This is a genomic window from Chitinophaga sp. H8, from assembly GCF_040567655.1.
GTDB classification, from domain to species: domain Bacteria; phylum Bacteroidota; class Bacteroidia; order Chitinophagales; family Chitinophagaceae; genus Chitinophaga; species Chitinophaga defluvii.
Genome location: NZ_JBEXAC010000002.1, coordinates 2,479,872 through 2,537,542, shown reverse-complemented (window position 1 = coordinate 2,537,542; position 57,671 = coordinate 2,479,872). Strand labels below are relative to the sequence as shown.

The window sequence follows — 57,671 nt, the reverse complement described above, 5'->3', positions numbered from 1 at the left end:
ACCTGCTCACCTGGAGCCCTTTCAAGGAGTTTGATCCTGAACTGGGAGATGGTACAGGCCGCTCTTACCCGCAACAACGCAATGTCTCAATAGGTGCTAACTTTTCATTCTAACGATTTTCTTTATGAAACGTATATCATTCAACATATTATTTCTTACCTGCGCCATCATTTTCTTTAGTGGTTGCGACAAGAACCTGCTGGATCAGAATAATCCGGATGCCATTACCTCCAAAGACCTCTGGAAAGATCCTAAACTGATCGGGTTGTATCTGAATACCATCTATGGCGACCGCCCAGGCTGGAATTATAATTTCTATGACAACATCGCAGATGACTCCAGGAGTAACTGGACCGGCAATGAGCCCAATAACCACATCTATGATCAATGGGTAGATGGTGATGTAGGAGGTTATACCGCTTACTGGAAATATGAGGAAGTAGTAAGAATAAATGACTTCCTGGCCAATATAGATGAAGCGGAAATGGACAGTGAAACCAAGGCCCGCTACAAAGGAGAAGCCAGGTTTATGAGGGCCTTCCTTTACTTTGAGATGGTACAACGATATGGCGGCGTACCCCTTATCACTGTTCCGCAGAATATCAAAGATGATCTCAGTGTTCCGAGAAACAGCCTGAATGACTGCTTCAAATTTATCATTGCTGAATTGGATCAGGCTACGGCAGAACTGCCCCCCAATGCACCAAGAGGCCGTGTTAGCAAAGGTGCTGCCATGGCGCTTAAAGGAAGGGTTACTTTGTATTGGGCCAGCCCGCAATACCTCACCGCCAATGATGCAGACCTTTATAAAGATGTGGAAAGCATCAATTCCAATACACAGGGAGCAGGCGCTACAGCACGCTGGAAAGCAGCAGCAGATGCCAATAAAGCGGTGATGGAGCTCAATAAATATGCGCTGTACCCCGACCTTAAAGGACTGTGGCTGGATAAAACAGACAATAACAAGGAAGCCATCTTTGAAGTACAATATAAAAAAGGATTTAAATCGCATGGGCTGGATGCACTGGTGAAACCTCCTTATTTAGGTGCCGGTGACGGTGGACAACGTTTTCCTTTGCAGGAACTCGTAGATGCTTATCCGATGAAAAACGGCAAGCTGATAGGAGAGCCGGGATCAAACTATAATGCCAATGATCCATATGTGGGCCGGGATGATCGCTTCTATGCCAACATTGGCTATAATGGTGCTAAAACTTCGGGCAACAAAGGTGGGGTGCTTACAGAAATTGCTTTGGAGATATTCGAGGGTGGCAGGGATTATGGCAATATGGATGCAGGCAATACCCTTACCGGCTATTATACCCTGAAAGCACTGGACCCTTCCAATATCAATTACTCTTACCGTGCCGGATCTGATCAGCCCTGGCTGGAATTAAGGTATGCAGAAGTGTTGCTGAACTATGCAGAAGCAGCCAATGAATACCTGCCGGCTCCCGATGCTTCTGTGTATGATGCGGTAAATGATATCCGTAACAGGGCCGGTATCACTACCACTATTCCTACCGGCAGCCTTGGAAAGGATGCCATGCGCAACCTGATCCGGAATGAACGTTATGTGGAATTCAGCCTGGTGGAACAAAAAAGATACTGGGATATTAAACGCTGGGGTATTGCTGAACAAAAACTGAATAATGTAAAATACCACAGTGTATATATCACTAAATCCGGCAACACATTTACCTATGATTATCCTGAACGGGACCCACGTCCATTAAAGTTCGATAAAAGAATGTACTGGTTTCCGATCCCCGCTTCAGAGCTTACTAAAAACCTGAAGCTTTTACAAAATCAAAACTGGCCACTGCCACCCGGCCGTTAATGCCATCTGATCGTATGCCGGGTATTATGCCCGGCATACGCTTATTGATGCTGTGCTGCTTTGTAAAAAATATGCACGCCATGCATCCTTATGCATACCCGAAAAATGAAGGAATGAAAAATATCAACAGGCACCTTAGGCTGGCCTTGCTGGGCGGCTTATGTTTTATCAATACACCATTGGTATCAGGACAGGCACATACCATGTCCAAAGAATACCACGCACCACAAGACCCTGCTGTGAGGCAAAAACTACAGGCATGGCAGGAGCTGAAGTTTGGTTTATTCATGCACTGGGGCACGTATGCCCAATGGGGCGTGATTGAAAGCTGGACACTCTGCCCCGAAGACGAACCGTTTATCAACCGCGGAGGTGTACATGGCGGTGATTACTTTGAATACAGAAATGCCTATGAAAAACTGCAAACTACTTTTAACCCGGTTCGCTTCGCTCCGGAAAAGTGGGCCGCCGCCGCTAAAGCAGCAGGCATGAAATACATGGTATTCACCACCAAACATCATGATGGGTTTTGTATGTTCGACACCCAGGAAACCGACTATAAGATCACCGACAGTAACACGCCCTTTTCCTCCCATCCCAGGAGCAATGTTACCAAGGAAATCTTTGATGTATTCAGGAAAGACAGCTTTATGATAGGAGCCTACTTTTCCAAACCCGACTGGCACAACGAAAATTACTGGTGGCGGTATTTCCCGCCGAAGGACCGGAATCCCAATTATGATCCTGCCAGGTATCCTGAACGCTGGAAAAACTTTACCACCTTTACCTACAACCAGATCCGGGAATTAATGACGGACTATGGTAAAGTAGATATTCTCTGGCTGGATGGAGGACAGGTAAGACCGGTGCATGTAGCCGGGAAAACCGGAAGGGACGGTTCCCAGTATTACAACCAGGATATCAATATGCCTAAAATTGCTACAATGGCAAGGCAGCTTCAGCCAGGTTTGATTATGGTAGACAGAACAGTGGCAGGCGAATACGAAAATTATACTACCCCGGAACAGGAAGTGCCGGAAAAACCGCTTCCTTATCCCTGGGAAACCTGTATGACCATTGGCAACAGCTGGAGCTATAATAAGGATGACCAATTCAAAACCAGCCAGGTGCTGATACAAACACTGATAAAGGTAGTATCCAGAGGAGGCAATTTTTTGCTGAATATAGCTCCTGGCCCTGAAGGCGACTGGCTTCCGCTCGCTTATGAAAGGTTGGCAGACATCAGCAACTGGATGAAAATAAACAGCGAAGGAATATATGGCACCGAGCCCTGCGCACCTTACTCGCAGGAAAATATTTACTTCACGAAATCTACGAAACAAAACCTGCTGTATGCCTTCTGGCTTTCTGAAAAAGAGGCGGTAGTACTGCCTCCGGAAATCAATATCTCCCTGGAAGGTATCGGAAAAAAAATAAAGCAGGTAAGTTTGATGGGAACCAGCACCCCACTGAAATATGCCCGGAAGAAGGATACCTTAATAATCAGTATACCATCATCCGGCAAACAGCAGCAGCAATTAAAATATAGTGCAGTATTTAAAATTGTATATGAATAAAAAGGATGGGAAAACTCCCATCCTTTCAGGACGCCTTTCATCCAAATAATATAAATGCAATGATCAGGGTGATCACGATGTTAAATCCCTGTGCAATCAGGAAAGCATACAGTGGTTTTTTACTGTTTTGCCGGAAAAGGTCTGCAAAATTTGTTTCCAGGCCTATGCTGGTGAATGCCAGCGCAAACCACAATCCCTGCAATGTTTTTAAGCTGTCCTTTACCGCTGTAGTAGTGGAAGGAGAAAGGAAAAAGGAGAACAGTACCGACGCCCCGATAAAACCTAATACAAACTTGGGAAACCGTTCCCAGATCACTTTTAATGTAGGGCGTTCGCGCCCTTCATTTTCCTTATTACTTTTAGAATAACTCCAGTATACGGAGATCGCAAAAGCTGCCAGCCCCAGTAATACATTTTGCGAGAACTTTACAATGGTGCTTATCTTCAATGCCGTTTCGCCCACCAATGACCCCGATGCTACCACCGCGCCGGACGTATCAATACTGCCACCCAGCCACGCTCCGGTAACCTCTTCCGAAAAGCCAAAGTATTCGGCAATAACAGGCATAAAGATCATCATGGGAATGGCGGTTACCAACACCATAGAGATTACATAAGTCAGTTTTTTGGAGTCCCCTTTAATCGCTCCGGAAGTAGCAATAGCAGCAGACACCCCGCAAATAGACACTGCACTGGAAATCATCATCGTCAGCTCGGAGTCTACCTTTAGTTTTTTACATACCCAGAATGCAAAATACCAGACGGACAATACCACTACCAATGCCTGTATCAACCCCAGGGAACCGGCTTTTAATATATCTGTAAAGATCACGCTGGTACCCAGTAGCACCAGTCCTATTTTTACAAACATTTCTGTGGATAAAGAAGATTTGAACCACTCTGGCAGGGTGAAACAATTGCTGATGACCAGCCCCGTTACCAGGCTGAAGATAACCGCTTCCAGGTTAAGTGCTTTCATCGCACTATTACCGGCCATGATCAATGCGAGGATGGTAAGGATATATACTATCGGGAATCCCAGTAAAAAGGATTTCATGGGCTTGCCTATCATCCAGGCACCTAAGGCAGCAATTACGATGACAAACAGGAATTGCCATCCTATGATCTGAAGATTACCCACGGTCAGCACTTTTGAAAACAGCTCCTGGCTACTGCTCCAGTTAAAAGCGGGTACCGGCAATAAAACTCCCAGGATAGACAGTAGTATAATAAGGCCTCCAAGGATTACTACGGTCCAGTCTTCGTGAATAACGAACCTTTCTTTTTCGATTGTCATACAACTATACTGTTTAACGTTCAATCGTAAAAGGTACATTTTTTCCCGGATTGTTCATAGCTCCGAAGCCATTATTTCCGGCGCTGCGGCCTTTCCGCAGCACTGCTACCTGATTTTAATGAGGAAAACTGATCTCGTATATATGCGGCCACAGCTTACCGGTAACGTATATCTTTTTGCTGGTGCTGTCATAGGCGATGCCATTCATTTCCAATGATCCGGGATACCGGTTGGTTGCTTCTGCTACCAGGGTAGAAAGGTCTATCTTGCCTACCACCCTTCCGTTGGAAGGATCGATCTTAATGATATTGGAAGTAGTATACACATTGGCATAGATAAACCCATTGATATATTCCAGTTCATTTACATTATCAACAGCCACATTATTTTCTTTTACCGACAGCGTTTTTACGGGCTTTAAGGTAAGCGTATCCAGATAGGTCAGGTTGCTGGAGCCATCGCTGAGGATCAGGTGGGTACCATCTGTAGTCATGCCCCAGCCTTCCTGTACAGGCAGCGGGAAAGTGTCAATCTGCTTAAAGGTGCGGGCATCATAAATAAAGCCCACCTTGGTTTGGTAAGTAAGCTGGTACAATTTGTTGTGCAGGAAGGTGATCCCTTCTCCAAAATACTTATTCCGGTCCAGCTCTGCCTTTTTATCAATGGCACCGGTTTGCAGATCTACCACCCCTATCAGTGAGCGGGTATGGGGCAGGTTATCCGGTGAACCGGTACTTTCATATAAATTCCCCTCATGTATTAACAATCCTTCTGTAAAAGCAGTGGTATCATGGGCAAACCGGTTTACCACGTAGTAATTAATGTTTTCTGGTCCGCTGACGATCACTTCTTCTTCTTGCCCGGCGGATTTGGCTGGCTCCCGCGTTAACCCGTTGCAAGCAGCCACACTACCGGTTACCAGGAGCACAATGATGATTTTAATATTAAACATAAGCCGTTATTTTCCTTCTTGTTATACTATAAAGGTGTGGAAATCTTCCAATATATGGATGCCCTGAAGTCAAAAAGGTTGCCAACAATTGTTAGCAACCTCTTAAAATCAGCAATCTGCACAATTTAAGGATTTGGCTTTGTTCTGCCATCAAATTCATCCGGGCCTTTTGCGGCTATACTTCCGGATCCATTCCAGCATTGTCGTGTTCAGCTCTTCCCTGATGGCTGCCGGCGCACCATTACCACCATGATCTCCTTCAGGGAGCGGGAAAAATATATGATCAATGCCCCGGTCGCTCAACAACTTGCTAAGCAATACTGACTGTGATATTGGTACAATATCATCTTTAACCCCATGCACGAGCAAGGCCGGTTTTAATGTTTTACCATAAAAAGGGCTGGCAGCAATATAGGCGGCATTGGTGCTGTCCCTGTCATAAGCCTCACCGGTGATCAGAGGTAACAATCCCTCCACATCCTGTTTCTTTGCCGCCGCCATAGACACCACATCATTCAATTTAGTAGGCCCTCCCAGGCTGATCACGGCACTGATCACATGACGGGTATCATAACCATACGCATATAAAAGCGCCAGATGCCCTCCGGCACTGCCGCCCCAGAAAACAAAACGCTTGCTGCGGATTTTCCATTTCCGGGCATGCTGCGTAACATACCTGAGCGCAGCATCCATATCCTGCATAATCTCCCGGTAATGTATATGCGTATTATTAGCCAACCGGTAATTGATATTCACTACATTAATGCCGGCACTGTTTAATCCCTTTTTCATAAAATCAGCGTCTGTTTTATCACCGGCCATCCATCCGCCTCCATGTACCACCACCACCAATGGGGTAGCAGCATTTCTGCCAGCAACAAGGGATACATCCATTTTTTGCAGCGGGTCATTGCCATAAGCTACATCTTCCAGCGTAAATGCCGGAAGCACATTGCGCTGCTGTGCAAAGGCTGTCCAGCTCAATAAGATAAAAAAGAACACCAGTTTTCCGGTCCGTGCCCACTGATAAGTCAATACTGTCATCTGTTATAATTTAATCGTGTGTTGATACTGCGCCAAAGCTTATGGCAGACCTGTTATCCCGGCGCCATTAAATGCCCCCCGGTTAGGTGCTCCTGCTGCCAGTATCACATTTCCCCAATAGTCTTTTCCTCCGTTACCCGGCATTGCGACACCTGTATTTAATGCAGGAGAGCCTGCCCGGAGCTGATAACCATCTACGGTTGCGATCCCTGTTCCGCCACCACCGGGATTTACCAGCAACGGATCCGTGGTGAGCTTGTGCAGCTCGGCCGGTTCACTGACGGGATGATTACCGTAATAATGATTGTAATCAAAAGCACCATTAGTGCCAGGTATTTTATACACCCCGCTGCCCAGGTTATATACTATATTATTCTTAAAAGCATAAGCGGGTGTCATATCCAGATCCCAGCTATGGTCAATGATATTGGTGTTCAGTCCTGCCTTGATGTAGAAAGTATTGTTATAAATCTGGGAATTAGGCGCAACGCCACCAGCAAAAGTAATCAATGACCTTTTATCATTCTGGCTGATGTTATAGCGCACGATACAATTATTGGTGGTGGTACCCCCATTGATAAAAAGTACAAATCCACCAGCATTGTCATGGCTGTAATTATACTGCACCACACCCCGCACGGCATCATAATCCAGGTCAAAGGCCTGTCCGTCTGCATTATCCATCAGGGCTTGGGTATTATATGCCTCATTGTATTGCACTACACAATCCGCTCCCCGTGTACACCAGATAGCACAGCTGCCATTGAACTGCCCCAACTCTGCATAGTTGCCGCAGGTATTGGCTACATTATATTCTACCAGGGCACCATTGCAACCAAAAGTGAGGATACCATCGCTGTCAATATCTTTTACCGTGTTTTGCCTGATCTTTACATTTTCAGATGCCTGCCCTGCGCCGCTCCACACATTATCCCACACCACGATGCCTGTTCTGCCTGCTGCCTCTACTCTGTTTTCCTGGATCAGGATGTTATCAAACTTATCGGCGCCGGCTGTTCCTGTAGTAACGAGGCTGATACCTCCAAACGCATGTGGATCAAACGCACCATAACGGAAGGTGCCGGATACGTTATGCACATAGTTGTCCAGGATACGGATATTGCTAACAATGCCCCCACCTTCATTCTGCACCAGGATACCAGAACGGAAAGTAGTGCCCCGGCTGCTGGCCTGGTTGGTTACTTCCAGATGTTGAATCGTCCAGTTAGACTGGTTAAACAAATACACGGCACCCCCTACAGTACCACCCAGCGCAATCAGTGGCCGGTTGCCAGTACCATAAGCGCCGATCGTGATAGGATTGGTAGCCGTACCATTTCCTTTTGGATATAACTGTGCTGCCCACACGCTACCACGCTTCAGCAGCAGGCTGTCGCCCGGCTGGAATGTGGTAGCATTTACCTTTGATAAGGTTTTCCATGCCAGGGCTTCACTGGTGCCACTCTTCGTATCATCTCCATTTTGTGCATCTACATAATAGGTTTTACCGGATACCAGCTCCAGCCGCGCATTGTCCATACCGGATTTTTTGCAGGCATACGCCAGCTGCATCATTAACAGGATGCATATTATACATGCTTTCATGATCAATGATTTTATATGGTCAAACCGGCAGGCCATACCTGTAGCGTCAACAGCCTGCCGGTTGTCTTTTAATATCCTGTATTCTGTACCAGGTTTTTATTCTTGTTTATTTCAGCCAAAGGGAAAGGCATCAGGTAATGTTTGGGCAGAAATACCTGTTTGGGCACATTAGTGATCTCTACTACTTCATAATGCAATCCATTATTATTCGTAGTTATTTTCATCCCATGAAAGTATTTATTGTTCAGTACCTGCTCTGCCAGCTTCCACCTTCTCAGGTCCCAGAACCGGTGCCCTTCAAAAGCCAGCTCCACCTTTCTTTCCTGTACAATCTTTTCAAACATGGCTTGTTTGCCTAATCCGGTAGCGATACCCGGTAAGCCACCATGTACTGCCCGCACATGATTGATCGCATCATATACAGTTTGGTCCGGACCACTGGCTTCATTTTTTGCCTCGGCATAGTTCAGCAACACTTCACCCAGGCGCAGTTCCTTCCAGCTGGTTTTGCTGCCGTTAAAATCAAGCTCGGCAAAAGGAATGGTTTCATCAATAAACTTCCGGATGTAATATCCCGTAATGGTCCTTCCTTCCAGGAAAGCACCATCATCCGGCTGCAGGTAAGCAGTATGAATCGTTTTACCTTTTATACTGGCGCCCTCATAAATGATGCTGGCATAAAAACGTTTATCTCTGTTCACATAGGGATTTTGCGGATCATATCCGGAACCACTTTCTGTGATCGCTTTCCCATTGCTCATTTCATACGAGTCCACCATTTCCTGGGTAGGCAATGTTTGAGATCCCCATCCATTATCTATGCTGGGTGGCAGAAAAAGATTATCAAAGGCATGTCCCTTGTTGGTGCCATTAAACATCACTTCAAAGATGACCTCTTTATTTCCGCCGTGCGATTGAAACAGTGCATTGTAATCAGCCGCCAGGTGAAAAACATCACTGTCTATTACTTTTTTGGAGAACACGGCAGAACGTTCATACTTTTTGGCAAAGAGCAGGGATCTGCCATTCAATGCCCATGCCGCTTCTTTTGTAGCACGCCCCAGCTCTGCCGGGGATAAATCTCCTGCTGATGGCAGGATCTCTGCAATAGCGGTCAGCTCCTGGTCTATGAAATCATATACTTCGGTGGCAGGGGTAGGTGCTACTAGTAAAGAATCTACGTTTTCAAACGACTGCAGTTTGGTAATAAGCGGAATATTGCCATAACGGCGGGTAAGGTCAAAGTAAAGAAAGGCCCGTACAAACCTTGCTTCTGCCATTACCCGTGTTTTGAATTTTTCTTCCAGCGGACTGTTACTTAAGCCATTTAAAAGGTTATGCACCTTCCGGATAGCCTGGTAACTGCGGCCCCAGTTTTCCAGCGGGTTGTAAGTAGCTGCTATCAATCCGGGAATCATCACGGAATTACTTTCATTCCAGGAGGAGGGTGAACGCAGCAGGTCTGTACTGCCATCCAGCAGATCGGTGATCCCCAGCCCGGAAAGTACATTCTGTCCTTCCATCTGGTAAAGCCCGTATCCTACCGGCATGTAATCATAAATGTTATACAGATAGGTAAGCGTCAGGGCTTCATCTTTAAACACATCTTCATTTGAAATAATATCTAGTGGTTGTCTGTTTAGGAAATCCTTTTTACATCCTGCCACACCCATCGCCAGCAGGAAGAAAAAAGTAAGTGTCTTTATATAGAATGATCTCATTATCGTAAGAATTTAAAATTCAACATTCACACCAAGGTTATACGTTTTCATTTGCGGATAATAATATGCTTTGCTATCCGGGTTGATATTCGGCGTTTCCGGATCAAAATCCTTCATTTTGGAAAAGCGCAGCAGATTATTCCCGGATACAAATACACGCACATGCTGAATGCCTGCTTTGCGGAACAACTCATTTTTACCAATAGTATACGCCAGTTCCAGGTTCCTTAATTTGAGATAGGTAGCGTCATACAACCAGAAAGAGGACGACAACCGGTTGTTTTGACGTGTACCGGCATACAAAGCAGGATATTTGGCACCAGGATTGTCCGGTGTCCAGGAATCCTTAAACATAGCCAATGCATTGGCCTCCAGATTAAACGGATCAAATCTCAGGTACTGCTGAAAACCGGTAGCCCCCTGGAATGCTGCGGTAAGATCAAAACCTTTATAGTTCATTGAAAGGTTAAACCCGAAGATCACATTAGGGATATCTCCCTTGCCTACCCGATGTATATCTTTACCATCAATTTTTCCGTCGTTGTTATAATCCAGGTATTTTAAATCGCCCGGCTTAATCGACTGGTTGCCATTACCATCCTGGTCAGGTGCTTTGTTGATTTCATCCTGCGTCTGGAATATACCTATTCCTTCCAGGGCAAAGAACTGATCAAAAGGCTGGCCTGTACGTTTAATCCTGCTTTCCACATCTGTTGGCTCGTCCATAAATATCACCTTACTCCTGGAGTAAGTTATGTTTCCTTCAGCCAGCAATGTCACTTCACCAAACCTGTTCCGGTAGCGTAGCACTGCTTCCATCCCTTTATTATCTACCACGCCTATATTTTCATAAGGCAACGTAGCCCCAAAGGTTTCAGGTACGGAAGCATTCCTGGGCAACAGGATATTTTTAGTGCGCTTATAGAAATAATTCACCTCTCCCGAAACTTTACCATCCAGGATACCAAACTCCAGTCCGATGTCTGTGTTGGTAGCTGTTTCCCAGGTAATGTCCGGATTGGGGATACCGATGTCGCCGATACCGCTCTGGTAATTACCACCGATCACAGATCCGGGGCCAAACCTGAAGCCGGAAAGATATTGGAATGCCGGTACCCGGTCATTACCAAACTGTCCGTAGGAAGCCCGCAACTTCAGGTTGCTGATAAAAGACACGTCCTTCATAAATGTTTCCTGATCTATTCTCCAGCCCGCAGATACTGCCGGGAAGAAACCCCAGCGTTTGCCATTGGGGAAGTTAAAAGAACCATCATAACGGAAGTTGGCCTGGAACATATACTTGTGCGCATATTCATAATTCACCCTACCCACATATCCCCGCCGGGCTGTTTCTGTGGCAGATCCTCCGTTGGTTTGATTCAGGGTAGGCCCCGCAAATAGCTGGTCTATTGCAGTAGAAATATACTGTACCCTGGAAGCCTGCAGGTTCTGGGAGTTGTAAGCCGATTGTTCAAACAGCAATAACCCCGATACATTATGCATCCCAAATTCCCGGTCATAGTTTAAAAACGTTTGTAAAGTCCTTAAGCCATCATTGGAAGACCCATCGTATAAATTAGTACCGCCACCCGATTTAAATGGGGTATACAAATCATTTACACGGTCGTAATTGTAGTAGGTATAATTAGTCGTAAAAGTTTTGGCATCTGAAAAGAAACGGTCGTACGAGTAACGCAACTTGGCACTCAGCCCTTTCACAAAAGGAGCCGTATACACTGCCTGCAAAGTACCCTGGAATACGTTGTTATTGGTTTTATTATATCCTGAGTTATTGGCCTGGCCGACAGGGCTGGCATTTTGCCCGTTGGAGCCCAGTCCGCCTGCTTTTACAGCATCGGGTACATAAGCACGTTCCGTAGGTTTGGAATTGATAATGGTACTGAAAAGCCCATCCCCTACGGCCGACTGGCTCAGGTTTTCAAACCGGCCGCCAATGTCCAGACTGATTGCCAGACTGGGCGTTACCTGGTTATCAATATTGGCACGCAGGTTATATCTTTTAAAACTGGACAGGTCGTACAATCCATCCTGGTCCAGATAGCCCAGTGATACAAAGTATTTGGTACCGGTAGCATTGCCGCCGCTTAAAGTAAGGTTATGCTGTTGTATCGCGGCCCTGTCTTTCAGGGTAGACTTCCACCAGTTGGTAGATGGTAGTTCGCCTGTTCTGAATTTTTCCACCTGATCCGGTGTGAAGCGGGGTGCTTCTCCCTGGTTTACTTTGGCGATGTTCAGGTAAGTAGCATAATCATAAGCATTCATTAATTTGGGAACGATAGTAGGCTGTTGAAAACCCACATTCCCCGTATAGGAGAACTTTGTTTTGCCTGCTTTGCCACGCTTCGTAGTAATCAGCACTACACCATTCGCCCCTCTGGCACCATATACTGCTGCGGAAGCAGCGTCTTTCAATACCGTTACACTTTCAATTTCATTGGGATCTATCCTGCTCATAGAACGTTCCACCCCATCCACCAGCACCAGGGCTGTATTATCTCCAAAAGTGCTTTTACCACGGATCAGAAAAGTAGGATCATCAAAGCCAGGTTTTCCGCTTTGTTGTGTGGTGATCACCCCGGTAATTTTTCCGGTAAGTGCATTGGCCAGGTTGGGCGTAGGTGCTTTGGTGAGCACCTCTCCTTTTACAGTAGCGATAGAGCCGGTTACATCCGCCTTCTTCTGGGTACCGTATCCCACTACCACTACTTCACTGAGCGGGGAGGTCTGGGAAACCAGTTTTACGTTGATGACCGCACGGCCAGCAGCAGGTATTTCCTGTTCCACGCTGCCAATGTAAGTATACACCAGCGTATCCTTAGGCCCGCGCAGCTGCAGGGAATAGTTCCCGTTGGCATCAGCAGCCGTACCAATAGAAGCACCTTTAATCCTTACATTTCCTCCTGGTACCGGTTCTCCCTTTTCATCGGTAATCCTGCCGCTGACGCGGATCAGGGTATCGGTAACCGTTACAGGTGCTTTTACAGGCAGTCCTTTAATGATCAGGCTGTTGCCCTCAATGATATAGGAGATAGGTTGGTCTTTCAGGCATTTGTCCAGCACTTCTTTCACAGGCACATCCTTCACATCGATCGTCACCGGCGTGGTGACTGCCAGCAATGCTTCGTCGTATACCACCGACATCCCCGTTTGCCGGGTTACTTCTTTGAAGAATTTTTTCAGCGACACCTTTTTCACTGAAATGGTGACCTGTTGGGATACTCCTTTTGCGCTGATGTGCAGACAGGCAATAAGCAGTAAAAAGGCGGTCAGTTTCATAACACGGAACAGTTTACGTCGGAGACAATGTCTTCCAGTGGTGTCAGCAGATTCTGCCATGTGGCAAAACCAGACAGCGGGGAGTTTCCTCACACAGGAAACCTTACCACTAAAGTTTAAATTCATACTTTTGCAGTGTTTGGGAATTGTGAGAATAATAGTTCTTGACGGGACTAATTTTTTCGGGAGGCCCAGACTTATAGCCGGAAGTGTTTGCAGCGCTTCCGGTTTTTTATGGGCATCACTTTGTTATCCTGTTTCAGCTTTCATAACGTGTATCATTTTTTCATTTACGCTTATCCTGCCGGGCTATACGTGGTGAAGGCACCGGTCAGGTATTATTATTTCGAAACTACTTTCAATACTTTTCCTTCCAGACGGAATATCGCTCCGTTGGCTTCCAGGATACGCAGTACCTGAGATAAAGGCAGGTTTCTGCTGATGCGCCCACCAAATCGTTTGCGGTCATTTATTTCACCATAGTCCACTTCTACATCATACCAGCGGGCTATCTGCCGCATGATCACCGACAACCGTTCATTATCAAATTCAAAGAAACCGGTTTTCCAGGCGATTGCCTGCGCTACATCCACTTCCTGTACCGCCAGAGAATGGTCTGCTGTATGCAGCACTGCCTGTTGGCCGGGCTTTAGCAACTTTTCCGACACCCCATGTTTTACACGTACCGCGCCTGTCTGTAAGGTGGTGTTCACCCTGCCTTCTTCCTGATAAGCCATAATATCAAATGCTGTTCCCAGCACCTGTACTTCCATTTCTTTTACCACTACCTTAAAGGGCTGGTCTGCGTTTTTAGCGACTTCAAAGTATCCTTGCCCCTGTAATTCCACCACCCGTTCCTTACCAGCAAAAGCGGTAGGGTACCGGAGCATGGAAGCAGCGTTTAGCCATACACGGGTACCATCAGGCAGTAATAACTGGAACTGGCCCCCACGTGGGGTGGAAAGCGTATGATAACTTACCGCCGCCGTTTTTTGTACGGTATACTGTAATTGCCCATGCTGTTGCTTTATAGCCGTACTTCCACGTGCAATTACCTGATTGCCGGCACTGTCCAGCGTTACCTGCGATCCATCTGCCAGCGTCAGTACCGCTTTATTGCCTCCTGGCGATACATCCTGTTCAGGCGCATGATGCACAATCATGGGTTGCTGCGGTGCCTGCCGTAAATACCGGTATACCCCTCCTGCTGCCAGCAACAATAATATAGCAGCTGCTGCTGCCATATACCACTGCCGCCGGATAACCGGACGTTCCGGACTGGCAATCCCGGCTATACGTTGCTGAATACGCTGGTATAATGCCTCATCCGCCACTCCCGGTACACCCTGGGTTTGTACAATATGCTCATATTGCGCCATCAGTGCTTTAAAAAGCGGTTCGTCTACCGTCGACATATAATCAGTCAGGGTACGCTGTTCCGCTTCCGAGATACTGCCGGAAGCAAATTTTTGCAGTAAGGATTCAATATGTTGCTGGTCCATAGCCATATCTGATAATAAGACTTGTGAAATATTCAAAAGGACACCTCCCGCGCAGTATTTATTTTTTATGCACGGCGCGTTAACGTTGCAAATAACTGGAGATCAATAAAATAAGAGGGATTTCCATGCCCGCCTTTTTTTTCAGGTACTCTTTAATATACCTGACAGCATCATACAGCTGTTTCTTTACGGCAAACTTGGTGATCTGTAACTCAGTAGCTATTTCGTCCAGCGACAAGCCCTGTTCGTTGCGGAGGGCAAAGATCCGCTGCTTTTGTGGGGGAAGTTTGCTGATAGCCTCCCTGGCTATCTCGTGATATTCATTGAACTGTAGTTTTTCCAGTACTTCTGTCTGTGCACCGGATTGTTGCTGCTCCAGGGTATTGGCCACCTGCTTTAATTGTGCATGTTTGGTCCGGATATCCCAAAGCCTGTTTTTGGCCATCATAAACAGGTAAGCCTGTAATGATCTTATCGTCACCAATGTTTCTTTCCGTAACCATACTTTCACAAAGATGTCCTGGATTACTTCATCCGTATCTTGTTTGGAACAGCCGGTCAAAGGAAAAACGAACAGATACAGCCTTGGTTGATAAAATTTATACAGCGCAGCAAAGGCATGTTCATCTCCTTGCGACAGTTGCAGGATCAGTGCTGTTTCAGAAGGCATACTGTCCATATGACTTGCATAATTTTATTGGAGCAGTGCTACACATACCCTGTCCGTAATAATAAGAGATATCCTGGTTGATCTGATAAATATAAGAGGTATCCGGATATTTTTTATCCTTCCAGCTCCCCGAATTTGCCTGCTGCATAATCTGCTTCTGCTTGCGCTATTTCTTCTGCTGTATTCATCACAATATTTCCTTTCGCCGCCACCGGTTCATCTATCGGCAAAGCAGAAAGATATACCAGTTTAGTGTCTTCTTTTGCGGTAATACTAATATCCTGTCCTTTTTTGCTGAATACAATGAGATGATGTTTCGCTACTTCGTCTTTGTCATTTACCGTCACTGTTCCGGACAATATATATATGAGTGTCCAGTAGCCTTCCGTAGCAATCAGGTCAATGGTTTTGCCAGACGGGATCGTGCCAAATGCAGTAACGATGGGAGTGAACGTCTGGATAGGGCCGGTATATTCTGCATATTTCCCACTCACCAGTTTCAGCTCCGCCCCTTCTTTGGTAAACAGCGCAGGCATCTGTGCACTATTCACCTGCTGATAGGAAGGGGGATCCCATTTATGGGCTTTGGGCACATTTACCCATAGCTGTACAAATTCATAGATACCCCCTTGCTGTAAAAATTCTTTGGTAGCACCTTCGCTGTGGAGCAATCCGCTGCCGGCAAACATCCACTGTACTTCACCCGCTTTAATGGTACCTGCATTGCCTTGTGAGTCGCGGTGAAAACCTTCTCCGGAAAACATAAAAGTAACCGGAGCAAATCCACGATGCGGATGTGGCGGAATTCTTTGTGCGGTAGATCCGGGCGCAAAAACTTCCGGGCCTATATGATGCAGTACCACAAAAGGATTAGCAAAGCGGAAATCTTTATGTGGCAAAGGTTGTAATACTGTTTCTACCCCAATGCTCTTTTCACGTCCTTCCAGGATATGATCGATCGTTTTCTGTGTTCTTCTCCACAGGTCTGCATATTCTTCCGGATGACGCTTCAGCATAGCATGCACAAAAGGACAATAAGGGATGATAGACAGCTTATGCTCCCGGGCATAGGATACGAGGTGGGTGAACAACTTTTTACCTAATCCCTGCCCTTCTCCTTTGGGAAATACTTCTGTATGATACACTATCACGTCCTGCCCGTGAATACTGATGTCCATCTCTGCCGCTTTTTCATTGCCGTCCAGGATCAGAAAGGCGCCCCGGCCTTTTTCATTAAGCTGTAACTGAATGTTGCTCATGTTTAAATCGGATAAAATAGTGATCAATCGTATTTCCCGCATGTATTATGCGTTAGTGCCCTGTTCCTTTTTGAACCACTTCGCATCTGCGTAAAAGGTACCAAAAGGAATAACAGAAGCCACCAATGCGCCAAAAGTTTTTCCGTAGGCCCATTTATGCGCCAGTTTCACTTCCATGACAAATATTACATATGCAATAAAGAGAATACCATGTAACATTCCTATTACTTTCACCGCCTGCGGCATATCTGCCCAATATTTCAAAGGCATGGCGATCAGTAATAACACCAGTAAAGACAATCCTTCAAAAAAAGCCACAAACCGCAACCGGCCTATCGCGCTCGTCAATAAATTAGCTTTCATTCTAATACAATTTGGTGAAACGTTAGTAGCAAAAATACATTGAAAAAGGTTCAGAATGACCCTTTGCAACAGGCTTCCGGATATCTTCCCCGTGATACCGGTGGCGGGTGTATTTCCTGCCTGCTCCTATCCTGCTGCCACAGCGGTTTTGACGAATTGTCCGGAAATATTTTAAAGAAAGTTAAAAATAACCCTTGACCCTAACGCTACGTCATACCCTATCTTTGTTTTGCATTAGAAAATAAGCATATGGAAAGCACCTATGCAGTGAAAAAACTAGCCAGGCTCGCAGGAGTGAGTGTGCGCACACTGCACCACTACGACCAGATAGGATTGCTGGTACCATCTGTACGGACCAAGGCCGGGTACCGTATTTATGGAGAAGCGGAATTACTCCGGTTACAGCAGATCCTTTTTTACAAAGAACTGGATTTTTCACTGGAAGAGATTGCCGGTATTCTTGACGATCCCGCTTTTGGGATCCTGGAGGCACTGGAAGGACATAAAAAAGCGCTGGAAGTGCGGCGCAACAGGCTTTCCACCTTGCTTGAAACCATTGACAAAACCATTTTAAAACTAAAAGGAGGACCAATTATGTTAACAAACGAAGAACTATATGAAGGATTTCCCAGGGAAACTGCGATGGCTTACCGCCAGGAAGCAATGGAAAAATGGGGCACACAGGTAGTAGAAGACGCAGAGCACAAACTCCGCCGGTTAAGCAAGCCAGATTACAAAAAGTTGCAGGCCACAGGAGAAAATATCAATGCAGCTATTGCGGGTTTGATGCACCTGGAACCTACACATCCTAAAGTACAGCAGCAGATAGCCCGGCATTTTGCGCATATCCGCGAATACTGGGATGCATCTGTAGCCGGAGATAACCTGGCGGATGCCTATCGGGGGCTGGCCAGACTATACACAACGGATGAACGGTATACCGCCCGTGATGGTAAACCCGATCCGGCCTATGCTGCCTTTATCAGTAAAGCAATGATCTTCTATGCAGATACACAACTGGGGTAGTTGTTGGGGCTGCCATTATCCTCTCATCCAGCTTGTGCTCCTGCCCTGCAATACACTGCTCATAGACGGCTCGTCATCCGGTAGTACTTCCGCATGATACCCTGCTTTATGCAGCAACTGAATGAGTGGGGCTGCCAGGATTAACTGCGTGCTGCTTTTTACACGCAGGATTCTGTCGCAGTCCTCCAGGTCAAAATTAGCTTTATACTCCGGGAAGGCGTTGTGGATCAGATCTATCAGCTTGTTGGCCTGCTGTTGATCCCTGACATCGGTTTTGAACACTTCTACCATGAATACAAATATATATGAAACCTTTTGGTTACAAGGGTTGTAAACACGACATTCTGGGGGGGTAATTGAGACAATTTTATGGCGCATTCCCAGGTAACATCTAATGCTGGATAGAGATAAAGCGCCACTAAAAAAAGGAGGTACCAGATGTGGTACCTCCTTTTTGATAAGTTAAAAATATACCTGCCGGATCAGTAGGCAATAATGTTTTCCGTTACACCTGCTTTAGGCATATCCTCCTTCACATTTACCGGCCGGATTACCAGTGGTTCTTCTGTATGCATGAACCCTGCGTTGACGATCGTATAATTATATTTTTTAAACAAGTTAAAGATGCCTTCCCTTGTTTCGGCAGACATATCATGGAAGATTTCTGAAATCACCACAGGATGATACTTTTCCAGCACCACCTCCAGCGTTTTCAACACTTCAAAGTCCAGCCCTTCCGTGTCTGTTTTTATCAGCGATAACTTGGGTAACCACGCTGCATAATGTGTCAACAGGTAATCTCCCAGGTGTACCCCTTTGATTGGATCTTCCAGCTTATACTTTCCATGACGGTTGTCACTCAGGTCCTGGATCAGCCCACCGTTACTCATAGAGGCTTCTGAGGAAGCATAGTAAAATGCTGTTTCCTTATCAGAAGCAGCCAATTGCAGCGGTACAATATTGGCTTTTCCCTCATTCAGTTTAGCATTGGCTTCCAGGATAGCATATACGTGCGGATTAGGATCCAATGCCAGCACCAGCCCGCTTCCGCCGGCTGCAATACTCATGGATACGGTTAAGTCGCCCGTATTGGCACCGATATCCACCACAAAAGATCCTTCCCGGATATATTGCCGGAAAAAGTCTACCTCGTGCTGGGTGATTGTCTTGGGAGTGATCAGCGGATTCAGCCAGTTGGCATATTCCACTTCTTCATTGTTTTTCAAACGGAACTTATCTACCCGGTAACCATATTTTTGAAAAATACGACGGGCCCTTTTCCTTGCAAAGGATTTCTTAAAATAAGAAAGCATATGTTATGACAGATTATGTAATAGGTGTAGGGTGGCTGGTTTTCAATAGGATGTCAGAGATTTCCAGAGGTATAAGGGATTGCTGGTTATCATACATACTAACTTGAGCCACACTTAATTATGGCACAATATAACAGTTAGTTTACATAAACCAAATATTTATATAAACTAAAATTAACTTGAAAAAAAAGAAGGTGTTTACATTAAGCTCACCAATGCTTCAAAATAATCCTGATAGCTTTCCGGATGTGTAAATAAATACAGCAGTGGTTCGATCAGTTCCAGCTCCATTAACAAAAACTGTCCGTCTACCATCACGCCATCTACGCGGGCATACAAACAATCTTTTGCAAAAGCAGTTACAAAAGCGACTGCACTTGTTATTTGCTGTGCGGTGGCCTCCTGCGGGTGAATACTCCCTCCCAGATAATGCTGCACTTTAAAATCACCGGCTTTCGGCTTTTTAAGCAGGCTATGGCTAAACTTGCCATTAAAAAATAACAGGGACCATTCTCCGGCGGTTTCAATCTCAGGGATAAAGGGTTGTACCAGGAAGGACTCTGTCTGTACCAAAGTCTGGATTTTGGGCTGTAAGTCTGCTACCTGCGGACGGGTAATGGCAAACGTATTTTTAGACCCTCCGCTTACGCAGGGTTTTACAATCAACCTGTTTGTATTAAACTGATCGAAAAAAGGCGACAATGCCACGGTGGTTCCCCGCTCCAGAAATGCAGTAGGCGTTACCGGTAATCCGGCCGCAGCAATATCTTTCAGATAATGTTTATCACTGTTCCATTTCACAATACCGGCCGGATTCAACAAGCGTATCTGATAACTTTCCAATACCTGCAACCAGCTGTAAAACGCATCAATTTTATCAATGTAATCCCAGGGCGATTTCAGGATAGCCAGTTCATATTGCTGCCAGTTGACCGTTTGATCCGTCCATATTTCCCGGTGGATATCCAGTCCTTTGCCTTGCAGAAATTGCAGCAGTTCAGTATCCTCATCTCCGGTGGTTCCCACTACATACCTTTCCTGTACTTCATAACAGATATAAGCTATTTTCATTGTATCCGGTCTTTTTTCCGCTGCAAAAGTAAGGTGACTTTACAACATCATTCAATGGAATTTTTGATGAGCTGTACCACTTCTTCCATTTCTTTCGGATTTAACGCTGCAAATCCAAAACGGAATGCATTGTAATTATTACTGCCACGGCTATAGGTACTACCGTCACTCATAAACAACCCTTTCGCTGCGGCCCTGGCAGCAATGGCCGGTAAAGGATATTGTTTGTTTACCTGTGCCCATAAAGCCATCCCACCGGCGGGCAGGTGAAAGGAGATCACCCCTTCCAGTTCTCGCTGCAATAAGGCGGCCAGCATATCCCGGCGCTCATGATACAGCTTCACCGATTTCTTCAGATGTCTTTGCACATCTCCCTGTGCAAATAATGCAGCCAGTGCTTCTTCCATAAGACTGTCTCCCCGGATATCAATGGTGATCCGCAAATGCAGCGCCTCCCGGATAAAATTTTCCGGTGCAATCATATAGCCTATACGGATAGTAGCAGCCAGGGATTTAGTCAAAGACCCGATATAGATCACATTCCCGCCATGATCTGCACTGGCCAATGGTAAAATAGGCCCTCCGGCATAATGGAAGTCATAATCGTAATCATCTTCTATCACCGGAAATTTATACTTACGGATCAGCTCCAGCAACTTCATGCGCCTGTTGGCACTAAGGGTAACCGTAGTAGGATGATGATGGTGCGGAATAATATATAGCAGGTCTGGCTTTTTCTGCTTACAGATCTTTTCGATCGCATCCACGTCCATTCCATTTTCATCTACAGGTATCCTCACCAGCTTTGCGCCAAACGACTGAAAGGCCATATCCGCCAGGAAATAATTGGGTTCTCCCACCAATACCACTGCACCGGGCTTTAACACCAGCCTGGCGGCCATATTAATTGCCATTTGCGCGCCCCGGCTGATCAGTATATTTTTGACGCCAATGTTCAGTCCCCGCGTAGCAGATAAGAACGTTACCAATTCCTCCCGCAGGGATAATGATCCGGCCAGGTTAGTAAACGAAGCAGCCCGCTTGCCGGCTGGTTGCTGCACCAATCGCCGGTATTCTCTCAACAACAGCTCCATGGGAGCAATCCGGATATCCGGAAATCCATCATTGATAACGAGGCGATGCTTCCCAGGCTTGATCGTAGTGGCAGGCATCGCAGGAAATGACTGAAAGGTAAAACCTGTATTCCCGGCATACGGAGGAATAGGCGTAGTGGCTTTAAAACTCCTGGGCTTTATTTCCGGCAGGTTTTCTGCTACAATGACTCCCTTGCGGGGAATAGTGGTGATCCAGTCCTGCGTAAATAACTCATCATAGGCCGCAATGACCGTTTTTCGATGTACCTGCAACAGCAATGCCATCTGCCGGCTGCCAGGCAATGACGCTCCAGGCTTGATAAGGCCATCCCGGATCAATACAATAAATCCATTGGCTATCTGCTGATACACAGGTGTGGCAGCACTTTTATTAATAGAAATGAGTGTTTGAAAAGGAAGCATCTGGACTACCAGCTTTCTTGATACTGGTCTATAAAAATAGACCAAATACGGTATACTTTTGGAGTATAAAATCAGATCACATGAAACCAAGACTCAAAATGATGACCGTGCAGCCCGCTGCGTATCAGGCTATTTCAGCATTGGAAAAATATCTAAGCACTACCAGTATCCCCAAACTACATAAGGAACTGATCAAAATCCGGGCATCCCAGATAAATGGTTGTGCCTTTTGTGTAAACATGCACGTACAGGATGCCTTAAAAATGGGAGAAACCGTACAACGTATTTCCCTGATCCCTGTATGGCGGGAAGCGCCCAATGCCTTTAATGAAGAGGAACAATTGCTGCTGGCTATGACGGAAGAAGTAACCCTGATCTCCCAACATGGCCTGAGTGATGAACTCTATGATAAATCCATTGCCCTGTTTGGAGAAGAGAAAACAGCGCAGATCATCATGGCAATTGCTACCATCAATGTATGGAACCGTACAGGGGTGGCCTTTCATCTGCTTCCAGAACTTTAAACGGCGTCCATATGTCCACTATCAGATTTGCACAAAGCGAAAAAGAGATCGAACAGTGCTGGGAGGCGGTATACTGTCTGCGTCCACATCTTCAGCAGGAGCAGTATGTGCAGCAGGTAAAGGAAATGCAGCAGGAAGGTTATCAGCTGCTGTATATCACGGATCAGGAAACAGGCAGAGTAGCAGCTATTGCAGGGTTCCGCAATATGTACATGCTGGCAGGCGGGAAAATTATTTATATAGATGACCTGAGCACCTTGCCGGAGTACAGGGGTAAAGGTTATGGCGGGCAATTACTGGATTATATTCATCAGCTGGCCCGCAAAACCGGCAAGGCGGCGGTACATCTCGACAGTGGCTATGTTCGTAATGATGCCCACCGGCTCTATCTGAACAAAGGATATAAGCTCGCTGCATATCATTTTTCGCTGATCTTATAAGACGCTGTAGCAAACCATCATACAGACAGGTCCGCGTATATCGGGGTTATTTACCCAGATAGATGCGGGCCATCTGTTTTATCCCTTCTTCTACTTCGGTTAAGTTAAGAGAACCATATCCCAGCCGCACATGCTGCGAAGCTTTCCCCTTCCAGTAATACGACTGTGGTGGTACGATCTGTACATTCCTTTCCAGTAACTTTCCGATAAATGACTCCCAATCTACCGCCTTCTCCAACTGTATCCAGAAAGCAAGCCCTCCTTCCGGTTTTTCAAATGATACGGATGATCCAAAGTAATGACGTAATAACTGATCGAAGTTTTCTCTCCGGGCTTCATAAATAGATAACGCCTTTCTTGCATGCTTTTTTAAAGTACCATCCACGAGCAGGTCTGCAAGTGCACGCTCCATGATCCGGTCACCTTGCCTGTCAATATGTACCCTGAAATTAATAAGGGATTGCATGAACAAAGGTGGCCCTGCGATATAGCCTATACGTACGGCCGGTGCAATCAATTTGCTCAGCGAGCTGATGTAGATCACATTTGCAGCCATTTCCTTGCTGGCAAGGGCCAGGTTATTACCTGCACCAAAATGGTATTCATGATCGTAATCGTCTTCTATGATAGCAAAACCGTATTTAAGCGACAGCTCCAGCAAATGCAGCCGGCGGGCAGCTTTCATCGTAACAGTGGTAGGGAACTGATGATGCGGGGTGGTATACAGCACCTTGATAGGATGCCGCTGACAGAGCTTTTCCAGATAGTCAGTGTCCAATCCGTCCTTATCTACCTTTGCTGCCAGGACCTTTGCACCTGCTTCTTCAAATAGTTTGGCTACTGCCGGATAGCCCGGCAACTCCATCACGACCATATCCCGTGCGCTCACCAATATCCGGATAGCCAGATAAAGGGCCATCTGACTGCCGCGCGTAATACAGATATTATCTTTTGATAAATGAATACCACGATCCCTGGATAACATCAAACACAAAGCTTCCCGGAGTTTTTCATCTCCCTTTTCGCTGCCATATCCCAGCAACCCCCATCTGCCTTTCTGCTGAAAAACACGGCGGTAAGCTCTTGATATTTCTACCAGTGGCGCCAAACGGGTATCCGGGGCCCCTTCATTAAAAACAATCCGGTTCCTGCCCGCAGGCATATCCGTGAGCACAGCATAAGGTACCTTCCTGAAGTGAAAATTGGATTGGTAGGAACTGGCATGTTTCTTTTTCACCGCCACAACGGGTAGATTACCTGCTACAAAGGTACCTGCTTTAGACCTGCTCTCCAGCCATCCTTCTGCAATGAGTGTTTCATAAGCAAAAACAACCGTTTTCCGGTTTACACCTATGTCAGCAGCCAGCACCCTGCTTCCCGGCACCGCAGTGCCTGCTGCCAGCCGCCCTTTCATAATCTCATTACGGATGCTGTCGGCAATCTGTATCACCAGACTTTTATCTGTATCAAACGTAATGTTAAAAATTGTTTTCCAAGGGTGTAGCATCTGGACCTATAGTTTTGTAAAAACTGGATGAAATCAATACTCCAAAAATACTGCAACTTTGCAGTAACAAAATAAAAATCATGGAGAAAATTATTAAAGCAGAACTCGCACACCTGGATGCATTTTCAGCACTTTTTAACCAGTACCGGATTTTTTACCGGCAGCCATCAGACCTCGAAAGAGCCACCTCCTTTATAAAGGACCGTATCTCTAATAATGAAACGGTTACTTTTTTAGCAGTCGTGGATGATAAAATAGTGGGATTTGCACAGCTCTACCCATTGTTTCATTATACCAAACTGCAGAAACAATGGCTGTTGAGTGATCTGTTTGTGGACCCCGAATTCAGGGGAAGGGGTTTATCTGTAAGCTTAATAGACCGTTGTAAAGAATTTTGCACAGAAACAAAAGCCTGCGGATTATTACTGGAAACAGAGAAAACCAATGACATAGGGAACAACCTGTATCCCAAATGCGGATTCGAAGTAGATACACACCATAACTACTACAACTGGTGGAAATAATAAGCTGTCATGCAGATAATTCCCTATCGCATGGTTCATAAGCGCTTATTGTAAAACCATACGGAGTAATAAGGAGCTGTAACCTTATTACTCCGTTTTTATTACGGGAAAAGATAAAAATATGCACCACTGATTTACCTGCAAAAACGATGGAGATGGCATGTTTTTAAGTAACTTACAGTGATCAGCCTTATCATCACCCGCTAATAATGGCTCCATGAACTATCAGTTATTTCAGCCTCATCCGGACTTAGCACCACTTGTAGTAACAGCCAGGTTAAAAACTTAAATGCTGCACATAACTGTTCACCTGCATGTTACCCGATGAAACGCCCGTCACCGGTGTGCCATTGATCTTATAGTTACTGATCTGGACAGTATCTATGTTGCGGCTGGCGTCGAACCCCAGTAACTTGCTTTGACTGGCATGCGTTCCATTGTAAGTAATATTATCAAACCGTATATTCTGTACTTTCAAGCCATAGCCTAGCGACGAGTAGGCGTTCGAGTATTGGACACAAAATACCTTACCCGCCGTAAAATCTTCAATACGAATGTTATTCCACTCGATATTCTTGTAAATACCTCCGTCCGCTGCCATAATTGCCATTACACCGGGAAAAACATTATCATCCTGTGCATTCTCCAATACATCAATATTATCGAACCTGATCTGGTCAAATGTACCACCCGCCGCCTCCGGACCTATCAACATGTTATGCGCTCTATCCGCCCATAATGTGGAATTTTTCAGGGTAATATTTGTTGCAGCTGTTCCTGTATGTATCTTGGCGCTGAAGTTGTCATCATGATTCCTTACAAACACATCTTCAATGATAACATTTTTTGACTGTACGATATCAAATCCATCTGAGTTCTCGTTGTAGCAGATCTGTTTTACATTCCTGATACTGGCGCCATCAACATCTCTCAATACCGTCGTCCACATAGGGGCATCTCTCATTACAATTCCTTCAATGGTAACATTACTGCCATTTGTCAGCCCCACAAGCCATGGACGGGTTAGACCAGGATTATGTTCCAGCTTAGCGCCATCCAGAATACCCCGACCTCTAATAGTTACATTAGTGGCATTACCACTCCATATATGGCCATATACCAGTGCTCCATCCGCGATATAAACAGTTTGACCGGATGATACATTAATGGTTCCTGCATTATGGATACCAGGTGCAAAGTAGATCACTCCCGGGTCTCCGGGATTGGGTCTGTTTTGTTCAGGTGGATTGGCAAAGATGAACAGGTTATTCATAATGTCGCCATTAAATTCAACGGAGATTTTTACCGGGGCATTTAATGTGAATTGTAATTGATTACCCGTGAGCGTAGAAATGATCCCTTTGGACAGTGGACGTATCCTTGCATTGGCAGTTGTACCTGAAACCTTTGTCACCTTCACTTCAATAGGCCGTGCGAAATCTGAATCAAGGATTACAAAACCAGCGTTCCCCAGCTGTCCCGTACTGTATTTCTTTGTAACGGCGTTGTGAGTAAAGAGCGTTTTCCACTCGGTATCCCCCTGATCCCGTACCTGTACTATGTAATCCCCATTATTAGGATAGGTTTCGGTTGCGGTTGCGATAGCCTTTTCTGTACCGGATACTTTCACCGGAATTTCTTTGCACGCTGACAAGGTCGCCAGCAGTAACAGACATATTGCTTTCATAATGTATTAATTTTACCAGCCACTATTTTGTATTAACAGGTGATTTTTGTCAAGTTCAAGTTGTGGCACGGGAAACAGGTAATGTTTATTTTTATCGAAAATCCGTATCTCAAATACAGGATATGAGAATGCTCCTGCAGCGCTTACTGCAATACCATGCACCGGTCCTTTATCCACCTGCTCAGCAATTTTCCACCGACGTACGTCCCAAAAGCGGTGGCTCTCAAACGCCAGTTCGATCTTACGTTCATGGCGTATACGCTCGCGTAATTGTCCTTGCGACAGCCCTGCCGGCAGGGGTGGCATGCCAGCCCTGTCCCGTATCATATTCAACATATCATACACTTCATTGCTATGACCTGATACTTCATTCAAGGCCTCTGCATAGTTTAGATATAACTCACCCAACCGAAAGATGGCATAACGCCGGTAACTTGTACCACTATTAGAAAAAAGGTTATGCCCTTCGTCTACATATTTTCTGCAGAAATAATTAATCCTTCCACGATCTGAAGTATTATTATCCAATCCGCCAGGTGCTACATTTACTGCACGGCCCTGCCACATTGCGCCATGATATAATATGCACTGGTAAAACCTCGGATCTCTGTTAACGAAAGGATGCTGTGGATCATAAGCAGCAACAGGATTTACAATAGGCGCCCCATTAGAAGTATAGCCCAGCACAGGTATTTCACCATTGATCATTTCATATGAATCCACCATTTCCTGCAATGGTCCAAATCCGTACCAACCAGCATATCCAAGGGATGAGGAGAAAAAATCCCAGGCTTCCGGGCCATTCACATAAGTGCCAGTTTGGGTAGTGATATTTTTCGTCCAGATTACTTCCGGATTGCGCAGCTCCAGAAAGATCCGCTCATAAGCTTTTCTCCCCCCCACATCACCAAGGGAAAGACTATGTCCCGCCTGAACGGCTATGTCGATGGCTTCTTTCGTGGCGGTTACTGCTTCCTGCCAGCGCTCCTGGTTATTACCAGGATTAGATAAAGGACTGGCATAATACAGTGTAAGTCTCGACAACAGGGCCTTTGCAACAGTGGCATTCATCCTTCCAAATTGGCTATCATCCAACCTGGGTGGCAATAATGATACAGCCTGGGCAACATCTTTTTTTATAAATGCCACTACATCATCAATGTTGCTTCTCTCCAACATAATATTATCATTACCACTGGGATCGAGCGGTTTATCTATCAGCGGCACAGCTCCCCACATTTTATACAACTGGAAATAATAGAATGCCCTCAGCCCGTAAGCCTCTCCAAGCAGCCTCCTTTTTCTTGAAGAGCCCCCGCTGCTAACCTCTTCCGGTATCAAATCATAATTTTTAATGAAGATGTTAATCCGCCTGATCGCCATATAGTAGTCAGTCCACAACCATTGCATTGGAAAAGAAACAGGATTCCAGCTACCTGTGTTAAACTCCCTGGCGCTGAGTGGATAGGTATGCATATAAGCCAATTCATCAGTACCGGCGCCCAAGTTATATGCATTCGGTGGTGTGCCGCTCATGGTCAGGTAATCAGGTAACTGATTATATGCGTTATTCAGAAAGTTGGTCGCATTCTCAAGATTACCAAATACTTCCCCCTCACTAATAAAATCGCTGGGCGTTCGTTCCAGGAAGTCCTTCTTGCACGACAGTATGGTAAGAATATAAACTAGTAGCAGATATCTATTTTTCATCTGGCAATTTTTAGATGTTTAGAAACGAACATTCAACCCAATGTTGATCACCCGCTGAACAGGGTACACAACGTCACCTCCAGGAGATTCCGGATCCCTGTCTCTGTACCAAAGCCGGTCCCATAACGCCAGGTTCTGTCCATTGATAAAAAAGCGCGCATATTCCAGCTTTGTAAGATTCAATATACGTTGTGGTATCTCATAACCAATTTCCATATTGCGCAGCTTCAGATAATCCGTTTTCTGTACGTTCAGGTCGGAGAGTATGTCAGTATTATTGCTGGAGAGATGTGCCACGGGAACCCTGGCATGTTCTTTGTTTTCAGGCGTCCAGCGCTGCAGTTGAAATGCGCTTCCCGGTTGATACAGCCGGATATTGGCGGTACCGCCAAGCGCACCGTTGAAGAGCAAACTCACATCAAATCCCTTATAGCCGCCACCGAAAGAAAAACCTCCTACATATCTGGGAATATTCCGTACCTGGATGGGAACACGATCTCTCGCATCTATTATACCATCATTATTTATATCGCTATATTTCACATCACCGGGGATAATATTGCTGCTAAAGCTTTGTCTTGGGCTTTTAACAATATCAGCCTCATCGGTGAAAAAGCCGAGAAATTTATATCCTAATGCATAACCTGCTTCGTACCCCAAAAGGCTTTGATAAGGCATAGCCGGTGGTGGCTGGTCATTGCTCAATATTTTGTTCCGGGCGTAAGTGAGCTGTATGTTACCGAAAAGGTTCAGCTGTCCCAATGTTTTGTTCGCTCGTAACTCCACCTCAAACCCGCGATTCAACATTTTCCCAACATTCCTTGGAGAGAGCTCTCCGATCCCCACATAGTTTGGTACAGTGCCCGGTGTCGTCAATATATTGGAGCGTAGTTCCCTAAACACATCAAATATCAGTTGTACTTCCTTTTTAGGAAACAGGTATAATTCCAGACCGGCATTCATTTTAGCAGACCGTTCCCAGGTAACATACTGGTTCCCTACGCGGTTCTCATCATACCCAGAAACACTTGTTGGTGATACCCCGAAATAGTAACCACCACCTGGTGCATAATCGCTAATGAACAACCAGCGTCCTCCGTTTATCTGGTCGTTACCGACAGCTCCATATGAGCCTCTCAACTTCAGAAAATTAATAATACGGGAATGGCGCAGGAATGGCTCCTCACTTAGTATCCATCCTGCCGACGCAGCGGGGAAAACCCCATATCTTCTACCTTTGGGAAAGTTCTCGGAGCCATTGTATCCGGCGTTCACTTCCAAGTAATATTTTGACCTGAAACTATAGGTCATACGGCTGCTGATACCCTGGTAGGCAAATGGCAGCAAATCATCCACCATACGTAGTGTACGGTTCCCCAGCACCTGTGCTGTAAGGGCATGTCCCCTCCAGTTCCGGGCGTAGTTAATGCGGAGATCCAGGTAATTGTAACGGGCAATGGAGCTGCTCCCACCTGTAGTTAACCTGCTTCCGATGGTATATTGCTGATAGATTGGATTCCCTTCTCCGTCAGGTCCCCGATACCAGTAAGAGTCAAAATCCTGCGATCTTTTAGTCTCTTTTGTGTTGGTGTTCTCAAAGCTGAAAAATAACTGAGCGCTAAGCCCCTCTGTGATAAAATCCAGGTCATGCCGCGCAGAGAGGGTTCCATACATTACGTTCGTATAATTGGTATAATAGCCACTTCGGGCAATCAAACCATATGGGTTCTTATCACCGGGCACTACAGCGGCGCTACCCGCGCCTAAGCTGCCATCAGGATTGAATATGGGCATCGCCAGGGGGGAAATGCCGGTAAGCATGCTGAATATCTGTTGAAAACCAGGGCCAGGACCCGTTCTATTCTCCAGCCGCCCTGCCAGGTCTACCTGTACTTTCAATCGTTTTGTAACGTCCAAGTCAATATTAGAACGGAAATTATAGCGGTCAAATTTATTGCGAACATCATAGTCATTATCCCCCTCATGTTTCAGCAAGCCGCCCTGTTGGATAAAGCTACCGGAGATGAAATATCGGGCAACATTGGTGCTCCCTGATACATTGAGGTTATACTGGCGCTGGGAAGAGACAGCTTTGAGCATTTCATGATACCAGTTCACATTGGGATATAAAGAAGGGTCCGATCCATTTTTTATCTTACCCAGGGCGGCCTCATTAAAACGCGGTGCACGCCCATCATTCGTATCATACTCGTTATAATAGACTGCCTGTTCCCAGGCGTTCATCTGTTGAGGCAAGCGGATCGGTTGCTGAAAGGCTTGTTGTGCTGTAAAACTGACAAGTGGTTTTTTATTCGTACCTCCTCTTTTGGTGGTGACTACTATTACGCCGTTGGCGCCCTGTATACCATACAGAGAAGTTGATGCCGCATCTTTCAATATACTTACAGATTCGATCTCATTAGCATCCAGCTGACTGAAATTAGCCTGCGATCTGGGCAAACCGTCTATCACCACCAGCGGAGCAGTATTACCATAAGTAGATACCCCCCGAATGTACATAGCAGCGCCGTCATCTCCTGGCTGACCTGTGGATTGTACGGTGATCAGCCCTGGAAGACGCCCCGCCAGCGCATTACTAAGGTTGGCAACCGGGCTCTGTCTCAGCTCTTTGGTCTGGATAGTAGACACTGCACCGGTAATGGAGCGTTTTGTTTGTTTGTTATTCATACCTACTACCACCACTTCCCCGAGGTTGGCCGCGTCTTGTTTCAATACTACTTGCATCGCTATTCCCCCTCTTACTGGCATCTCCTGGGTTACATATCCCATAAAGGAAAATACCAGTGTATCATTCACTCCTGGCTGTAACTGAAAGCGACCATCCGCATCCGTAACAATTCCTTTGCGGGTATTCTTTATTGCTACGCTTACACCGGGTAACGGAGTATCACTCTCATCTGTCACCCTTCCGGACACCCCCGCTGGTTGTTTTTCCAATTCTCCTCCCTGCTTTTTCAACAAAATCAAGTCCTTCCCGATGGTAAAGGTAATCCCCTTCCCTTTCAGTACCAGTTTAAGCACCTCCGAAATGCTGGCCTGTCGTACATCCAGGCTTACCCGTTCATCATCCTTCAATAAGCTATGGCTGTAAAAAACAGTAAGCCGCGTTTGTTGCTCAATCGTTTCAAATACCTTTGATAGCGGAATCCCTTCTCCTTTGATAGTAACAACAGGGGTCTGCGCTATGGCATTGGAAAAATAAAATAAGCTACATAGGATAAGAAATAATTGTTTTGAACATGTTGCAGACAATCCCCTCCTGCAAAGGTGAAGCACTTTTACATCTTGTTTCATAACTGTGGTTTATACTTTGACCTACATTCATGAAGAAGACGGGCAAAAACAAAAACGGGTGAAGATGAATAGAATATTTTTTATTTCAGATGCAGTTTGTCATCCAAAAAATAATACTGTGTCCCGGAAGTTGTAGTCAAGTCATCCAGGAAATCGGTAAGCGGATGATTCTTCCGCAATAAACCGCTAATTTCTATGTTGGCTATATCAGGATTATCAAACAATACTTGTACATTATACCAGCGGGATATTACGCTGGCGAGCTCATTGAGGCTTTTCTTTTTAAAGTAATAGCGTCCTTCCATCCACGAAAGTTCATGCTGGCTATTGAACGGCATTACAGAAAGCTTCCCGGATGCAGCAATACCTAAATAACCCGGTTTAAGTATCACTGGGGAAGTGCTTCCCATCTCAACAGCCACACTTCCTGCTACCAACGCCGTTTTTACGACACCATGCTCATATGTATTCACATTGAATTCTGTGCCCAGTACCCTCACGGTAGCGCTGCCTGTATGTACGAGAAAAGGGCGGCTGGCGTCTTTTGATACCTTAAAATAGGCCTCTCCCTGAAGATAAACTTCTCTCACAGATTTGTCAAAATACCCGGGAAAACGTAAGCATGACGCGGCATTTAACCATACTTCCGTACTATCCGACAATTGAATACGATAGTCGAGCCCTGGTGGAACAAACAATGTGCTCATCTCTTCAGGCTGCCCACTGGTGGGCGTAACACTTACCTTCCCCTCCCCTATAGCCAATTGCAGCTGCCCCAATCTTACTTTGCGACTATTCTGTCCGGAAAGATCCAATACGTCACCGTTACCTGATACTAATCTCACCTGCCCGCTGTTGTCTGCCCTTACAGAGACTTCAGGCGACTTCAAGGCTTCCTGCGGACGAAAAAAATAGAAAGTAAGGGCGACGGCTGCTGAAAGCACGGTCGTAACCATCAATGCAGAATATCGCAATCTGCGACGGGAACGGCCATAGTGATTGTTCCATTTTTCCCAAGCCACATCTTCATCCAGTTTACGCAACTGTGAAGGCTGCACCTTAGCTTGCACATCCTCCCATAACCGGCGTATCTCTTCGTCCTTTCCGATCAACTCTTCCAAATACTGTACTTCCATCGGAGAAGCTGTCCCCAGCAGCTTTTCCAACATCAATCGCTCAATATGTTCTTTATTATATTTCATTAGCACTATTACTATAGACAATTATTTTGCAAAAGGGGTGACTGGTTATCTCAAATGTAACAGCTTTTGTCGTAGTGTACGTATTGCAATCCTCAAATGGGTTTTCACGGAATTGATGCTGATACCCATCTTTTCTGCCGCTTCCTGGTACCTCTTCCTCTCCATATACACCAGGTTAAAAGCCTCTAACTGCTGGGTTGGCAATTCACTGATGGCCAGGTCAAAATTAGCTCTAACACCCTGTCCCGGCAACTCTTCTCCAATAGTAGGCAGCAGCGCGGCCTGAATCAATTCCGGCTCCAGTTCTACCCTGTACTCATTCATCTGCTTATGTTGATTTTTCTTTTTTTCAATAAAATCAAGGCATCTATTTTTTACTGCCCTGTATAAATAGGCGCTAAGTGAGATATTAATATTGTGATACAACTGCTTTTCCCATATGTTTCCCAACAATTCCTGCACAAGATCCTCCGCTTCTGCCATATTCCCCAGCATGTAGCAGGCTTTGGCGCAAAGAAGCTTGTAATATTTTTTAAATATTTGCTCATATGCGCTTTTGGCATTACCATATTGGAGCATCTCCAGGAGAACAGTATCTTCTTGTGGCATATTCATTTTAGGGAGGAACGAAGAATTTGATTAAAAATGTTAAAAATTGCTGAATAAACTGTCCTGTACTATCCCAAAACCATAAGAGGTTTATGCACAGAAAAAATTTTCTGGAGAAATCACTGGCTCTTGAAGATTTCGTTAAGTATCATAAAGGGAAGTCAGTTATCTAATCCTCTCGGATTACAACGAATAACATGTTGTAAATTAAAAAAGGCCACTCCAATGAGCAGCCTTTTCTAATTTTTCTGTAGCGAGGAGCGGATTCGAACCACTGACCTTCGGGTTATGAGCCCGACGAGCTACCTCTGCTCTACCTCGCAATGAGATCGCAAAGGTATACAAATATCTCGTGGCAAACAAATCATTCCTGCGCTTTTTAGCAATCCGTTGATAAAAAGTAGCCCCGGATTACCGTTTAATGATCCGTGCAGCCCAGCCACCACCGGTTGTCATGGCTACTGGTATTTTTGAATTTTTATTTATTGTCAGCTGTTCTACTTTAAAATCCTGCGCATTTCTGTCAGCATTGATACCATCTTTCCAGATATGCAGCTCATACGCTCCTTCTCCCAGGAAGGAGCAATCCAATGTAAGCGTACGGGCAGCAGTACCTGTCATCCCACCCACATACCAGTCGCCGTTCAGTGCTTTACGGGCGGTAAGTATATATTCTCCCAGCTGCGCCTGCAAGGCAATGGTGGTATCCCATACAGCCGGTACATGCTGCAGGAATTCCATACATTCCGGCTCTTTATAATAATGCACGGGATTATCTGCCAGCATTTGCAGCGGGCTTTCATAAATTACAAACATTGCCAGCTGATGACAGCGGGTGCCGATACTCATGGGGCTGGACCAATGTGGTGCCCAGTCGCCAGGTTGTGCATTCAGCATAGCGCCGGGTGTAAAATCCACCGGTCCTGCTGCCATCCGGATAAATGGGAAAGTGACATTATGTGGCGGTGCAATCGATTTGGTCTGATCTACCTTATTTTGCTCCATACCATATACTCCTTCAAAAGAAAGCACGTTGGGATAAGTACGTTGCAGTCCGGCTGGTTTATATGCTCCATGAAAATCCACTAATATCTTTCGGGCGGCAGCTGCTTTGGCCACCCGCTCATAATAATTCACCATCACCTGATCATCCCGTTGCATAAAGTCTACCTTGATACCTTTTATCCCCCATTTGGCAAAGAGGTCCAGCGCAGCATCCAGTTGCTGGTCCAATACCACCCAGCTGGTCCATAAAATGATACCAACATTTTTGGAGGCGGCATAAGCAGACAATGCTTCCATGTCGATATCCGGGATTGTTTTCAACAGGTTGCGCGTGTCACTCCATCCTTCATCGAGGATAATATATTCCAATCCATATTTCGCAGCAAAATCCACATAATACTTATAGGTAGCGGTATTGATTCCTGCACGGAAATCCACTCCGTATACGTTATTGGCATTCCACCAGTCCCAGCTGGCTTTACCTGGTTTTACCCAGCTATAATCGCCTGTAGAAGGTACTGCCAGTTGATAGGCCAGCTGATTGGTCAGCAGTTCCTTATCCTCTGCAGCAATCATGACTATACGCCAGGGCAATTGTGCAGCACCATTCTCGCGGGCAATGTATGGCTCCCGGCTACGTACCACCTCATCCCGGTCTGAAGTAATTTCCAGCTTGGAGGGATAATGCGGGAACACTGCTGCTACATTACCAGTACCAGTTCCTTCCAGCCACATGCCTGCATAATTCAGCAGTCCGGACTCGGTGATCAGCAGTTTTTTATCTCCTGCACTGAACAATGCCGGTAAACTGCCCAGCTTGTTTTTATCCCGCAACTCATCTACGGTAAGCCGGCGGTACAGGCGTTCATTATGGGAATAAAAACCATCTTCCACCGGATACCAGGCAGTATCTTTTGGCTGCAATGCAAAACCTGCTTTTTCGCTGATCACTTCATATTCACCTTTATGGCGTATTACCCAGCGCCAGGCAACGCCATTGTTATAAGCCCGCCACTGCAGATCTACCTGGTTCTTAAAACCTATCTGTAGCTGGGCATAATGATCCACGATATGGCTGCTCTTCTGTGGTACTACCGGCTGTAATACTTGCTGCACAGCAGTTTTTTTGGAGCCAGAAGGTTTCCAGACCCCGCTTTTGAAAAATGAAGTGCTCAGGGAAATGGTTGCTGGCTGTAACAATACTTTTCCATCCCGCAATACCGAATACTGTATACTGTCTTTTACGAGTATACGAACGGTTGTTTTGCCATCCGGCGACTGGAGCATATACTCCTGTGCGGTGGCCATCATACTTACAGCTGTTGCGACTATTCCCAGCGTCCATTTTTTGAGATTCATTGTTACTATTTTATGGTTTTATAAAAAATCAATTGCTGACTTGTTATCTTTTTATTGATAAGCACCTTTGCTGATCTTATTATTGACAATGCGCGGATTGCCGGCAATATCCACCTCCCCGTTTATAGCTGCGGAAATAACCCCGCCCGTATGTTTTGCCGGAGAAGCTGCCTGCAAACGAAAATTGAATGTGCCGGGATCTGTAAATAACGGATCTGTTCCATTAGCAGAACGGGTATCATTGCCGGAAGTAGCGCGCCATACAGCGAGGTCTGTAACCGGTGTTCCATTGGTGCTGTTCCAGATCCATTGTGGGGTACCCGTAGTAAAATAAAGATTATCATCTATCACATTACCTGATCCTGAATTGGTATACTTATGCATAAAAATATCCGCCGGCCGGCCGTATACAATGTTATTCCGGATCACATTATCAAAACACTGTTCCGTCATCCGCAGCTCACCTTCTATCTCTCCATAGGCACCGGTGGTTTTGTTATTAAAATATAAAGTGTTGTTCACCACATAACAGTTGCGGGTACCACCGGAAGTATATCCCAGGTATCCACCCAGGTAAATACCGGTACGCCAGTTGTTGTATACCAGGTTGTTTCTAACAATACAGTTACTGGTAGGATATGCATCATTTTCGCTGACGATACCAATGCCCCTGTCGGAGTCATATATTTTATTCCTTTCCACAATGATATTCCGGGCGCCGTCTATATAAATGCCGATAGCGCCATGCCCGTGAATAGCCCCGATAGGGCCGGTAGTCATGTCTATATTAAAGATTTCATTTTCACTGATAACACCATTGCGGGCATAGTTATTAGCCGGTATAGCGTTGGCCGCATACCCTCCGGCAGCATCAATCGCAATGTTTTCTGCATTGTAAATTTTGTTTTTGCGAATGATAAAACCATCCACATAACCGTTGATCGTCAGGTTTTCACTATAGCCGGTATTACAATCGTGGATCTCATTTTCTTCTATCAGGATATCCTTCATGGGCACATCGGTATTGCCCAGGATCTCTATGGCATGCCCGCTGCGACCTGCTTCCGGGGCCACGTTATGTTCAATATGATGAATTTTATTTTTCCGGATGATCAGGTTGCCGGAACCGGTATTGGCTAATATCCCATTCACGTCTACCCGGGGCACATTACTCTTAAAATTGCACATTTCAAATCCTTCCAATATGATATAGCTGGCGTTTTTGATCGTTACCAGCCCTTCTTTTCCGGTGATGGCCATATCTGTGCCATCAATCACCGGCCGTTCTCCCGTATAGGCTTTGAGGGTAATATATTTATCCAGGCGGCCTGATCTGGGAAATACTACCTTTTCCTGGTAGGTGCCTTTTCTCACCATGACCGTATCCCCCGGCATAGCTTTGCCCAATGCTGTATTGATACCTCTGAAGGGCGCTTTCAGCGTACCTGCTGCTGCATCACTGCCTTCCGGAGATACATACCAGGTATTTGTTTTCGGCTTATTGGCTGTTGCAGGTATTCCATTGCCACCTTTCCCACAGGCGGCCATTAGTAGGGTCAATAATAAAATATTCACGGTTCCCTTTTGCATGAAGTTAAAAATAAAAAACGGCAGCTATCCGCTGCCGTTTTTAAAGGATAAGATATTCTATAGGATTATTTGTTATTGATAGTAATACCTGCCCACTCATCCGTACGGAAAGGTGGAGCCGGCAATCCGGTCTTGTTCACCAGGTTGTTTGCAGGATTGTCTGCCCAGGCATAGCGCACGGCTACCGGTGCAGTTACTTCCGGACAGGATACAATGATGTCATTCCCTTGTATTTCAGCTGTTGCCCAATGGAATTTCTTGTCGGCACCCGCAATGGAAAATCCTTTTAACGCGCCGCCATCTTTGGCCACCAGCCCGTCGGGCGACTTGAACGTTAAACGGATCTTTCCGCCTTCTACCTTTTGCCCCTGATATACCGGTCCGGCAAACACTACTTTTTCTCCATATACTTTAGCCCGTGCATTTAATGCCAGACGGTTGCCCACATCCTGTTTATTTTTAGGGTGGATATCTTTAGCATCTCCGATATCAATAGCTACTGCCATACCGGTATTGGGTAATGATAAAGTCATCGCCTGTGCTTCCCGCAGTTCTGCCCAGTCGGATTCATCCGGATTTTCTTTCTGATCTCTGAAGCTGGCCAACTGTACAAAGAAGAAAGGCATCTTTGGATTCTTCCATTTTTCCCGCCAGTCTTTTATCAGCAGCGGGAATAACGTTCTGTACTGATAAGCTCTGCCCGCATTACTTTCTCCCTGATACCAGATAGCACCACGTACCGGGAAAGTGATAAAAGGATAGATCATTGCATTGTACAATGCGGTAGCCCTGTTAGGGTTATTATCTTTAAAGGCTTCTGCACCTGCGGCTTCATTCTTCTCCACGGTAGCTTTGAAATCGGGCATTGTTTTTAAAGCCCCGCCGCTTACCCATGCTTCCGCAATGGTACCTCCCCAGGAAGTATGTATTAACCCAATGGGTACGCCGTTCTTTTTATACAGGTTGCGTGCAAAGAAATAAGCTACTGCAGAGAAATTGGATACTGTTTGAGGAGAGCATATTTCCCAGCCGCCTTCCCGGATAGCCGCTTCTGCCACCGGAGTAGCACTCGTGGTGTGCTTCACCATCAGATGCCGGATCTGAGGATAATCTGCCGTAGCCACTTCCTCTTCATATCCGTATACCTGTCCCCAGCCGCCATTGCTGCCGTTTACATTCATCTCCATATTAGATTGCCCGGAGCAGATCCACACTTCTCCTATCAGGATATTTTCTAAGGTGAGTGTTTCCCCATCATCAAATGTAATGGAGTAAGGCCCGCCATAGGAAGGGGTACTGATCTGCAGGCTCCAGCGCCCGTCGGCACCAGCAGTGGCCTTATAGGTTTTATTGTTCCAGCTGGTCGTTACTTTTACGGGGTGGTCGGCAGTGGCCGTACCCGACAATGGTACTTTCGATTTTTGCTGCAGTACCATATTATTGGTAAAGGTAGAGGGCAATACTACCTTGGCTTGTAAATAACCTGTACAAGCCAGCAGCACTAACGTTACAAACAGTTTTTGCATATCGTGAAATTTTTGCAGCGCCTAAAATAATAATTTAATAATGCCAAAGGGGAATAAATACATGAAGGGTAACGGTAACGCCTCCATTTATTCTGCTTTCATTACCTCACTTCGCTGTGATACCCCATTTTCATTCACGGCTTCAATACAGAAATAATAAGGCAGATCCTTGTCCATGGCTTTGAAATAATAGTCATTGGCACCATGTACCATGATACAGTTGTACAGCTTATCCGGCGCAATACCCGTATAGATATTGTAGGCATAGGCATTATCCACCGGGCTCCATTTAAGCCAGGCACTGCGTTTGTCCTTCTCTGTGCGCAATACATAAAAGTCTTTTACCGCCGCTGGCAGACTTCCATTTCCACTGCCAAATACCCGCAGGCCACTGATAGCAAACTTTCCGGTGGGCATATGTATATTTTCCAGTTTGATAAACCGTGCCTGAACAGGCTTGGACAGTTCCAGGTACGCATGTGGCGCATCCGTGGCACTTTTACTTTTATCCACCAGTAATTGCCAGCGTTTTCCGTCCTCACTGGTGTATACTTTGTACTGGTGGTAAATATCCGTTTGTTTGCCGAGGAAGGTGGCATCCTGATCAGCATAGTTGATCTGGATAGCTTGTACCATACTCCGGCTGCCCAGGTCGGTCTGGATCCATTCTCCCGGATTGCCCGTAGCAGCGCTCCAGTAGGTTTTAATATTTTCATCCACCGCATAGTTAGGCAGATAACCACCCAAAGTGGAAGACACCGCTACCGGTTTGTTATAGTTAAGCAACATCCAGCCGGTAAAGGTTCCTTCCGGAAAATTTCCTGCCTCGTTCCCTTTACGCTGCGCCACAGCTCCTGGCAGGTAGTGGGGATAATCTCCGAAAACGGTATTCACATGCATTTGCCCCTCTTTATCAAAACCCGTTGGCCAGATGCCTATACGCCGTTCAAAATTGTTCTTCACCGAAATGACCATGGTAGACACATGCCACCAGTGTTCCCATTGATCTTTAAAGGTGCTGCCATGCCCGGCTCCCCGCGCAAAACCACCAGGCTTATAGGAAATCGGATTGTGCCGCTGGGGCGTAAACGGCCCCAGGGGATGATCACTCACCACCACACCATCGGCATATCCGCTGAACTCGGTACCCGGTGCGCCATATTGCAGGTAGTATTTTCCGTTATGCCTGGTCATGGAAGCTCCTTCTATAAAGGGGTCCAGGAAAGTATTATCCATATATTCCCCGAAACGCTGCCATCCATACCGATCTGGTTCCAGGAGGTACATCTCCTTCCGCGTGCCGATAGGCTGGAAAGTTTTCCGGTTGATTTCAATACCATACAGCGGGTACCTGTTGCTGCTGCCATTATACATATACAGCCGTCCGTCATCATCCAGGAAAAAATCCGGATCCCACCCTCCTATCTCAAAGGAATCAACCGCCTCCTTCCACTGATTGCCTTTAGGATCTGTGCTCATCCAGATCGGAAAGTTTTTTTCATAGGTAGAGCCAAATACCAGCAAGGTATCCCCCATTACCCATACAGCAGGTGCGCATAATTCATCGTATACTTTATGGTAGGGTTTCAGGAACTTGCGGGCTACAAAGTTCCAGTGGCATAGATCGCTGCTCCACCAGTATCCCCACTGATTGGTGGAAAACAGGTAATAATCACCCTTGTAGGTTACTATGACCGGGTCGGCAGTAGCCCGGTGTTTTCCCCATTCGGTAAAATTGGGGATGGGGCAATATCCATAGTCAATATCTATTGGATTGCAGTAGGTGAGCTGCTGCTGTGCCTGCAGGCCTGTTACGCCTAGTAGTGCCAGCACTGCCAGCCACCATTTTTTCCGGAGCAGATATCGTTTCATATGAGAGGTATTTGCGCTCCCCGCCTTATCTTGTTGTACGTCTGTAAAATGCAAACCGAAAAATAAGGAAATGGGAGCTATCTTTACGATCAAGCTTATCAAACAAAATACGTTAAATTATTTCCAACTATGTCGAATCAAACAAATCTTTTGCGCGTCCTGGTGGTAGGATGCGGAAACATGGGGGCCTCGCATGCCACAGCTTATCATACCCTGGATGGTTTTGAAATTTGTGGTATTGTTTCTACCGGAAAAAGCAAGGAAGTACTGAATGAGAAACTGGGTGGTGGTTACCCTTTGTTCAGCAGCTATGAAGAAGCACTGGCCACTACAAAGCCGGATGCAGTATGTATTTCCACTTATCCGGATACACACGAGGCTTTCGCGATCAAAGCATTTGAAAGCGGTTGTCATGTATTTATAGAGAAGCCCGTAGCAGATACGGTAGCAGGTGCTGAACGTGTGGCAGCGGCAGCCAGAAAAGCAGGTAAAAAACTGGTAGTAGGTTATATATTACGTCATCATCCTTCCTGGGAGCGCTTTGTGCAGATAGCACATGAAATGGGCAAACCCCTGGTAATGCGGATGAACCTGAATCAGCAAAGTCATGGCGGCATGTGGGCAGTACACCGCAGCCTCATGAAAACATTAAGCCCTATCGTGGATTGCGGCGTACACTATATTGATGTGATGTGCCAGATGACCCGCTCCAAACCAGTACAGGTGAGTGCTATCGGCGCGCGCCTTACGGAAGAGATCCCTGCCGGCAATTACAACTACGGCCAGCTCCAGATACGTTTTGAAGATGGTTCCGTAGGATGGTACGAAGCAGGATGGGGGCCCATGATCAGTGAAACAGCTTTCTTTGTGAAAGATGTGATCGGCCCTAAAGGCTCCGTTTCTATCGTGGCAAAGGATGCAGGTGGTACCGGCAAATCAGATTCTGTAGAGGCACACACCAAAACAGAATCCCTGCGTGTACACTATGCTGATCTGAATGCAGATGCCCAGTTCGTAAAAGAAGATACCTGGATCAATCTGCAGGATGAACCAGATCATCAGGAGCTTTGCAACCGCGAACAACGTTATTTCCTGAAAGCAATACAGGAAGATATAGACCTGACCGATCACGTAGCAGATGCAGTAAACAGCCTCCGGATCGCTTTTGCCTGCGATGAATCCGTACGTACCGGCAAAATTGTATCCCTGGCATAACCTGGCCGATACACGGGAAGATACTTCCGAAAAATATCTTTTAAAAAGAGAAAGCCTGTCGATCATTGGACAGGCTTTCTCTTTTTATGGTACCAAAACTCTAATTTTACCGGCAACATGTCTGATGCAGCAGCGAATATCTGGCTTAAAAGGGTAGCTGCAGGGGAGGAAACCGCGTTTCGTCACCTGTATGACCAGTTTTCTGCCAAAGTATATACGATGGCTTTATCCTACCTTAAATCTCCGCTGGAAGTACAGGATGCCGTACAGGACATCTTTATTAAGGTATGGGAAAAGCGCGCACTCCTGCCGGAAGTAGATAACTTCCCGGCCTGGCTGCATGTTATTGCCCGGAATCATCTGATCAATAGCCTGCGGAAAAAGATTCCCAGCAATTTCCAGCAGGAACTTACCCACCAGGAACCCGTGGAAGACCATCGCTTACCGGCCCAGCAACTAGATATGAAAGAAATGTCTCAACTGATCCGGGAAGCAGTGGAAAAATTATCCCCCCGCCAGCAACAGGTATACCGCATGAGCCGGGAACAAGGTATTACACTCCAGCAAATCGCGCTTCAGCTGGGTATTTCATATGATACCGTCCGCGAACATATGAACAATGCCCTGAAAAGTATCCGGGCCTACCTGGAAGAACATTACGGAGAAATAAGCCTGCTGCTCTGGCTACTGATCCCTTTTAAAGGATCTTGAAAAAATGATGGAGCTTTGCCCTTTTCCTGTACTATGGAGGTAACAATTACAGGATATTTTCCGGCCAATCAACTTCCTTTCTTGGAATAAAAAACCCTTTAATACAATTAGGATTACGGATGCAAACCTGTATATGTGTTTTATCATAAAAGCCAGCATCAGGATAGATAGCATCTCCCTCTATAAAAACACCCCGAACGGAATCAAAAGGTCTAATGTTAGCTGTTTTCATTACTTTATGCAAATTCTCAATAACATAACAGTCCAGCTCTCTTAACACTTTATCCCACAAATTACTGGTACCCTTTTTATGTTTATTCCGTGGTAAAGTCATCCCCTGCTTTGCAACTATCTTCTTTAATGAGTTATAGTAAGCCCTTACATGTTCTATATATTGAGCATCCATAAGGTCTAAACAGTTATCCAGACTTATCACAGCCCCTAAAACAGCTGGAGTTGAAATTTTTCTCCCATCCGGAGGATGCGTTACGAAATCCAGCGCCCGCTCATAATTGTTTTGCCAGAAGTAAGTTCCATGCCCTAGCCATTCATGAATTTTATTACTGGATAAGAGCATCGTTTGCTCATTAACCACCGCATCTCTTACTGACTTTTCACATCCGTGAAAACCTAGTATTAATCCGGGATCAGAAGAATATACGAAATTGGGTTTCGATTTTGACATTTAACTAAACAATGGTGTCCACTAATAAAATTATTTGTGAAGCCTCTTCTTGGAGATAGACTTCCGGGTCTTCGCTTTTTTATTGGGGGTTAATTTACGTAAAGAAGCCGGGTGCGGTGAAGCAACAGTTCTTTGCGGTACAAGCAAATGTCGCATACCTAAAGCGTCTATTATCCTCTCTGATTCTTCTTTAGAGGATGATACGCACTTTTGCTGGGCCTGCAAAGCATCTGCAATTTGTTTCATGTAATCACTGTGATTCATTAGATGAAGATACCATTTCTTACGCTGAAAAACTGACAGCCACAAACATTAACATTATTTACATATCATTAAATAATAAAGCCTCCCCCATCAGCTGCTGCCAAAAGTTTAAAAAAATCCCTCCCCCTATCCCCCCCTCCCTGCTTTCTATGTGTCATATAAGAGAAGACAACCAAAATGACACCTGAAATATTTAAACAGTTATTAGCCAAACATCATGCTGGCACACTTACACCGGAAGAAGCGGCGCAATTAAAAACGCTCCTGCATTCGTCCGGAAAACAACACGCACTGGAACAGTTATTTAACGAAGACTTTGCCAGCGCAGATTTTACCAGCGCTGCAGATCCGGAAACGCTGGGATTGATTTACCAGCATATACAGCTGGCTACCGCAGCACCAACGCCCAAAGTACGCCGGATCCACTGGCCACGCTGGGCCGCTGCCGCTGCGGTACTGCTCCTGCTGGGTACCGGAACCTATTGGTATCAATCCATATTGCGCCAGCAGCCGTCCAAAATAGTACAACAGGAAACTATCACGCTGCCTCATAACAAAGCGGTACTTACACTGGCCGACGGTAGTACCATTACGCTGGACAGCACCAAATCCGGCCTGCTGGCAGCACAGGGCAATACCCAGGTACAGCAAAATGCCGGTAATCAGCTGGCCTATAATGCCACCGGAAAAAATAGTACGGTTACCTACAATACACTGACCGTGCCCCGTGGGGCCCAACCGGTAGAAGTGATCCTGGCAGATGGCAGCCATGTGTGGGTAAATGTAGCTTCGGCGGTGACCTTCCCTACAACATTTAACGGACCAGTACGTAAAGTGGAAATTACCGGGGAAGCCTACTTCGAAATCGCAGGAAAAGCTGCGATGCCGTTTAAAGTACTTCTCCCCGGCGCTGGTGGTCAACGAACGGAAGTACAGGTACTGGGTACCCGCTTTAACGTCAACACCTATACCGATGAAGGCCCGCAAAAAGTAACCCTGCTGCAGGGTGCGGTAAAAATCCAGCGTGGCAGTGAGTCGGTGAAGCTGGCACCAGGACAGCAAATAGCGGTGACAGACCAACAGCTTAAACTGGTGGCCAATCCTGACCTGTCGGAAGTAATGGCCTGGAAAAACGGACAATTCTCCTTCGTAGGCGCCCACCTCTCCACTATAATGCGGGAGGTAGCCCGCTGGTATGACCTGGAAGTAGTATTCCAGGACCAGATCACAGATCCCTATACCATTCGTATTGCCAGGGATATACCTGCTGAAAAGCTGTTCCGGTTTATTGAAATGAGCGGTGGAGTGAAATTGGAACTAAAAGGGAAAAAAGTGATCGTTAAAAAATAGCTATACACGCGCCTGCGTGATAAACCAACCAAATAAAGATTGATTGTGAAACTAACTACTATTGTACTATTTGTTTTATGCCTGCAGGTAAGCACGGCTGCCTTTGGTCAGGGCATTACACTTTCTGTTAAAAATGTACCACTCAAAACGGTGCTGAAAAAGATCCGGGAACAGACCAGCTATAACTTTGTTTTCAACGAACGGCTCACGGAAGGTATTACCGTGAAAAATCTCCAGGTCAATAAAAGTTCCGTTGAAGAGGTGCTGAAACAATGCCTGAAAGATCAACCGCTCACCTTCTCCGTGATCGACCATACCGTGATCATCAAGCCGGTAACTGCGGCTGGTAAGCCTTCCTCTGCCGACGAGGTGGCAGCCCTGTCACCTGCTTTCAGTGGGGAAGTGAAAGGGAAAGTACTCGATGAAAAAGGAGAACCGGTACCCGGTGTATCCGTTTCCGTGAAAGGTACTTCCAACGGTACCGCTACGGATGCAAGCGGTAGCTTTGTGCTGAACGGTGTATCTCCCGATGCTACACTGGCCTTTACCAGTGTAAACATGAATTATACCGAGGTAAAAGTGGCCAGTCAAACTACCCTGGTAATAACTTTAAAGCCCAATATCACAGCATTGACTGCTATTGTGGTGACTGCCAATACCGGTTACCAAACCATTTCCAAAGAAAGAAGCACCGGCTCCTTTGCCAAACCTGATATGGAAGTAGTGAAAGCCCGCAGTGGCACCATGAACCTGCTTCAGCGGCTGGACGGGCAGATTCCCGGTCTGTCCCTGAATAACGGAACCAACAGCAGCTACTACCCGGTTATGCTGCGCGGCATTACTTCTATCAGCGGGGCTACCCAACCTTTATACGTAGTAGATGGGATACCGGTAGATGATCTGAATGCGGTGAACCCAAATGATGTGGCTGATATTACCGTGCTGAAAGATGCCACTGCGGCCTCTATCTGGGGCGCCAGGGCTGCCAACGGTGTTATTGTGGTAACTACTAAAAAAGGATCCAAAAACCAGGATAAACTCCGGGTGGATTATGATGTATTCTACAGCTTCCAGGGCAAACCCGACATCAACACCTTTCCACGGATGAACAGTGCACAATACCTGCAAACGATGCAGGAACTGTATAATATGCCGGGGTATGTAAGAGGGGGTGCTACCGACTGGAAAACCATCACCGCTCCCGATCAGACACGGGGTACCAGCCCTGTCCTTCCGCATGAATACCTGCTGTACGGACAAACAGCCTGGATGCCGGCGTTTTACCAGCATAAAACCCTGGAAGAAATGGCTACGGTAAATAACCTCCAGCAAATGAAAGATAACTGGTACAGGAATGCTATGCTGAACAACCATACGGTTGCTATCAATGGATCAGCAGGAAAATATGGCGTATATGCTTCCCTTAGTTATACGGACAATAAAAATCCTACGCCCGGCGAAAAGAATAATACCTACCAGATAAATGCCCGCCAGGACTATAGCTTTAATAAAAACCTGCAGGTATACCTGATCACCAATATCGCGTATAACACCACTGCTGCCAGGCGCAGTATATCTCCCGACAGCCGCTTTGTGCCCTATGCTTCCTTCCTGGATGCCAACGGCCAATCACAGGATATGTCGTGGATCAATATCAACGATTCACTGAGAAATGCATATGAACAAAAAAGTACAGGCTTACCTGATATAGGGCAGCTCAACCTGTCGTACAACCCATCAGATAATTTCCATTCCGGATATACGAATGCCAATAACCAGAACAACCGTCTGCTGGCTGGCGTAACGCTTAAACTGTATGACGGCCTGCGTTTTGAAGGTACCTATGGTGGTGTGCTGGTCAACAATCAGTCTAAATCCTTTGATGCGGTAACCGGGTATGATGGCCAGCTGGAAATAGGAAAAATGACCGTGACCAGCCCTGCCCTCAAATCTTTTGTACCCACTACCGGTGGCACTTATCTGACCAACAATGTGCAGCAAAAAAACTGGACGGTACGCAACCAGCTGGTATATGACAATAGCTGGCAAAACAACCGCCACCAGCTGACAGCGCTGGCAGGAACAGAAATACAACAGCAGATCGCTACCGGTATCACCGCTAAAGTAAGAGGATATGATGAGAACCTTCTTACCCACAAAGCCATAGACTATCCCTCTACAGGTAGCGGTATCAGCAATACTATTATCAATACCGCCGCTACCTATAAAATCAATGATGCCTTTAGCGAGTATTACGCAGATACCCGTTTCAGGTCATACTACGCTAATGCAGCCTATACCTTTCTGCGTAAATACACCATCAATGCCAGTACGCGTTTTGATCAGTCCAATTTATTTGGCACTGATGTGGCTGCACAGGCCAAACCTGTATGGGCAGTAGGTGGCAGCTGGATAATGAACAGGGAAACATTTGCTGCGGATATCAAATGGCTGGACCGCCTCCAGTTACGGGCTACTTATGGCATCACCGGTAACTCCCCTGTACCCGGATCAGGTGGCTCCTACGACATCCTGGAGCGTGGCATGGCGGTAGGTGTTCCGGCAGGTTCGGTCAATACCCTGCAAATCACTACCCCGGGCAACAGCCACATCAGCTGGGAACAAACACAGAATATTAACGTGGGGGTAGACTTCGGTGTTTTCAATAACCGTATTACGGGAAGTGTTGACTACTACCGCAAGCATACCACCGGCCTGCTGGGAGATGTGCCGCAAAATCCTTTCACCGGATATACTTCTATCTATGGCAATGCCGGGGTAATCAATAATGCAGGGATAGAACTGCGGTTAAATACCATCAACATTGACCAGAAAGATTTTACCTGGTCTACCCAGCTTACCCTCGCACATAATAAAGGCAAGGTCGTTACCCTGTATACGGAAACCCCGTATGTATATGCCAGCAGTCTGCTCAGGTTATTGCTACCGGTATATTATAAGCCACAAATGATAGGGCTGATACAAGGCTATCAGCCATTTTCGTTGCTGGCATACCGTTATGCCGGACTGGATGCTGTGGGCGATCCCCAAATAAAACTGGCAGATGGTACTGTTACCAAAACACCAGGTATAGCCAAAGTGACCGACCTGGTAAATATGGGTAGCACACAACCGCTGGTAAGCGGAGGCTTCAGTAACAACTTCCGGTACAAAAGATTTAACCTGGGGGTTAACATGGTGTACAACTTCGCCTTTGTACTACGCCGGGACGTAAACGACTTTTTTACCGGCAGGATGATGACCCGCAACTATATCAGCGGTAACCTGCACGAAGATTTTCAATACCGCTGGAAACAGGCGGGCGATGAGGCCTTCACCAATATCCCTGCTTATGATCCGGCGGCCGACAGAGCCTCCCGCACAGACCTGAATTATTATACTGCTGCAGACATCAATGTGATCAAAGGAGATTATATCAAACTGCGGGATATTACCCTGGCCTATGATATGCCTGCCGGTATTGTAAACCGTATCCGCGCATCTGCCATCACTTTCCGGGTACAGATGAATAACATCATGCTGTGGAAAGCCAACAAATATGATATTGATCCGGAGTTCTACAGTGGTATGGGAGTGATCAACAGCAACACGGCTTCCGGCTATGTGAACAGCATGCGGAATGTACCTTTTAACCAGCATTCCTTTACTATCGGTGCACACGTTACTTTTTAATACAGACAGCAACACTTTCAACATACAAATATGAAATTGACTATAAAAAATATACCTGCAGCGGCTGGCGTGATGTTATTAGCTATCAGTCTGTGGTCCTGCACCAAAGGTTTTCTGGATGTAAAGCCCAAAGGCAAAGTTATTGCCGGCAATATTGCTGACTACAACAATATGCTGGAAGATGTACTCTTTAACCGGCTTACCGGCAATGGTTTTTTTCTTAATGCCCAGCATATTGCAGGAGATGACGTAGCCGGACTGGAGCCTTACTTCTCCAATCCCTCCACCTTCAGTGCTCCCGCCAACCGTGGGCAAAACCTGTTTGCCTGGGCGGATAACGTGTACCGCCCCGATGAAGATTGTAATGAAATAGCCGGTTTATACAATCGACTGTACAGTATCAATAAAATTTTTCATGAAGTAATGGACGCCTCCGGAGGTACCTTACAACAAAAAGAACAATACCAGGCAGAAGCCCGTACACAACGTGGTTTCGCTTATTTTATGCTGATCAATTATTTTGGTAAACCTTATAACGCCGCCACAGCAGCTACCGATCCTGGTGTACCTATTGTACTGCAAAGTGATTTTACACAAACCAGCTTCGTACGTGCATCTGTACAGGAAGTATATGATCAGATAATAGACGATCTGACCAGCGCCATCCCCAAATTACCGCTTGTACAAACGGATGCCAACCGCTTTACCCGCGCAGGAGCTACGGCATTGCTCGGCAAAGTATACCTGTTTATGGGTAATGCCACACGTGCAGATGCACTGCTGGACGATGCCATCACACAACTGCCTGCTGCATTTACAGTAAGTGGTAAAGTGGGGTTGATAGATTACAATACTGCTAAGGTCAATAACCCGATAACAGGGTATATTTTCACCACACCCGACATGGTGCCTACCCCTGCACAAGGACATGGCTATCCCGAAACACTGGTAGCACAGTCTGTGGCCATCACCTGGATGGGGGCCTCTTCTGCATTGGTGATCAGCCCGGAAACCTATGCCCTGTATGGCCCTAATGACCAGCGCCTGAAATTATATTCCAATACCTATAGCCCTATTTATCCCGGACCTGCACCTGCCCTTCCGGCCGGACTTTACCGGTCGAGGGCAGGATTCATCGGCAACTCCATCGGTATACAATTGCCCGACCTCTATTTATTAAGCGCCGAAGCAAAAGCCCGTACCGGCGATATCACCGGTGCTACCAAACACCTGCTGACGCTTCGCAACCACCGGATGCCCGCAGCAGATGCCGCCGCCGGGATACCTGCGGACCAACCCGGACTGATCCGGTTTATTATTGAAGAACGCCGTCGCGAATTTGCCACCATGGGATTCAGGTGGTTTGATATGCGCCGCCTGTCTACCGACCCGCTTTTTGCAGATGCCCAATATAAACATACCGTATACGGTGCCGATGGCAATATAACGGCTACCTATACACTCAAACCAACACGTTTTGTATTAAAGTTTTCTGAAAAATTATTATCTCAATCACCTGGTTTGACCGACAATCCTTAATCTTAAGATATTGATATGCAAACCAGTATATTGCGCAAAAATCAACGAACCAACACATGAAAAAAGTATTCCTGTTATTATTACTGGGACCTTCCCTGACGGTGTGTGCCCAAAAATCCTGGCAATATAAAATCAAAGGTAATGTGGGCACCGGGCATGATTCCTCCAAAGTGGTCATGCAGTTTCCGGAAGATGGAAAGCTGGTGGAAGACTCCGCCATGATCCAAAATGGCATGTTTGAGCTGAAAGGCAATCGCAGCGAACCAATAAAGGTATTTCTGGCACTGACGTCTAAAAGTAAAGATGCCAATAAACGTGCTGCTGTAGAAGTGATCAATCTTTACCTGGAACCAGGTGTTATAACAGTTACCTCCGTCAATAACTCTTTTCGTGCAGCGGAAATAAAAGGCGGTCCGGTCAACAAGGATTATACCGTGCTTTCCCGTCTTATAAAACCACAAACAGACCAGTTGCGGCAACTGATGAAAGACTATGCCGCACTATCCGATGCTGACAAAAAAGACCCTGCTGTTAAAGCCAGTCGCGACAGTGCGCTGGGAAAAATAAGAGCAGCTAAAAACGAACAGCTGAAGGATTATATCATCAAAAACCCCCGCAGCCTGGTCAGCCTGGATGCCCTGATAGAATATGCCGGTGGCGCGCTTGATTACAGCACCATCCATCCCATGTTTGAAGCACTATCTGCTAATGTACGGAAAGGGAAGGCGGCAAAAACTTTTGCAGGAAGGCTCGAAATAGCCCGGAAAACCGGTATAGGACAAATAGCCCCTGATTTTGCTCAGGCTGATACCAGTGGTACGATGATCCGCCTGTCTTCTTTCCGGGGAAAATATGTGCTGCTGGATTTCTGGGCCAGCTGGTGCGTTCCCTGCCGGGCAGAAAACCCGCATGTAGTAAAAGCCTTTCAGCAATACAAGGATAAGGGTTTTACTGTATTGGGTGTATCGCTGGACAAGCCGGATGCACGGGATCGCTGGCTGAAAGCTATTGCGGATGATCAGCTTACCTGGACACAGGTATCCGATCTGAAATTCTGGAACAATGAAGCCGCAAAGCTGTATGGCATACAGGCCATCCCTCAAAACTATCTGATTGGCCCTGATGGTAAGGTAGTAGCGCAAAACCTGCGGGGAGATGCCTTACATCAACAATTAAAAGCCCTCCTTGACAAGTAAATATCCCATAGGTGAAAATCCTATAACCGATATTTCAAGTACCTATATAGTATCCCTTATAAGGGGTACTTTATAGGTACTTCAAAGATGCTTTAAAGATACTTTAAAGGTACTTTAAAGTAGGCTTTGCATAGGAGTATCTATAGCTAAAACTGCACTTAAACAGTACTTATCCCACCTGTTTCGCCACCCTACTGATATTATTTTCACGCTTCACCGCATTAAAAACGGTGGATCGTTATATACACCGGACTTTCTCCAATGGTAAGCGTCATGGCAGCATCGCCCACATCCTGCCAGGCGGGTTGTGGTGCATCGCCAGCTGCCGTAGCCATGCCTGTCACATGCACCGGTGTACCCGGCAGGTTGTGCAGCGTAACAGCAGTTTCATGGGGCTTATATCCCTGTTGTTCCTGCGTTTTGGCCCCTGTAGGTGACCAGGCCACCCATACCAGCTTTTTGGGGTCCTGCCCATGCTCAAATTCATATACATACAGTTCTCCTGCCTGCCGCTTTACGGCACGTTTAAACCGGTAATCACCCAAGGTTTGATACAGTTGCTTTACTGCCCAGAAAGACATCTTGGGATTAAAATTGCGGGTAAGTCCGGAGGCTGCATGAAACGATGCCTCATCCTCATCATTGTAATAATACAGATAAGCCCGCTGTACATCCCGCTCTGCAAAAACCAGGAAAGAGCGTACCAGGTATTGCGCCTGCATCAGGTCGCTGGCCCCCTGCCAGTTTAGTTTCAATGCCCAGTCTTTCCGGTGTTTCATGGCCTCGGGAGTACAGGCATCATATCCGAATTCTGTTACCCACACCGCTTTATCCCCGGCATAATTGTTCCGCCACGCAATAGCTTCGTCAATTACTTTCAGGTAATTGAGTTCCGGATCTTCCGGATAACTGCGGTTCCAGGTATTTTCGGAAGTAGCTGATTTTTCCAGGGTGGAATAAGTATGCACATTGATCACATCATACAGGGGCAGAATATCCTGCTGTGCATACATGCCATACAGGCTCTGGGAATAAGGATCTGCCTTACGTGCATGTACAGTAGGGGTCAGTATCTTTACTTTCGGGTCTCCATCCCGGATACCCTGGGCCATTTTTTTAAAGATGGTACGGAATAACAAGGTATCAAAACGGGCGCCGGGTTCATTACCGATTTCCATGGAAGTAGCTAGCTGTTCCTTACCAGAAGGACCATAATAAGCCGCCATTGCCTTTCCATAATCATAGCACCACTGCTCTTTACCAGCCCATAATTGCTGATAGTTGGGATGACCTGCGCCGAAAGAGGCAAACTGAATACAGATATCCGTTTCAAAGCCCGCATTTTTCCAGGGACCGTATACACTGGTTTTCCAGTTCACCTGGTTGGCCGCTACGGGAATAGTAACAGGATTACCCAATTGCTTTACGTCCCAGTCTATGTTATGATAGTTGCGTACCAGGCGGCATACCTGGTTGTATAGCTCCGGCTTAAAAGTAAAATGCCCGTTGATCCCCATAAAATCTTTAAACAGGGGTCTGCCGGTTACCGGCAATGTATCTTCGGCGGGCGACTTATGTTTTACAGTGGGATGTGAACACTGCAGACCTGATAAAGCCATGCAGATGATAATAGGGAGCAGGGAAAAATGTTTCACCTATAAGATTTTATGTTTTAAAAAATACCAGCACTTTCCTGTCTTATACAGGTACTACGGCCACTCTGTACAGCGGGGTCCCGTTGGCAAATGTCATCCAGGTATAAAGTACTGATAAATTTTAAATTTCTATTGGATTAAATCATATTCCCTGCTATCCTGATTTCTGTAGTGTTTGTTATTTAGCGTGATGACTCCTTCCTGGTCAGCAGTACTAACCATCCTTTTTTGGGAGGCACCGTGATGGGTTGTCCTGCTGTAAATGTCCGGGCTTCCTGATATCTTTCAATAGCAGGAGCTTCCATTTGCACCTGTCCTTCCCAGCTTTTCCATTCACCGGTCAATGACAGCCGGGCCTGCTGCAGCGTATCACTGAAATTGCCGATGGCCAGTAATAAAGTGTCCTTGCCTGCATAAGCAGTTACCTTCACATTTTCATTATCACACTTTACCGGGCAATCTTCATTCCAGTAACCATACATTGTCTTATTCCCGATATCTACTGCATCCCAATATTTCCAGATAGGGCCGGGCGCCGTTTCATCTGAATTATAGAACCTGGTGGTAGCACCGTATACCATTCCCAGCCATCTGTTGCCCCCATCCTGTAGCATTTCACTCATCACGCCGAAGGGGATACCGGAAAACTGCACCAGCCATTCATCAGGTGTCATTTTATTATACCGGAACCATTCACCAAACCATACCCGGTCCAGGTAAGGGAAAAAATCAGCATACTGATTGGCCGGTCCGATAGAATAATTGGTGTTGGAATGCAGGTCGAGCAATGCCCCTGGATTATTGGCCATCATTACCCGGCGCATACGTTTCAGCACTTCGCGGTCGTAGGCCACATCATCCAGGTATAATCCATCGATCCCGTAATTTTTCATCATCCAGTTCAGTCCCTCAATATAATAGTTGATCCATCTGGAAAAACCATTTAAAACAATAGATGCATCTGCGCTCTGGTTGCCAACAGGCGTATACCAGGCTCCTTTATAATCGTTGACAAGGTGTTCTGATAACCAGGGCGCGCCCTGTCCGGGACCACCCGGAAATATTTCATGCCCCAGGCTTTTGAGGGCATAGATTTCCGTGGTGTAGTTCGTCAGCTCCCGGATAGTGTAATAAAGTTTTACTTTCCTGCCTGCTTTATGCTGTGCCTTTACATAACTGATCAGCGTATCCCTTTCGATAAAGGGGTAGTTGATGTAAGGGTTCTGTACCGCATTGTGATGGATATTGATAATATTGGCACCATACTGTGCAGCTTGCTCCACTTTTGTGGGATCCTGATGATAGTATCTTTCCGAAAAGTGTTTTTTAGGATGCACTTCTTTTGCCGGTGTGATCAGCATAGCAAAAGGCATCTCCAGCGTTGCATCCTGTTGCAGCGTCCGCTCACCTGTAAAAATGGTCATCTTCACCTGTCCGCTTCCCGCTTCCTGCAGGGTAATTCCTCCCTTGCCATTGTTATACCAGGCAGGGGGTGGTGCAGGTTTATAATCATTTAACAGCGGGCCATGATAAGTACCACCCCGCATTTCCAGGTGCAGTCCGCCCAATACATCACCTATCCAGAAGCTGTCCCAGGGGCCTTTCCAGTCCCAGGAATAAGCAGCGGGTCTTTTGCCTCCGGCTAATCCGGCCCCCATCATATAAGGCACCAGCTGTGCCGGAAAATGTAATTCCAGCTGTGTATTGCTGAGTGTAACCGGGTTGCCTTTAGGGCGGATCGTCAGCGCGTATTTAACGAAACCGTCAAACTCAATCTGTCCCCGGCACAGTATTTCCAGCGTAGGGGCCTGCCAGTTATTTTCCCATTTGATGCACCCGTCGGCCGCCGATGTAAAGACGGTTTTGCCCGGTGTTAATGCCAGTGTAGCTATACCGGTGCTGATAGTGAATTGCATGGGAGTTTTTAGCAGTTGCCGGTTATTTACCTGCACCTGTTCCGGCAAGCCATAGCTGTTGAGTGTAAGCTGTTTTCCTGCTACCTGGATAACATTGTTTTGTTTTACCAATGGTGCAAAGGGAGCGATCACTTCATTACTCATACCTAAAGTAGAATTGAGCCAGCGCAGGCGGGCATGGCGCCATAGCTCCCCATCGCCCCGGTCGGGCAATACCTGTTCCTTTACCTGGATAGTGATCTTAATTTGCTGAGGCCGGGCATTGGTAGCCGTAACAGTAGCCCAACCTTCATACCTGCCGGGCTTTGCATTGGCGGGGATAGCTATCCCACACCACAGCGCCTGTACATGATCTGCCGGAACAGCTACTTTATAGCGAACCGTTTCCCCATTCCAGTTAGTGCCTTCCTGGTTAAAACAGGTGATACTATCCCTGGCAATACTGTCCTTCCCCTGCTGATGCGTCAGTTTCGAGAACACCACGCTCACCTCTTCCAGTGCCTTTTTATTGGCCCATATCCCCAGCTGGTAGCAATAATACTCCTGCCGCATGGCCTGCCCGGAGAAAGCAGCCTTGCGGGGTTGCCGGATCCATCGCAGCGGCAGGTCATCTGTTAAACGGATGGGAAAAGCCCGGTCTTCCGGAAACACGGTAAAATCATTTACTGATTTCTTTTTTAGTAGCTGCGTTTCCGTTTGGGTAGCTATCAGGCCCATGGAAGTAAAGAAATCATGCGACAACCGTGCCTCAAATTTTTCCACGCCGGCTTGCGGCAGCTGGTCAATGCCCAGCTTTACAGTTTGCAGCCAGCTGCTGTCTGTTTTATAATCAGCAGGGAGGTAATCATTCCAGGGCGGACCATATCTGGCATCATCCCAGTTGTTCCGGTAATTGAATGGCAGGTAATAAATGGCGTATTTAGCTGGCAGGGCGGAAGGTTCAAATACCAGGATTCCTTTTTCCCGGCTCATCAGTGCCGGATATATGTTTTTCACCACCTGTCCTGTAGCCAGTTCTGTAATGATCACCTGCTTATTTTCGGGATGCTCATCTGTTCTTCTCCAGGGCAGGATCACCTTTACCGCTTTGATGCCTGTTTGTTTCACCTGAACGATGGCCCGGTGGTTGCCTCTATGCTGAACATCCCAGGTATTTTTGGCGATGGTAAACACGGTATTATCCGTATGGATGTCCTGCAACTGGGATTCCCCATTGTATTGTGCCTGTGCGTTCATAACGGCCATCATCGGGATGATGATGGCCATACTCCATATTTTCATAAGTTGAAATTTAGCCGCTATTCCCAACCGGGGTTTTGTTTCATATTTTGATTTTTGTCCAGTTCACTTTGCGGGATAGGGAACACGTAATGTTTCTTTTTATCGAATACCCTTGTTTCGTATACAGGATAGGTGAATACGCCGGCAGTACTTACATTTACACCATGTACCTCCCCATTATCCACCTGTTCCGCAATTTTCCAGCGGCGAACGTCCCAGAAACGGTGGCCTTCGAAAGCCAGTTCTATTCTTCTTTCATGGCGTATTCTTTCGCGCATTATTTCTTTCGATAATCCCCCCGGCAGGTCAGGCATACCAGCTCTGTTCCGGAGTTTATTCACCGCATCATACACGGTATTATCCGGACCATATCTTTCATTCCAGGCCTCTGCATAGTTAAGGTACAATTCGCCCAGACGGTAAATGGAAAACCGGCGGTAGATAGATCCAACATCTGTAAAAAGGTTGTGGCCTTCCTGGATATATTTACGTACAAAATAGTTGGTACGCTGCCGGTCCATATCCCTGTCCAGCCCACCGGGTGCCACATTGATTTTCCTTCCCTGCCACTGGGCTCCGTGAAAGAGGATACTCTGGTAAAAGCGGGGATCCCTGTTTATATAAGGGTCCTGGTTATTATAATGGGCAGCAGGATCTTTAATGGAAAGCCCCGTTGCGGTTTCATAGTCATCCACCATTTCCTGCAGAGGGCTATCTCCGTACCAGCCGCCACAGCCCAGGGAAGAAGCATAAAAATCCCAGTAGCTGCTCATGTAAGTATTTTTACAGAAAAGCACTTCAGGGTTATTAAGCTCCAGGAAAATACGTTCATATGCTTTTTTCTGGCCTACTTCTCCCAGGGAGATGATATATCCATTTTTTTCCGCATAGCTGATCGCGTCTTTCGCAGCTATGGCTGCGGCTTCCCAGCGTGCCGCATCATTACCAGGATTCCACAGGCTACTGGCATAATAGAGGGTTACTTTTGACAGCAGCGCTTTAGCAGCAGTAGCTGTAAAACGGCCCAGCTGGCTATCATCATGCTTGGCAGGTAATAGTGCAATGGCTTCTTCGATATCCTTTTTGATAAAGCTGATCACTTCCTCTTCTGTATTCCTGGGCAGGTAAATGTTTTCACCAGCAGGTGATAAAGCATGGTCCAGGAGAGGTACGCCACCCCACATTTTAAATAATTCAAAATAGTAAAATGCACGCAGTCCATACGCCTCTCCTTTCAGCCTG

The 57,671-nt window shown here is 46.3% G+C and carries 42 protein-coding genes and 1 tRNA gene (2 of these 43 cut by a window edge); 13 read left to right on the top strand and 30 right to left on the bottom strand.

Going from position 1 to position 57,671, the window contains the following annotated elements; genetic code table 11:
• The 3 genes from ABR189_RS23955 to ABR189_RS23945 all read left to right on the top strand — a co-directional run.
• Positions 1 to 113, top strand: the final stretch of a protein-coding gene (locus ABR189_RS23955; protein WP_354663026.1) for a SusC/RagA family TonB-linked outer membrane protein. It extends 2,953 nt beyond the left edge of the window; only the last 113 of its 3,066 coding nucleotides appear in the window; its start codon lies beyond the left edge, outside the window; it ends in the stop codon at positions 111 to 113.
• Between the two features lie 11 nt (positions 114 to 124).
• On the top strand, positions 125 to 1,840 hold the full coding sequence (locus ABR189_RS23950) for a RagB/SusD family nutrient uptake outer membrane protein (RefSeq protein ID WP_354663025.1): 1,716 nt from the start codon (positions 125 to 127) through the stop codon (positions 1,838 to 1,840).
• Between the two features lie 113 nt (positions 1,841 to 1,953).
• Positions 1,954 to 3,417 (top strand): alpha-L-fucosidase, encoded by a 1,464-nt coding sequence (locus tag ABR189_RS23945; protein ID WP_354663024.1) that lies wholly within the window; start codon positions 1,954 to 1,956, stop codon positions 3,415 to 3,417.
• 37 nt (positions 3,418 to 3,454) lie between these two features.
• Here ABR189_RS23945 and ABR189_RS23940 read toward each other — a convergent pair whose 3' ends face one another.
• The 10 genes from ABR189_RS23940 to ABR189_RS23895 all read right to left on the bottom strand — a co-directional run bounded on the left by ABR189_RS23940 (position 3,455) and on the right by ABR189_RS23895 (position 17,127).
• A complete protein-coding gene (locus ABR189_RS23940) occupies positions 3,455 to 4,714 on the bottom strand; it encodes a YeiH family protein (RefSeq protein ID WP_354663023.1) in 1,260 nt (419 codons plus the stop codon).
• Between the two features lie 115 nt (positions 4,715 to 4,829).
• Entirely contained in the window at positions 4,830 to 5,666 is an 837-nt protein-coding gene (locus ABR189_RS23935) for a glutaminyl-peptide cyclotransferase (RefSeq protein WP_354663022.1), read from the bottom strand.
• A gap of 156 nt (positions 5,667 to 5,822) precedes the next feature.
• A complete protein-coding gene (locus ABR189_RS23930; protein ID WP_354663021.1) occupies positions 5,823 to 6,710 on the bottom strand; it encodes an alpha/beta hydrolase fold domain-containing protein in 888 nt (295 codons plus the stop codon).
• Between the two features lie 39 nt (positions 6,711 to 6,749).
• Positions 6,750 to 8,315, bottom strand: coding sequence for a right-handed parallel beta-helix repeat-containing protein (locus ABR189_RS23925; RefSeq protein ID WP_354663020.1), 1,566 nt, complete (start codon positions 8,313 to 8,315; stop codon positions 6,750 to 6,752).
• 68 nt (positions 8,316 to 8,383) lie between these two features.
• Positions 8,384 to 10,036, bottom strand: coding sequence for a RagB/SusD family nutrient uptake outer membrane protein (locus ABR189_RS23920; protein ID WP_354663019.1), 1,653 nt, complete (start codon positions 10,034 to 10,036; stop codon positions 8,384 to 8,386).
• A 12-nt stretch (positions 10,037 to 10,048) separates the two neighbouring features.
• A complete protein-coding gene (locus tag ABR189_RS23915; RefSeq protein WP_354663018.1) occupies positions 10,049 to 13,333 on the bottom strand; it encodes a TonB-dependent receptor in 3,285 nt (1,094 codons plus the stop codon).
• Between the two features lie 341 nt (positions 13,334 to 13,674).
• Positions 13,675 to 14,835, bottom strand: a complete 1,161-nt coding sequence (locus ABR189_RS23910; protein WP_354663017.1) for a FecR family protein — start codon at positions 14,833 to 14,835, stop codon at positions 13,675 to 13,677.
• 79 nt (positions 14,836 to 14,914) lie between these two features.
• Positions 14,915 to 15,514, bottom strand: coding sequence for an RNA polymerase sigma factor (locus tag ABR189_RS23905; RefSeq protein WP_354663016.1), 600 nt, complete (start codon positions 15,512 to 15,514; stop codon positions 14,915 to 14,917).
• 104 nt (positions 15,515 to 15,618) lie between these two features.
• Complete coding sequence (locus ABR189_RS23900; RefSeq protein ID WP_354663015.1) at positions 15,619 to 16,764, bottom strand: pirin family protein; 1,146 nt, start codon at positions 16,762 to 16,764, stop codon at positions 15,619 to 15,621.
• A 45-nt stretch (positions 16,765 to 16,809) separates the two neighbouring features.
• On the bottom strand, positions 16,810 to 17,127 hold the full coding sequence (locus ABR189_RS23895) for a DUF3817 domain-containing protein (protein WP_354663014.1): 318 nt from the start codon (positions 17,125 to 17,127) through the stop codon (positions 16,810 to 16,812).
• A 249-nt stretch (positions 17,128 to 17,376) separates the two neighbouring features.
• Between ABR189_RS23895 and ABR189_RS23890 the strand changes: the two genes are divergently transcribed.
• Positions 17,377 to 18,153, top strand: a complete 777-nt coding sequence (locus ABR189_RS23890) for a MerR family transcriptional regulator (RefSeq protein WP_354663013.1) — start codon at positions 17,377 to 17,379, stop codon at positions 18,151 to 18,153.
• A gap of 15 nt (positions 18,154 to 18,168) precedes the next feature.
• Here ABR189_RS23890 and ABR189_RS23885 read toward each other — a convergent pair whose 3' ends face one another.
• The 4 genes from ABR189_RS23885 to ABR189_RS23870 form a co-directional block, all read right to left on the bottom strand.
• The gene (locus tag ABR189_RS23885) at positions 18,169 to 18,444 is read right to left on the bottom strand and encodes a hypothetical protein (protein ID WP_354663012.1); all 276 of its coding nucleotides are present in this window, start codon (positions 18,442 to 18,444) and stop codon (positions 18,169 to 18,171) included.
• Between the two features lie 191 nt (positions 18,445 to 18,635).
• The gene (locus ABR189_RS23880) at positions 18,636 to 19,466 is read right to left on the bottom strand and encodes an FkbM family methyltransferase (RefSeq protein WP_354663011.1); all 831 of its coding nucleotides are present in this window, start codon (positions 19,464 to 19,466) and stop codon (positions 18,636 to 18,638) included.
• Positions 19,467 to 19,664: 198 nt separating this feature from the next.
• The gene (locus ABR189_RS23875) at positions 19,665 to 20,537 is read right to left on the bottom strand and encodes an ATP-grasp domain-containing protein (protein ID WP_354663010.1); all 873 of its coding nucleotides are present in this window, start codon (positions 20,535 to 20,537) and stop codon (positions 19,665 to 19,667) included.
• Positions 20,538 to 20,584: 47 nt separating this feature from the next.
• Positions 20,585 to 22,054 carry an aminotransferase-like domain-containing protein gene (locus ABR189_RS23870; protein ID WP_354663009.1) on the bottom strand — a complete coding sequence of 490 codons (1,470 nt, stop codon included), beginning with the start codon at positions 22,052 to 22,054 and terminating at the stop codon, positions 20,585 to 20,587.
• An 80-nt stretch (positions 22,055 to 22,134) separates the two neighbouring features.
• On the opposite strand from ABR189_RS23870, the gene ABR189_RS23865 reads away from it, so the two are divergent.
• Positions 22,135 to 22,578: a carboxymuconolactone decarboxylase family protein gene (locus ABR189_RS23865; protein WP_354663008.1), complete on the top strand. Its 444-nt coding sequence runs from the start codon at positions 22,135 to 22,137 to the stop codon at positions 22,576 to 22,578.
• 11 nt (positions 22,579 to 22,589) lie between these two features.
• Positions 22,590 to 23,018 carry a GNAT family N-acetyltransferase gene (locus ABR189_RS23860; RefSeq protein WP_354663007.1) on the top strand — a complete coding sequence of 143 codons (429 nt, stop codon included), beginning with the start codon at positions 22,590 to 22,592 and terminating at the stop codon, positions 23,016 to 23,018.
• A 46-nt stretch (positions 23,019 to 23,064) separates the two neighbouring features.
• Here the strand turns inward: ABR189_RS23860 and pdxR are convergent, their stop codons facing one another.
• On the bottom strand, positions 23,065 to 24,525 hold the full coding sequence (gene pdxR / locus ABR189_RS23855; RefSeq protein WP_354663006.1) for a MocR-like pyridoxine biosynthesis transcription factor PdxR: 1,461 nt from the start codon (positions 24,523 to 24,525) through the stop codon (positions 23,065 to 23,067).
• An 80-nt stretch (positions 24,526 to 24,605) separates the two neighbouring features.
• Between pdxR and ABR189_RS23850 the strand changes: the two genes are divergently transcribed.
• Positions 24,606 to 25,049 carry a GNAT family N-acetyltransferase gene (locus tag ABR189_RS23850; RefSeq protein WP_354663005.1) on the top strand — a complete coding sequence of 148 codons (444 nt, stop codon included), beginning with the start codon at positions 24,606 to 24,608 and terminating at the stop codon, positions 25,047 to 25,049.
• Between the two features lie 277 nt (positions 25,050 to 25,326).
• On the opposite strand, the gene ABR189_RS23845 is transcribed toward ABR189_RS23850, so the two are convergent.
• From ABR189_RS23845 to ABR189_RS23800, 10 genes are all read right to left on the bottom strand, one after another.
• A complete protein-coding gene (locus ABR189_RS23845) occupies positions 25,327 to 26,736 on the bottom strand; it encodes a glycosyl hydrolase family 28 protein (protein WP_354663004.1) in 1,410 nt (469 codons plus the stop codon).
• Positions 26,737 to 26,748: 12 nt separating this feature from the next.
• Positions 26,749 to 28,446: a RagB/SusD family nutrient uptake outer membrane protein gene (locus ABR189_RS23840; protein WP_354663003.1), complete on the bottom strand. Its 1,698-nt coding sequence runs from the start codon at positions 28,444 to 28,446 to the stop codon at positions 26,749 to 26,751.
• 18 nt (positions 28,447 to 28,464) lie between these two features.
• Complete coding sequence (locus ABR189_RS23835; protein ID WP_354663002.1) at positions 28,465 to 31,761, bottom strand: TonB-dependent receptor; 3,297 nt, start codon at positions 31,759 to 31,761, stop codon at positions 28,465 to 28,467.
• Positions 31,762 to 31,841: 80 nt separating this feature from the next.
• Entirely contained in the window at positions 31,842 to 32,963 is a 1,122-nt protein-coding gene (locus ABR189_RS23830; RefSeq protein ID WP_354663001.1) for a FecR domain-containing protein, read from the bottom strand.
• 45 nt (positions 32,964 to 33,008) lie between these two features.
• Entirely contained in the window at positions 33,009 to 33,572 is a 564-nt protein-coding gene (locus ABR189_RS23825; RefSeq protein WP_354663000.1) for an RNA polymerase sigma factor, read from the bottom strand.
• Positions 33,573 to 33,823: 251 nt separating this feature from the next.
• Positions 33,824 to 33,895 (bottom strand) — tRNA-Met (locus ABR189_RS23820).
• An 88-nt stretch (positions 33,896 to 33,983) separates the two neighbouring features.
• Positions 33,984 to 35,936 carry a glycoside hydrolase family 97 protein gene (locus tag ABR189_RS23815; protein WP_354662999.1) on the bottom strand — a complete coding sequence of 651 codons (1,953 nt, stop codon included), beginning with the start codon at positions 35,934 to 35,936 and terminating at the stop codon, positions 33,984 to 33,986.
• 51 nt (positions 35,937 to 35,987) lie between these two features.
• Positions 35,988 to 37,526 carry a right-handed parallel beta-helix repeat-containing protein gene (locus ABR189_RS23810; protein WP_354662998.1) on the bottom strand — a complete coding sequence of 513 codons (1,539 nt, stop codon included), beginning with the start codon at positions 37,524 to 37,526 and terminating at the stop codon, positions 35,988 to 35,990.
• Positions 37,527 to 37,591: 65 nt separating this feature from the next.
• Entirely contained in the window at positions 37,592 to 39,052 is a 1,461-nt protein-coding gene (locus tag ABR189_RS23805) for a sialate O-acetylesterase (protein WP_354662997.1), read from the bottom strand.
• Between the two features lie 87 nt (positions 39,053 to 39,139).
• Positions 39,140 to 40,924, bottom strand: coding sequence for a family 43 glycosylhydrolase (locus ABR189_RS23800; RefSeq protein WP_354662996.1), 1,785 nt, complete (start codon positions 40,922 to 40,924; stop codon positions 39,140 to 39,142).
• A gap of 129 nt (positions 40,925 to 41,053) precedes the next feature.
• Here ABR189_RS23800 and ABR189_RS23795 point away from each other — a divergent pair, with 129 nt between their 5' ends.
• Positions 41,054 to 42,139 carry a Gfo/Idh/MocA family protein gene (locus ABR189_RS23795; RefSeq protein ID WP_354662995.1) on the top strand — a complete coding sequence of 362 codons (1,086 nt, stop codon included), beginning with the start codon at positions 41,054 to 41,056 and terminating at the stop codon, positions 42,137 to 42,139.
• A gap of 117 nt (positions 42,140 to 42,256) precedes the next feature.
• On the top strand, positions 42,257 to 42,850 hold the full coding sequence (locus ABR189_RS23790) for an RNA polymerase sigma factor (protein ID WP_354662994.1): 594 nt from the start codon (positions 42,257 to 42,259) through the stop codon (positions 42,848 to 42,850).
• A 46-nt stretch (positions 42,851 to 42,896) separates the two neighbouring features.
• Here the strand turns inward: ABR189_RS23790 and ABR189_RS23785 are convergent, their stop codons facing one another.
• Entirely contained in the window at positions 42,897 to 43,535 is a 639-nt protein-coding gene (locus ABR189_RS23785; RefSeq protein WP_354662993.1) for a hypothetical protein, read from the bottom strand.
• Positions 43,536 to 43,565: 30 nt separating this feature from the next.
• A complete protein-coding gene (locus tag ABR189_RS23780) occupies positions 43,566 to 43,781 on the bottom strand; it encodes a hypothetical protein (RefSeq protein ID WP_354662992.1) in 216 nt (71 codons plus the stop codon).
• Between the two features lie 195 nt (positions 43,782 to 43,976).
• Here ABR189_RS23780 and ABR189_RS23775 point away from each other — a divergent pair, with 195 nt between their 5' ends.
• Genes ABR189_RS23775 through ABR189_RS23760 form a run of 4 tightly spaced genes read left to right on the top strand, consistent with a single transcriptional unit; the run spans position 43,977 to position 51,577 of the window.
• Positions 43,977 to 45,149, top strand: coding sequence for a FecR family protein (locus ABR189_RS23775; RefSeq protein ID WP_354662991.1), 1,173 nt, complete (start codon positions 43,977 to 43,979; stop codon positions 45,147 to 45,149).
• Between the two features lie 45 nt (positions 45,150 to 45,194).
• On the top strand, positions 45,195 to 48,842 hold the full coding sequence (locus ABR189_RS23770) for a SusC/RagA family TonB-linked outer membrane protein (protein ID WP_354662990.1): 3,648 nt from the start codon (positions 45,195 to 45,197) through the stop codon (positions 48,840 to 48,842).
• 30 nt (positions 48,843 to 48,872) lie between these two features.
• Positions 48,873 to 50,381: a RagB/SusD family nutrient uptake outer membrane protein gene (locus ABR189_RS23765; RefSeq protein WP_354662989.1), complete on the top strand. Its 1,509-nt coding sequence runs from the start codon at positions 48,873 to 48,875 to the stop codon at positions 50,379 to 50,381.
• A 56-nt stretch (positions 50,382 to 50,437) separates the two neighbouring features.
• Positions 50,438 to 51,577 carry a redoxin domain-containing protein gene (locus ABR189_RS23760; protein WP_354662988.1) on the top strand — a complete coding sequence of 380 codons (1,140 nt, stop codon included), beginning with the start codon at positions 50,438 to 50,440 and terminating at the stop codon, positions 51,575 to 51,577.
• A 221-nt stretch (positions 51,578 to 51,798) separates the two neighbouring features.
• On the opposite strand, the gene ABR189_RS23755 is transcribed toward ABR189_RS23760, so the two are convergent.
• The 3 genes from ABR189_RS23755 to ABR189_RS23745 form a co-directional block, all read right to left on the bottom strand.
• A complete protein-coding gene (locus ABR189_RS23755) occupies positions 51,799 to 53,232 on the bottom strand; it encodes a hypothetical protein (RefSeq protein WP_354662987.1) in 1,434 nt (477 codons plus the stop codon).
• 182 nt (positions 53,233 to 53,414) lie between these two features.
• Positions 53,415 to 56,429, bottom strand: coding sequence for a glycoside hydrolase domain-containing protein (locus tag ABR189_RS23750; RefSeq protein WP_354662986.1), 3,015 nt, complete (start codon positions 56,427 to 56,429; stop codon positions 53,415 to 53,417).
• Between the two features lie 17 nt (positions 56,430 to 56,446).
• Positions 56,447 to 57,671, bottom strand: partial view of a RagB/SusD family nutrient uptake outer membrane protein gene (locus ABR189_RS23745; protein ID WP_354662985.1) — the 3' portion only. 425 nt of this gene lie beyond the right edge of the window; 1,225 of the gene's 1,650 nt are visible here — the last part of the coding sequence; its start codon lies beyond the right edge, outside the window; it ends in the stop codon at positions 56,447 to 56,449.

What these genes read in the sequence shown, in the direction of transcription:
- ABR189_RS23765 (WP_354662989.1), top strand. Translation starts at nt 48,873, where the DNA reads ATGAAATTGACTATAAAAAATATACCTGCAGCGGCTGGCGTGATGTTA.
- ABR189_RS23800 (WP_354662996.1), bottom strand. Translation starts at nt 40,924, where the DNA reads ATGAAACGATATCTGCTCCGGAAAAAATGGTGGCTGGCAGTGCTGGCA.
- ABR189_RS23945 (WP_354663024.1), top strand. Translation starts at nt 1,954, where the DNA reads ATGAAAAATATCAACAGGCACCTTAGGCTGGCCTTGCTGGGCGGCTTA.
- ABR189_RS23890 (WP_354663013.1), top strand. Translation starts at nt 17,377, where the DNA reads ATGGAAAGCACCTATGCAGTGAAAAAACTAGCCAGGCTCGCAGGAGTG.
- ABR189_RS23880 (WP_354663011.1), bottom strand. Translation starts at nt 19,466, where the DNA reads ATGCTTTCTTATTTTAAGAAATCCTTTGCAAGGAAAAGGGCCCGTCGT.
- ABR189_RS23885 (WP_354663012.1), bottom strand. Translation starts at nt 18,444, where the DNA reads ATGGTAGAAGTGTTCAAAACCGATGTCAGGGATCAACAGCAGGCCAAC.
- ABR189_RS23775 (WP_354662991.1), top strand. Translation starts at nt 43,977, where the DNA reads ATGACACCTGAAATATTTAAACAGTTATTAGCCAAACATCATGCTGGC.
- ABR189_RS23760 (WP_354662988.1), top strand. Translation starts at nt 50,438, where the DNA reads ATGAAAAAAGTATTCCTGTTATTATTACTGGGACCTTCCCTGACGGTG.
- ABR189_RS23805 (WP_354662997.1), bottom strand. Translation starts at nt 39,052, where the DNA reads ATGCAAAAACTGTTTGTAACGTTAGTGCTGCTGGCTTGTACAGGTTAT.
- ABR189_RS23825 (WP_354663000.1), bottom strand. Translation starts at nt 33,572, where the DNA reads ATGCCACAAGAAGATACTGTTCTCCTGGAGATGCTCCAATATGGTAAT.
- ABR189_RS23875 (WP_354663010.1), bottom strand. Translation starts at nt 20,537, where the DNA reads ATGAAAATAGCTTATATCTGTTATGAAGTACAGGAAAGGTATGTAGTG.
- ABR189_RS23935 (WP_354663022.1), bottom strand. Translation starts at nt 5,666, where the DNA reads ATGTTTAATATTAAAATCATCATTGTGCTCCTGGTAACCGGTAGTGTG.
- ABR189_RS23750 (WP_354662986.1), bottom strand. Translation starts at nt 56,429, where the DNA reads ATGAAAATATGGAGTATGGCCATCATCATCCCGATGATGGCCGTTATG.
- ABR189_RS23870 (WP_354663009.1), bottom strand. Translation starts at nt 22,054, where the DNA reads ATGCTTCCTTTTCAAACACTCATTTCTATTAATAAAAGTGCTGCCACA.
- ABR189_RS23795 (WP_354662995.1), top strand. Translation starts at nt 41,054, where the DNA reads ATGTCGAATCAAACAAATCTTTTGCGCGTCCTGGTGGTAGGATGCGGA.
- ABR189_RS23915 (WP_354663018.1), bottom strand. Translation starts at nt 13,333, where the DNA reads ATGAAACTGACCGCCTTTTTACTGCTTATTGCCTGTCTGCACATCAGC.
- ABR189_RS23920 (WP_354663019.1), bottom strand. Translation starts at nt 10,036, where the DNA reads ATGAGATCATTCTATATAAAGACACTTACTTTTTTCTTCCTGCTGGCG.
- ABR189_RS23930 (WP_354663021.1), bottom strand. Translation starts at nt 6,710, where the DNA reads ATGACAGTATTGACTTATCAGTGGGCACGGACCGGAAAACTGGTGTTC.
- ABR189_RS23830 (WP_354663001.1), bottom strand. Translation starts at nt 32,963, where the DNA reads ATGAAATATAATAAAGAACATATTGAGCGATTGATGTTGGAAAAGCTG.
- ABR189_RS23925 (WP_354663020.1), bottom strand. Translation starts at nt 8,315, where the DNA reads ATGAAAGCATGTATAATATGCATCCTGTTAATGATGCAGCTGGCGTAT.
- ABR189_RS23905 (WP_354663016.1), bottom strand. Translation starts at nt 15,514, where the DNA reads ATGGACAGTATGCCTTCTGAAACAGCACTGATCCTGCAACTGTCGCAA.
- ABR189_RS23865 (WP_354663008.1), top strand. Translation starts at nt 22,135, where the DNA reads ATGAAACCAAGACTCAAAATGATGACCGTGCAGCCCGCTGCGTATCAG.
- ABR189_RS23910 (WP_354663017.1), bottom strand. Translation starts at nt 14,835, where the DNA reads ATGGACCAGCAACATATTGAATCCTTACTGCAAAAATTTGCTTCCGGC.
- ABR189_RS23835 (WP_354663002.1), bottom strand. Translation starts at nt 31,761, where the DNA reads ATGAAACAAGATGTAAAAGTGCTTCACCTTTGCAGGAGGGGATTGTCT.
- ABR189_RS23845 (WP_354663004.1), bottom strand. Translation starts at nt 26,736, where the DNA reads ATGAAAGCAATATGTCTGTTACTGCTGGCGACCTTGTCAGCGTGCAAA.
- ABR189_RS23850 (WP_354663005.1), top strand. Translation starts at nt 24,606, where the DNA reads ATGGAGAAAATTATTAAAGCAGAACTCGCACACCTGGATGCATTTTCA.
- pdxR (WP_354663006.1), bottom strand. Translation starts at nt 24,525, where the DNA reads ATGCTACACCCTTGGAAAACAATTTTTAACATTACGTTTGATACAGAT.
- ABR189_RS23900 (WP_354663015.1), bottom strand. Translation starts at nt 16,764, where the DNA reads ATGAGCAACATTCAGTTACAGCTTAATGAAAAAGGCCGGGGCGCCTTT.
- ABR189_RS23815 (WP_354662999.1), bottom strand. Translation starts at nt 35,936, where the DNA reads ATGAATCTCAAAAAATGGACGCTGGGAATAGTCGCAACAGCTGTAAGT.
- ABR189_RS23950 (WP_354663025.1), top strand. Translation starts at nt 125, where the DNA reads ATGAAACGTATATCATTCAACATATTATTTCTTACCTGCGCCATCATT.
- ABR189_RS23940 (WP_354663023.1), bottom strand. Translation starts at nt 4,714, where the DNA reads ATGACAATCGAAAAAGAAAGGTTCGTTATTCACGAAGACTGGACCGTA.
- ABR189_RS23860 (WP_354663007.1), top strand. Translation starts at nt 22,590, where the DNA reads ATGTCCACTATCAGATTTGCACAAAGCGAAAAAGAGATCGAACAGTGC.
- ABR189_RS23790 (WP_354662994.1), top strand. Translation starts at nt 42,257, where the DNA reads ATGTCTGATGCAGCAGCGAATATCTGGCTTAAAAGGGTAGCTGCAGGG.
- ABR189_RS23785 (WP_354662993.1), bottom strand. Translation starts at nt 43,535, where the DNA reads ATGTCAAAATCGAAACCCAATTTCGTATATTCTTCTGATCCCGGATTA.
- ABR189_RS23840 (WP_354663003.1), bottom strand. Translation starts at nt 28,446, where the DNA reads ATGAAAAATAGATATCTGCTACTAGTTTATATTCTTACCATACTGTCG.
- ABR189_RS23810 (WP_354662998.1), bottom strand. Translation starts at nt 37,526, where the DNA reads ATGCAAAAGGGAACCGTGAATATTTTATTATTGACCCTACTAATGGCC.
- ABR189_RS23895 (WP_354663014.1), bottom strand. Translation starts at nt 17,127, where the DNA reads ATGAAAGCTAATTTATTGACGAGCGCGATAGGCCGGTTGCGGTTTGTG.
- ABR189_RS23780 (WP_354662992.1), bottom strand. Translation starts at nt 43,781, where the DNA reads ATGAAACAAATTGCAGATGCTTTGCAGGCCCAGCAAAAGTGCGTATCA.